The 57,671-nt window shown below is 69.0% G+C and carries 43 protein-coding genes and 3 rRNA genes (2 of these 46 cut by a window edge); 29 read left to right on the forward strand and 17 right to left on the reverse strand.

All coding sequences use genetic code 11. The annotated features are described in order from the left end of the window. A protein-coding gene (locus tag OHB49_RS25720; protein WP_329163347.1) for an LCP family protein crosses the window boundary here: on the reverse strand, positions 1-178 show its beginning. Its footprint begins 1,127 nt before the window's first position; only the first 178 of its 1,305 coding nucleotides appear in the window; its start codon is at positions 176-178; its stop codon lies beyond the left edge, outside the window. Positions 179-318: 140 nt separating this feature from the next. On the opposite strand from OHB49_RS25720, the gene OHB49_RS25725 reads away from it, so the two are divergent. Beyond that, entirely contained in the window at positions 319-870 is a 552-nt protein-coding gene (locus tag OHB49_RS25725; RefSeq protein ID WP_329163349.1) for an acyl-CoA thioesterase, read from the forward strand. Between the two features lie 83 nt (positions 871-953). On the opposite strand, the gene OHB49_RS25730 is transcribed toward OHB49_RS25725, so the two are convergent. Then, positions 954-2,435 carry an LCP family protein gene (locus tag OHB49_RS25730; protein WP_443079560.1) on the reverse strand — a complete coding sequence of 494 codons (1,482 nt, stop codon included), beginning with the start codon at positions 2,433-2,435 and terminating at the stop codon, positions 954-956. A gap of 157 nt (positions 2,436-2,592) precedes the next feature. On the opposite strand from OHB49_RS25730, the gene OHB49_RS25735 reads away from it, so the two are divergent. Then, positions 2,593-3,606 carry a glycosyltransferase family 2 protein gene (locus OHB49_RS25735; protein ID WP_329163352.1) on the forward strand — a complete coding sequence of 338 codons (1,014 nt, stop codon included), beginning with the start codon at positions 2,593-2,595 and terminating at the stop codon, positions 3,604-3,606. A gap of 68 nt (positions 3,607-3,674) precedes the next feature. Here the strand turns inward: OHB49_RS25735 and OHB49_RS25740 are convergent, their stop codons facing one another. From OHB49_RS25740 to OHB49_RS25755, 4 genes are all read right to left on the reverse strand, one after another. Continuing rightward, a complete protein-coding gene (locus OHB49_RS25740) occupies positions 3,675-5,390 on the reverse strand; it encodes an LCP family protein (protein ID WP_329163354.1) in 1,716 nt (571 codons plus the stop codon). A 50-nt stretch (positions 5,391-5,440) separates the two neighbouring features. Continuing rightward, positions 5,441-7,195 (reverse strand): LCP family protein, encoded by a 1,755-nt coding sequence (locus OHB49_RS25745; RefSeq protein WP_329163356.1) that lies wholly within the window; start codon positions 7,193-7,195, stop codon positions 5,441-5,443. A 223-nt stretch (positions 7,196-7,418) separates the two neighbouring features. Beyond that, positions 7,419-8,723 (reverse strand): LCP family glycopolymer transferase, encoded by a 1,305-nt coding sequence (locus OHB49_RS25750; protein WP_443079561.1) that lies wholly within the window; start codon positions 8,721-8,723, stop codon positions 7,419-7,421. Between the two features lie 248 nt (positions 8,724-8,971). Continuing rightward, the gene (locus OHB49_RS25755; protein WP_030977045.1) at positions 8,972-9,724 is read right to left on the reverse strand and encodes a TIGR03089 family protein; all 753 of its coding nucleotides are present in this window, start codon (positions 9,722-9,724) and stop codon (positions 8,972-8,974) included. A 138-nt stretch (positions 9,725-9,862) separates the two neighbouring features. Here OHB49_RS25755 and OHB49_RS25760 point away from each other — a divergent pair, with 138 nt between their 5' ends. The 3 genes from OHB49_RS25760 to OHB49_RS25770 all read left to right on the forward strand — a co-directional run bounded on the left by OHB49_RS25760 (position 9,863) and on the right by OHB49_RS25770 (position 13,609). Beyond that, positions 9,863-11,278, forward strand: a complete 1,416-nt coding sequence (locus tag OHB49_RS25760) for an N-acetylmuramoyl-L-alanine amidase (RefSeq protein ID WP_329163359.1) — start codon at positions 9,863-9,865, stop codon at positions 11,276-11,278. Between the two features lie 129 nt (positions 11,279-11,407). Continuing rightward, positions 11,408-12,499 (forward strand): NDP-sugar synthase, encoded by a 1,092-nt coding sequence (locus OHB49_RS25765; protein ID WP_329163360.1) that lies wholly within the window; start codon positions 11,408-11,410, stop codon positions 12,497-12,499. A 57-nt stretch (positions 12,500-12,556) separates the two neighbouring features. After that, entirely contained in the window at positions 12,557-13,609 is a 1,053-nt protein-coding gene (locus tag OHB49_RS25770) for a DNA-3-methyladenine glycosylase family protein (protein ID WP_329163362.1), read from the forward strand. A 146-nt stretch (positions 13,610-13,755) separates the two neighbouring features. Here the strand turns inward: OHB49_RS25770 and OHB49_RS25775 are convergent, their stop codons facing one another. The 3 genes from OHB49_RS25775 to OHB49_RS25785 all read right to left on the reverse strand — a co-directional run bounded on the left by OHB49_RS25775 (position 13,756) and on the right by OHB49_RS25785 (position 16,785). Continuing rightward, positions 13,756-15,126: a coenzyme F420-0:L-glutamate ligase gene (locus tag OHB49_RS25775; protein ID WP_329163363.1), complete on the reverse strand. Its 1,371-nt coding sequence runs from the start codon at positions 15,124-15,126 to the stop codon at positions 13,756-13,758. Beyond that, positions 15,123-16,079, reverse strand: coding sequence for a 2-phospho-L-lactate transferase (cofD, locus tag OHB49_RS25780; RefSeq protein WP_329163365.1), 957 nt, complete (start codon positions 16,077-16,079; stop codon positions 15,123-15,125). The genes OHB49_RS25775 and cofD overlap by 4 nt, the downstream gene beginning before the upstream one ends. 166 nt (positions 16,080-16,245) lie before the next feature. Further along, positions 16,246-16,785: a cysteine dioxygenase gene (locus OHB49_RS25785; protein ID WP_329163367.1), complete on the reverse strand. Its 540-nt coding sequence runs from the start codon at positions 16,783-16,785 to the stop codon at positions 16,246-16,248. Positions 16,786-17,534: 749 nt separating this feature from the next. On the opposite strand from OHB49_RS25785, the gene OHB49_RS25790 reads away from it, so the two are divergent. The 3 genes from OHB49_RS25790 (at position 17,535) to OHB49_RS25800 (ending at position 23,648) form a co-directional block, all read left to right on the forward strand. Next, positions 17,535-17,798, forward strand: coding sequence for a WhiB family transcriptional regulator (locus tag OHB49_RS25790; protein ID WP_030927001.1), 264 nt, complete (start codon positions 17,535-17,537; stop codon positions 17,796-17,798). Between the two features lie 460 nt (positions 17,799-18,258). Beyond that, a complete protein-coding gene (locus OHB49_RS25795) occupies positions 18,259-22,128 on the forward strand; it encodes a glycosyltransferase (protein WP_329163369.1) in 3,870 nt (1,289 codons plus the stop codon). Further along, complete coding sequence (locus OHB49_RS25800; protein ID WP_329163371.1) at positions 22,125-23,648, forward strand: DUF5719 family protein; 1,524 nt, start codon at positions 22,125-22,127, stop codon at positions 23,646-23,648. Before OHB49_RS25795 ends, OHB49_RS25800 begins: the two co-directional genes overlap by 4 nt. A 114-nt stretch (positions 23,649-23,762) precedes the next feature. Here the strand turns inward: OHB49_RS25800 and OHB49_RS25805 are convergent, their stop codons facing one another. Further along, entirely contained in the window at positions 23,763-24,206 is a 444-nt protein-coding gene (locus OHB49_RS25805) for a metallopeptidase family protein (RefSeq protein ID WP_078852937.1), read from the reverse strand. A 322-nt stretch (positions 24,207-24,528) separates the two neighbouring features. Here OHB49_RS25805 and OHB49_RS25810 point away from each other — a divergent pair, with 322 nt between their 5' ends. The 9 genes from OHB49_RS25810 (at position 24,529) to OHB49_RS25850 (ending at position 34,806) form a co-directional block, all read left to right on the forward strand. Next, on the forward strand, positions 24,529-24,906 hold the full coding sequence (locus tag OHB49_RS25810) for a DUF3499 domain-containing protein (protein ID WP_030977063.1): 378 nt from the start codon (positions 24,529-24,531) through the stop codon (positions 24,904-24,906). A gap of 147 nt (positions 24,907-25,053) precedes the next feature. After that, positions 25,054-26,670: an L-lactate permease gene (locus OHB49_RS25815; protein ID WP_329163374.1), complete on the forward strand. Its 1,617-nt coding sequence runs from the start codon at positions 25,054-25,056 to the stop codon at positions 26,668-26,670. A 189-nt stretch (positions 26,671-26,859) separates the two neighbouring features. After that, positions 26,860-28,251: a phosphomannomutase/phosphoglucomutase gene (locus tag OHB49_RS25820; protein ID WP_329163376.1), complete on the forward strand. Its 1,392-nt coding sequence runs from the start codon at positions 26,860-26,862 to the stop codon at positions 28,249-28,251. Between the two features lie 291 nt (positions 28,252-28,542). Further along, positions 28,543-28,725, forward strand: a complete 183-nt coding sequence (locus OHB49_RS25825; protein WP_030927015.1) for a Trm112 family protein — start codon at positions 28,543-28,545, stop codon at positions 28,723-28,725. Between the two features lie 102 nt (positions 28,726-28,827). Then, positions 28,828-29,964 carry an SIS domain-containing protein gene (locus OHB49_RS25830; RefSeq protein WP_329163379.1) on the forward strand — a complete coding sequence of 379 codons (1,137 nt, stop codon included), beginning with the start codon at positions 28,828-28,830 and terminating at the stop codon, positions 29,962-29,964. Between the two features lie 69 nt (positions 29,965-30,033). After that, positions 30,034-31,215, forward strand: a complete 1,182-nt coding sequence (manA, locus tag OHB49_RS25835) for a mannose-6-phosphate isomerase, class I (protein WP_030977069.1) — start codon at positions 30,034-30,036, stop codon at positions 31,213-31,215. 87 nt (positions 31,216-31,302) lie between these two features. Further along, on the forward strand, positions 31,303-32,298 hold the full coding sequence (locus OHB49_RS25840; RefSeq protein WP_329163382.1) for a cation diffusion facilitator family transporter: 996 nt from the start codon (positions 31,303-31,305) through the stop codon (positions 32,296-32,298). A 261-nt stretch (positions 32,299-32,559) separates the two neighbouring features. Next, positions 32,560-34,017, forward strand: a complete 1,458-nt coding sequence (ahcY, locus tag OHB49_RS25845) for an adenosylhomocysteinase (RefSeq protein ID WP_313937593.1) — start codon at positions 32,560-32,562, stop codon at positions 34,015-34,017. A 177-nt stretch (positions 34,018-34,194) separates the two neighbouring features. Beyond that, positions 34,195-34,806 (forward strand): hypothetical protein, encoded by a 612-nt coding sequence (locus OHB49_RS25850; RefSeq protein WP_030977073.1) that lies wholly within the window; start codon positions 34,195-34,197, stop codon positions 34,804-34,806. A gap of 446 nt (positions 34,807-35,252) precedes the next feature. Here the strand turns inward: OHB49_RS25850 and OHB49_RS25855 are convergent, their stop codons facing one another. Next, complete coding sequence (locus OHB49_RS25855) at positions 35,253-36,215, reverse strand: RDD family protein (RefSeq protein WP_329163386.1); 963 nt, start codon at positions 36,213-36,215, stop codon at positions 35,253-35,255. A 119-nt stretch (positions 36,216-36,334) separates the two neighbouring features. Between OHB49_RS25855 and OHB49_RS25860 the strand changes: the two genes are divergently transcribed. From OHB49_RS25860 to rrf, 4 genes are all read left to right on the forward strand, one after another. After that, positions 36,335-37,342, forward strand: a complete 1,008-nt coding sequence (locus OHB49_RS25860) for a stage II sporulation protein M (RefSeq protein ID WP_329163388.1) — start codon at positions 36,335-36,337, stop codon at positions 37,340-37,342. 683 nt (positions 37,343-38,025) lie between these two features. After that, a 16S ribosomal RNA gene (locus OHB49_RS25865) occupies positions 38,026-39,551 on the forward strand. A 295-nt stretch (positions 39,552-39,846) separates the two neighbouring features. Further along, positions 39,847-42,971 (forward strand): 23S ribosomal RNA (locus tag OHB49_RS25870). 79 nt (positions 42,972-43,050) lie between these two features. Then, positions 43,051-43,167: ribosomal RNA gene (gene rrf / locus OHB49_RS25875) — 5S ribosomal RNA — on the forward strand. Together the 16S, 23S and 5S rRNA genes form the textbook arrangement of a ribosomal RNA operon. Before the next feature lie 107 nt (positions 43,168-43,274). Here the strand turns inward: rrf and OHB49_RS25880 are convergent. Genes OHB49_RS25880 through OHB49_RS25900 form a run of 5 tightly spaced genes read right to left on the reverse strand, consistent with a single transcriptional unit; the run spans position 43,275 to position 48,701 of the window. After that, the gene (locus tag OHB49_RS25880) at positions 43,275-44,585 is read right to left on the reverse strand and encodes a DUF58 domain-containing protein (RefSeq protein ID WP_329166625.1); all 1,311 of its coding nucleotides are present in this window, start codon (positions 44,583-44,585) and stop codon (positions 43,275-43,277) included. Between the two features lie 10 nt (positions 44,586-44,595). Beyond that, the gene (locus tag OHB49_RS25885; RefSeq protein ID WP_329163390.1) at positions 44,596-45,597 is read right to left on the reverse strand and encodes an AAA family ATPase; all 1,002 of its coding nucleotides are present in this window, start codon (positions 45,595-45,597) and stop codon (positions 44,596-44,598) included. Continuing rightward, entirely contained in the window at positions 45,594-46,817 is a 1,224-nt protein-coding gene (locus OHB49_RS25890; RefSeq protein WP_329163392.1) for a DUF4350 domain-containing protein, read from the reverse strand. The genes OHB49_RS25885 and OHB49_RS25890 overlap by 4 nt, the downstream gene beginning before the upstream one ends. Next, the gene (locus OHB49_RS25895) at positions 46,814-47,497 is read right to left on the reverse strand and encodes a DUF4129 domain-containing protein (protein ID WP_329163393.1); all 684 of its coding nucleotides are present in this window, start codon (positions 47,495-47,497) and stop codon (positions 46,814-46,816) included. Before OHB49_RS25895 ends, OHB49_RS25890 begins: the two co-directional genes overlap by 4 nt. A gap of 4 nt (positions 47,498-47,501) precedes the next feature. Continuing rightward, a complete protein-coding gene (locus tag OHB49_RS25900) occupies positions 47,502-48,701 on the reverse strand; it encodes a glycerophosphoryl diester phosphodiesterase membrane domain-containing protein (RefSeq protein WP_329163394.1) in 1,200 nt (399 codons plus the stop codon). Positions 48,702-48,841: 140 nt separating this feature from the next. Between OHB49_RS25900 and mtnA the strand changes: the two genes are divergently transcribed. From mtnA to OHB49_RS25940, 8 genes are all read left to right on the forward strand, one after another. Further along, entirely contained in the window at positions 48,842-49,984 is a 1,143-nt protein-coding gene (gene mtnA, locus OHB49_RS25905) for an S-methyl-5-thioribose-1-phosphate isomerase (protein ID WP_329163396.1), read from the forward strand. Between the two features lie 4 nt (positions 49,985-49,988). After that, positions 49,989-50,678, forward strand: coding sequence for a two-component system response regulator MtrA (gene mtrA / locus OHB49_RS25910; protein ID WP_007448372.1), 690 nt, complete (start codon positions 49,989-49,991; stop codon positions 50,676-50,678). A 1-nt stretch (position 50,679) separates the two neighbouring features. Further along, entirely contained in the window at positions 50,680-52,704 is a 2,025-nt protein-coding gene (gene mtrB, locus OHB49_RS25915; protein WP_329163398.1) for an MtrAB system histidine kinase MtrB, read from the forward strand. Further along, entirely contained in the window at positions 52,694-54,559 is a 1,866-nt protein-coding gene (locus tag OHB49_RS25920) for an LpqB family beta-propeller domain-containing protein (RefSeq protein ID WP_234433084.1), read from the forward strand. The genes mtrB and OHB49_RS25920 overlap by 11 nt, the downstream gene beginning before the upstream one ends. A gap of 96 nt (positions 54,560-54,655) precedes the next feature. Continuing rightward, entirely contained in the window at positions 54,656-55,381 is a 726-nt protein-coding gene (locus tag OHB49_RS25925; RefSeq protein ID WP_329163400.1) for a ComF family protein, read from the forward strand. 116 nt (positions 55,382-55,497) lie between these two features. After that, on the forward strand, positions 55,498-55,680 hold the full coding sequence (locus tag OHB49_RS25930; protein WP_030980226.1) for a hypothetical protein: 183 nt from the start codon (positions 55,498-55,500) through the stop codon (positions 55,678-55,680). Positions 55,681-55,708: 28 nt separating this feature from the next. Further along, positions 55,709-56,398, forward strand: a complete 690-nt coding sequence (gene hpf, locus OHB49_RS25935; RefSeq protein WP_030980227.1) for a ribosome hibernation-promoting factor, HPF/YfiA family — start codon at positions 55,709-55,711, stop codon at positions 56,396-56,398. A gap of 183 nt (positions 56,399-56,581) precedes the next feature. Beyond that, positions 56,582-57,340: a response regulator gene (locus OHB49_RS25940; protein WP_030980228.1), complete on the forward strand. Its 759-nt coding sequence runs from the start codon at positions 56,582-56,584 to the stop codon at positions 57,338-57,340. Positions 57,341-57,353: 13 nt separating this feature from the next. Here OHB49_RS25940 and OHB49_RS25945 read toward each other — a convergent pair whose 3' ends face one another. Beyond that, positions 57,354-57,671, reverse strand: the 3' end of a protein-coding gene (locus tag OHB49_RS25945; RefSeq protein WP_329163405.1) for a winged helix-turn-helix domain-containing protein. 858 nt of this gene lie beyond the right edge of the window; only the last 318 of its 1,176 coding nucleotides appear in the window; its start codon lies beyond the right edge, outside the window; the stop codon is at positions 57,354-57,356.

Consider the following 57,671-nt stretch of genomic DNA (forward strand, 5'->3'; position numbering starts at 1 on the left):
GGCGCTGCTGCGGCGGCGCCGGATACTGCCGCGGCGGCGCCGGGCGCTGCGGCGGCGGTGCGGGGTGCCGCTGGACGTGCCGCATCACACGGGCACTCTCGGGCTGGGCGCTGTCACTGCCCCGTCCGTAGCGGTCGTCGCGGTTGTCGTCGGTCCATCCACCGGGCCTGTCGCTCATGCGGACCAGTGTGCAGGCCGGACCTGTCGGTATTACAGGGGGTGTGAGATATCGGGCCTGGGCTGTTGCCAAGCTGATGCAATGTCCGCGGCGTACGGCCCCCGCATAAGGGCGCATGGCCCCCGCATAAGGTGGACGGCATGACAGATCAGGCCCTGCGCCCGGAGGGCGATATTCCGGGCAAGCCGACCGCGGCGTCCCGGACCACCCTCAGCCACATCATGACCGGCAGTGACACCAACCTGCTGGGCACCGTGCACGGTGGCGTGATCATGAAACTCGTCGACGACGCGGCGGGCGCCGTGGCCGGCCGGCACTCCGGCGGCCCCGCTGTGACGGCCTCGATGGACGAGATGGTCTTCCTGGAGCCGGTCCGCGTCGGTGACCTTGTCCACGTCCGCGCGCAGGTGAACTGGACCGGCCGCTCCTCGATGGAGGTCGGCGTCCGGGTCATGGCCGAGCGGTGGAACGAATCGACCCCCGCCCAGCAGGTCGGCAGCGCGTACCTGGTGTTCGCGGCGGTCGACGGAGACGGCAAACCGCGCCCCGTACCGCCCGTGATCCCGGAGACGGAGCGCGACAAGCGGCGCTACCAGGAGGCGCAGATCCGGCGTACGCACCGCCTCGCCCGGCGCCGCGCGATCAAGGAACTGCGCGAGAAGCGCATCGCGGACGGCATCGACGTCGACTGACGGCAGGCCCCGGGTCCGGCGGGGGCGGGTACCCCGGTGGCCGCCCCCGCCGGACATCGCCCCGCGCGCTGCGACACCGCCCCCTACGGGCACACCACCTGGTCGCCCGTGACCGTGCCGAACTCGCCCCGGTTCCTCGCCTCGGCCTCCACCCGTTCCACCTTGCCGAAATTCTCGCCCGCGGTCACCTTCATCGTCTTGCCCTGCCCCGTGACCGCCCGCAGCTCGGCCCCCGGCAGCGCTGCCGCCAGCGACTTCGCCGACCGGTCCCACCGCGGGTCGTACTCGACCAGCGTGTGCTTCAGGCTGCGCGGCTCCGCGTTGAGCGGGGCCCGCGTCGTGACGAAGCCGGTGGCGCGCAGCGCGTCGTCGACCTTTCTGCCGAGTCCGTCCTGCACGGTCCCGTTGTAGACCTGGACCCGGATCTCGCCCGGTGCGACATCGACCGGCTTCGCCACCGGCGCCTCCGGCCGCTTCGAAGCCAGCGGCTTGTCCTCGCGCAGCGCCTCGAAGAGCCTCTTCGACTTCGCCGGGTCCCATTTGACCGTCGAGCCGATGCCCTTGACCGGGAAGGAGGGATCGCTGATCGGCACGGAGGCGAACTCGGACGACGCCGGGGTGAAGCCGCGCATCGCCTGGCCGAGGTCCAGCAGCTGGTCCGTGCCGAACCCCCGGTCCGCCCGGACCGAACGGAGCATCGTCGACGCGACGTCCCGGAATTTCACCGGGTTCATCAGCACGCCGCTGCTGGTCGCCCGCTTGATCAGCGACGCGAGGAACTTCTGCTGGCGCTGCATCCGGCCCAGGTCGGCGGCCGCGTCGATATGGCGTGAGCGCACGTAGCGAAGCGCCTGCCCGCCGTCCAGCCAGTGGGTGCCCGCGGCGAGATCGAGACCGGTGTACGAGTCCTTCATCGGCCGGGCCGTGCAGATCTGCACCCCGCCGAGGGTGTCCACCGTCTTCATGAAGCTGGTGAAGTCGACCTCCAGGTAGTGGTCGACCTTGACACCCGTCATGCGCTCGACCGTCCGTACGGTCAGACTCGGGCCGCCCTCCGCATAGGCGGCGTTCAGCTTCACCGGATGGGCGGCGCGTTCGGCGCCGGTGGCCGGGTCCCGGCGCTCGGGGAGCTCGGTGTAGGTGTCGCGAGGCAACGAGACGATGGTCGCGCGTTCCCTGTCCGCCGACAGGTGCACCAGCATGATCGTGTCGGTGCAGTGGCAGGGCGCACCGCCCAGCCGGTACTTCCGCTTCTCCTCCCGGTCGACCTTGTCGCGGCCGTCGGTGCCGACGAGCAGCAGATTCATGCCGTTGCCGGCCCGTGGCCGGTTCTTCATGTCCTTGAACGGGTCGACCCGGTCGATCCCGGTCTCCAGGCTGGTCACGACCGCATGACCGATCCCGCCCGCCCCGAGCACCAGCACGGACAGACTGGTCGCCACCCGCATGCCCCAGCGGGGCCGCTCGTCCTGCTTTCTCGACCTGCGCTGCGGGGGAGTGGCGTGGCGGCGCGGCGGACGGGGGGAGCTGTGCGGTGTGGGCACGAGGGGACCTCCGCGGTGCATGGGGGACCGTTCGCACAGTAGGTCCATACGATCACCACTCCGGGAGGCGACCCGGTGTCGCGCGCCCGTGTCCCTCATTCGCGGTAACGTGGCGGCCGAATAACGCCGCCTCCTGGGGTGCGAACCCCCGGCGCCCCGAGGACCCCCCGAGGACCACATGTCTGCCGCGCAGTGCCCCGCCGTCTCCGTGATCATGCCGGTGCTCAATGAGGAACGCCATCTCAGGAACTCCGTCCGGCACATCCTCGAGCAGGAGTACGCCGGCGAGATGGAGGTCGTGATCGCGCTCGGCCCGTCCACGGACCGTACGGACGAGATCGCCGCCGAGCTCGTACGCGAGGACTCCCGGGTACACACGGTGCCGAACCCGACCGGCCGCACCCCGGCAGCGCTCAACGCCGCGATAAAGGCCTCCTCGCACCCCATCGTGGTGCGGGTCGACGGCCACGGCATGCTCTCGCCGAACTACATCGCGACCGCCGTCCGCCTCCTGGAGGAGACCGGTGCGCAGAACGTCGGCGGCATCATGCACGCCGAGGGCGAGAACGCCTGGGAGGACGCCGTCGCCGCGGCCATGACGTCGAGGATCGGCGTCGGCAACGCGGCCTTCCACACCGGCGGCCAGGCGGGCCCGGCCGAGACCGTCTACCTGGGGGTCTTCCGCCGCGAGGCGCTGGAGAAGGCGGACGGCTACAACGTGGAGTTCATCCGCGCCCAGGACTGGGAGCTGAACTTCCGGATCCGCGAGGCGGGCGGGCTGATCTGGTTCTCGCCGGAGCTGAAGGTGCAGTACCGGCCGCGTCCCTCGGTGAAGGCCCTCGCCAAGCAGTACAAGGACTACGGCCGCTGGCGCCACGTCGTCGCCCGCTACCACGCCGGTTCGATCAACCTGCGTTACCTGGCCCCGCCGACCGCCGTCTGCGCGATCGCGGCGGGCATCGTCGTCGGCGCGGCCGTCACCCCGTGGGCCTTCGTCGTCCCGGCCGGTTACGCCGCGGCCATAGTCGCCGGGTCCCTCCTGGCGGGCAAGGGCCTGCCGCTGAAGGCACGGGTGCAGATCCCGGTGGCGCTGGCCACCATGCACATGTCCTGGGGCTACGGCTTCCTGACCAGCCCGCGCTCGCTGGCGAAGCGGGTCATCGCCAGCCGCCGCCCGGCCGTCACCGTGTAGGTGTCGACACTGTGGGGGCCTTCCGATGTGCCGGAAGGCCCCCACAGTGCGTTGTGCCCGGTTCGGAGCTACCAGCCGAAGCCCGGCTGGACGTCCATGCAGGCCGTCTCGTCGTCGCCGTTCAGAGCCCGTGCGCTCTTCGGAGTCTTCTCCTCGGCGCTGGGGGCGGGATAGGGCCCGCTCTTGCGCCAGTCGGCCCCCACGGTCAGCGTGATGCCCGAGACGGCGGTCGACTTCTTCACCGCCGTCAGCGGGATGCCGAGCGCCTTGGCCACGGCCTGCGCGTTGCCCTCCACGTCCTCGCTCGGGAAGAGCACCCCGGTCCGCGCCGCCGCGTCGGTGTTCTGCACGTCGACCGTGGCCTGGGCGAAACCCTTCCCGGTCAGCAGCTTCTTGACGGCCGAGGCGCGGCCCTCGGCCGGGTACTCGGTGTCGGTACGGGTCCCGTTGCGGACGCTGACCGGAATCTCGGCGACGGGCGACGTGGGCTCCTTGGCGGCCGGAGCCTTGCGCTTGGATGCCTTGCCATCGAGGGGGATGTCATCGCGGACCATCTGGAACAGCTGGTCCGCGTCGACGGGCTTGGGGAGCACCCGGCCGCTGTTCGCACCCGTTCCGTAGACGTTCGGCATCGTCGTCATCGTGATGCGCTTGGTGGGCACCTTCTTGAGCTCGCCCGCGAGATCGTACAGCTTCTTGGGGCTGCCGAGGCCCTTGTCGCCCTTGTCGACCGTCAGCGCGTTGGTCGCGGCCTCGGCGAGGCCCGTCAGCTTGCCCGGGTCGGTGAGCTTGGTGCCCTTGCGCAGCTCACGGACCATCGAGTTCATGTACATGTGCTGGGCGTGGGTGCGGCCGAGGTCGGTGCCGTCCTCGAAGCCGTAGCGGGTCCGCAGCCACTGAAGGGCCTGCTTGCCCTTGACCTTCGTGGTGCCCTCCTCCAGCTTCAGCCCGGAGCCCTTGCCGTCGCGCGTGTGGGAGTAGACGTTGCCCTTGACACAGACCGGGACGCCGCCGATCGCGTCGGCCATCGAGACCACACCGGCGAAGTCGATCATCATGAAGTGGTCGATGGTGATGCCGGTGAGTTCGTACCAGGTGGCCACGGTGCATCCGGGACCGCCGCGGCCGAGCGTCTCGTTGGTCATCGCCAGGCCCGTGGTTGCGGGGTAGACGTGCTTCGTCTTCGAGTCGGTGCACTTCGGGATCTTCAGCAGTGTGTCGCGCGGCATGCTGATCACCGACATGTTGCTGCGGTCGGCGGAGAGATGGAGCAGCATCTGCACATCGGCCAGCGGCGGCGCCCCGAAGGTGTCCTTGGCCCCGCCGAGCTTCTGGTTCTCCTTGGAGTCCCGCGCGTCCGAGCCGATGAGCAGGATGTTCATCGGGGTCTGACCGGCGGCGTTGGCCTTGTGCTCGGTCATCTTATTGTCGCCGAGTGTCAGGTCCGCCTTCTTGATGTTCCCGCTGAGGTGCTGGTAGTAGAGGTATCCGGCGCCGGCGCCGCCGAGTATGACCACGGCGAGAATCCAGGCGACCCAGCGCAGTACGCGGCGCTTCCCGCGTCGGCCGCGCCGGTGCGACTGCCCGCGGCGGCTCCCGCCGTGGCCCGGACGGTCCCGGTCCCCGGCGCCGCCGCTGTTCTGCCGGCCGCCCCGTCCGCTGTCGTGCCCGTCGTCGGAGCCGGCGGACGGGCCGTCGTCGTACAGGCCGTCGTCCCAGCCGAGTTGTCCGGCATGCCGGACGCGTGGTCGCGTTCCCTCCCCGGGTGTGCTGCTCCGTCCCACCAGGCCCCCCCCTGCTGCTCAGACTCGCGTTATCGCGCAGTGACCTGGTGTCACTTGGCGCACTCTGCCTTGTCGGCGCTGGCCTTCGGAATGTCGATCTTCGCCGGCCCGGTGAGGGGAGTGCCCGCTCCCTTGAAGTCCGCGCCCAGCGTCAGGACCATCGCTTGCAGCCCCTCGGCATCCTTGGTGCCCTTCTTCATGGCGGATCCGGGCAGCCCCATCATCTCGGCGAGGGCGCGGGCCTGGTCCGCCTGGTTCGGTGCATAGGTCAGCGTCGTCTTGGCGATCTTCGCCGGGGCGTTGGCCTTGTTCGTGGACTTGAGGACGCCCTTTTCGTTCTGCAGCCAGGTGACGGTCTGCTGAGCCCCGCCGGGGATCTCACCGCCGTTGTAGACATCGACGCGTACGTCGGCCGCAGCGGCCTTGGTGCCCTTGAGGAGTGCGTCCTGCTTGCTCTTGGCTGCCTTCTTCTGCGCCGCCACCTCGGTCAGCGAGGTGTCCTCCTGCATCATCGAGAACAGCTGAGGCGCCTTCACCGGGTCCACGACCACCGTGACGGGCGTGGGCTCCTCCGGGTTGTCGATCACGGGCAGCGTGACGAACGTGATGTTCTTCGTGTCGATCTTGGTGAGTTCCTTGGCGAGCGAGGTCAGCTTCGGCACCGAGCCGATCGCCTTGTCGACCGTCAGGGCCTTCGTTGCCGCGTCCGCCAGCTTGAACAGTTTCGTCGGGCTGGTCAGCGTGTCGTCCGACTTCATCTGCCGGATCATCGAGCCGATGAACTGCTGCTGGACCTTGATCCGGTCCAGGTCGCTCTCATTGCCGAAGCTGTGCCGGGTCCGTACGAAGGCCAGCGCGTCCTCGCCCTGGATCGTGCTCTCGCCCTCCGGGAGTTTCAGGTGGGATTTTGGGTCATTGACCGCGTGGGCGAGGCAGACCTTGACGCCGCCGACCGCCGTGGACAGCTCCTTGACCGCGTTGAAGTCGACCATCATGAAGTGGTCGACCTTCAGCCCGGTGAGCTCCTTGACGGTTTCCATCGCGCAGCCCGGGTCGCGGCCGTCCTGGCCGAGGCTGACGTTGAACCGGGTGTGCTCGGTACCCTGAATGACCTTGTCCGAGCCGTCCGGCTGCCTGGTCTTGCAGTCCGGGATGTCGGTGATGAGGTCGCGGGGGATGCTCAGCGCCGTGGCGTTGGTCCGGTCCTTGGACACGTGGAACAGGATGTTCGTGTCGGCGTGGCCGGTACTGCCCTTGTCGCCGTAGCCCTCGTTGCCCTTGCCGGTGCGCTTGTCCGTACCGATGACCAATATGTTGAGGGGCGCGTTGGCGGTGATGACGTCCTTGTTGCCGGCGTCGCCGATGTCCACGGAGTTCAGGTTGCCGTTGAAGTGCTGGTACAGCGCGTACCCGCCCACCGACAGGCCGACCAGCACGAAGGCCATCACGCCGCCCGTCCAGAGCAGCGCCTTCTTGCGGCGCGCCTTCGGCTGCCTGCGCTTGCGCCGGCCCGCGGAGTCGGGACCGGAACCCTCCGGGCCGCGCGGGCCATTGGCACGGCGACCACGCTGCTCGGGCACCGGCCCCCGGCCCTCACCGTTCCGTCCACCGCTTCTGCGCTCGCCGCCGCCCTCATGCGCCGTGCCTCTGCGCCCGGAACCACGCGGACCCGGCGCACTCGGCGTGCGGTATGAATCCGCTCCGGATTGGGTCAGTCGCAATTCGTAATCGCCGGTCTGCGGGTTGAGTACCCACTGGTCTGCGGGGTCGATTTCGTCCGCCCGCCCACGGCTTTGCGCATCCACGGTTGTTTGAATCCTCCGTCGGTGCCACGCGAGGCGCCATCCCCCGAGAGGCGCTCGATCTTTCGCTCCAGCAGTGCGCGACCTGACGGCCGGAAGCACCGGATCGCGTCACACTATCCGCCCGGTTCGGTGTCAAGCGACGGGCGTGACGCATTCCACGGCCCTTACAACCGGTCATACTGCCCATTACGCTCCGATTGTCGATGCCTCTTTGGGAATTGCTTTACTGCTCGCACAGGTCGGTGGCCGCATTGCTGCCTGAATAGGTGGGTGTGGGCGTCGGACTCGTGGAGTCCGCGCTGTCCGAATTCGTGCCCTTTTTGCGTTTCAGTTCATCCGCCGGGACCACTGCGACAGGGTCGTCGTCGCGTAGCCGCTTGAAGAGCTTGTTGGCCTCGGGTTGGACAAGTTCGTCCCGGTTCGGGTCGGCGGCATACGGCTGTCGAGGAACTGTCAGGAATTGCACCTTTTTGGTCGGTACGCTGCGCATGCCGCGTACCAGCTCGTACAGGTCCTTCAGGCTGTCCAGGCCCGGGTCCGTGGTCAGCGACTTGGTGGCCGCGTCCAGCACCGGATAGAGCCGGGTCGGGTTGAGCAGGACACCGTTGCTCTGCACCTTGTTCACCAGCGCGCCGAGGAATCGCTGCTGGCGTTCCATCCGGTCGGTGTCGCTGCCGTTGCCGATGGACTTGCGGGCCCGTACGTACCCCAGCGCCTCTTCGCCGTCGAGCTTCTGGCGCCCCGCGCGGAGCTTCAGGTGCGCGTCCGAGTCGTCGATCGGCTCCTTGAGGCAGATCTCGACGCCGTGCACCGCGTCGACCATGTCCTTGAAGCCGTTGAAGTCGACGACCATGTGGTGGTCGATGCGAATGCCCGTCATCCGCTCGACCGTGCGGATCGTGCAGGCGGTGCCGCCGAATTGGAAGGCCCAGTTGAATTGGGCGAATTGTTTCCTGGTGGGCTTTCCGTCCGCTTGGTGGCAGCTGGGGATTTCTGTCATCAGGTCGCGCGGGATGGACATGGCCGTGGCGCTCTTCCGGTCCGCGGCCAGGTGCAGCAGGATCGTGGTGTCGGAGCGCTGGCTGCTGCCGTAGGAACGGCCGTACTTGCGGTTGTCGCCGGTGCGGCTGTCGGAACCGATGAGCAGGATGTTCTCCGCGTCGTGCACGACGGACACGGGGCGTTCCTTCTCGTACACCCGCAGTTCGGCGGCCGCGGACGTGTCGGTCCTGATGTTGCTGTCGAGCTTCCTGTACAGCCACCAGCCGCCGCCCGCGGCGACCAGGACGAAGAGCGACGTGGCGAGCGCAGCCCAACGCAGCCAGCGATGCCTGCGCTTGGCGGGGACGTCCGGGCCGAGTGGCTCCTCGGAGCCGCCTTCGCCTTCCGGGCCGTCCTGAGAGCTGCCGTCGCCCCGAGACCTGCCCTCGCCCTGAGACTCGTCCCTGTCCTGCGACTCGTCGTTGTGCCCGTCCTGGTCCGCGGCCGAGCGGTCGGGGTCGGCCGGCGTGCCGGCGCTTTCGGTCACGTCTGCGTCCATCCTTCACGTTCGGCGGCGCGCTGGGCCGCCGGTCGCAGGAGTAGACGGCTGAACCTCACGCTTGGTTGTGCCCAGAAATTCGTCTTGACCGGGCCGGGCCCCGCGAGCCCGGCCCGGTCAAGACGGAAGACCCCAGGGCCCGAGTGGTCTGTACCGCCGATGATGTACCGGAGTTGATGCGCAGGCCCGGGGGCTCGGCCCGCTGTGGGCCGGACGAGTGGCCGTCAGGGGGCTTGTCACACCGAGGTGTTGGTGACCCGCTCGCTCTCGACGCGCTTGGCGAGTCCGTCCTCGTCCAGCTGTCCCAGATGCCGGCACAGGACAACGGAGCCGCCGGCGGCCAGCGGGGCGAAGAGCCCGGCGCTGAGCCCGTCCCAGCTGTCGTACGTGCGCCCCGTCAGCAGCCGCGATCCGGGCGTCAGTCCCAGCTCCACGGCGTCCTCGCGGGCGCGCGCGACCAGTTGCGCCGCCGTCAGCCCGAGCCCGCCGACGGTCAGCGCGGGCGCGTCCGGGTCCACCGGCGCGTACGGTGCGAACCGGTCGCCCTGGCTCGGCACCTCCACGGCATAGTCCGCGAACCCCTCGGGAGTCTGCGGGAACCGGCCGCCCAGCGGGCGCAGGGCCAGAGCGATCCGTTCGCCGCGGCAGGCGCGTGCGGCGTCCAGCGTGTCCGGACCGGTGACGACGAGGTCGGCGCCGGCGGGGTCGCCCTGCACATCGGCGACGACGCCGACCGAGGAACAGGCGAGCAGCCAGACCGCGGACTGCCAGTGCGCGGGGAGCAGGAGGGCGAGCCGGTCGCCGGGTTCCGCGGCCAGGTCGCCCTGCAGCAGGTTGGCGGTCTTGGCCACCCAATTGGCGAAGGTGGCCACCGACAGTTCGACCCGTTCTCCGGTGGCGTCGTCGTAGAAAGTGACCATGGGGCGGGCCGGGTCCGCGGCGAGCGCGGAACGCAGCAGGTCGGCAGGGGTGCGGTCGCTGGCGTTCATCCGCGCAAGGGTACGCGGCGGTGTCGGGCGGGGCCGGATGCCACAGGCATCGGGTACACCGGTTCGGCAGACGGCTCGTCAATTGTCCGGAGATACCCAGGTAGCCGTCGTTGTCGCATTGTGGTCAATATCATTCGTATGCGTGCGTTCATCACATCTGCCATTGGTGTCACTTGTTCGGCAGCCCTTGTGCTGCCGAACGCCGCGCCCGCGGGCGCCGCCCCCGACACCTCCGCCACCGCAGCGACCGAGGCCGCCGATCCCGCCGAAGTGTCCGGGTCGACGCAGTCCCTGCCGCTGTCGCCACTGCCCGACGCGTCCACGCGGGCGACCGACGCCCCCAGCGGGACCGCCGAGGCCAACGCCGTACAAGGTCTGCCTCGACGCGACGTCCACCCCTTCTCACTGGTCGGCGTCGTCTGGGACGACGCCGACGTCGAACTCCACGGCGCCGTCGAGGTCCGCACCCGCGCCATCGGCTCCGACCGTTGGTCCGACTGGCAGGACCTGGAGACCCACAATGCCGAGCACGCCGCCGACCCCGGGAGCGCCGAGCGCGACTCCGGGACCGTCCGCGGCTCCACCGCCCCGCTCTGGGTCGGCAACTGCGACGGCGTCGAGGTCCGGGTCATCCCGGAGGCGCCCGACGGTCACGACCGGGCCCGCGTACCACTGCCCGAAGGCCTGCGGCTCGAACTCGTAGACCCTGGCGAGGACCCGCAGCAGTCGCCCGTGGCCGACACCGACGAAGGCGACTTCGAAGCCGCGGGTGCCGAGTTCGCGGACCTCGCGTCCGGCAGCGGCGGCCGCCTCGTCACATCCCTCCAGGCGTCCCTTCAGGGATCCGTCCGGACTTCCCTCCAGGCATCCGGCCGAGGCCGCGTCCTGCCCGCATTGAGCAAGGCGCAGACCGAGGCGGCGGCAGGTGTCGCGCCGGGCAGCAAGCCGTATATCGGTCCCCGCCCGACCATCATCACCCGCAAGGGCTGGGGAGCCGACGAGAAGCTCCGCGAGAAGTCCTTCGCTTACACGAAGAGCGTCAAGGCCGCTTTCATCCACCACAGCGCCACGGGCAACAAGTACACGTGCTCCCAGGCGCCGTCGGTCCTTCGCGGTATCTACCGCTACCACGTCAAGAGCAGTGGCTGGCGCGACATCGGCTACAACTTCGCCGTCGACAAGTGCGGAAACATCTACGAAGGACGTGCCGGGGGCGTGACGAAGGCGGTCCAGGGGGCGCACACTCTCGGTTTCAACACCGACAGCATGGGCATTGCCGTGCTCGGCACCTTCACCACGTCCGACCCGCCCGCCGCCGCGGTGAACGCCATCGCGAAGCTCACCGCTTGGAAACTCGGCCTGTTCGGCGCCAACCCGAGCTCCAAGGCCACCCTCGTGTCGGGCGGCGGAAACCGGTTCAAGAAGGGAACAAAGGTCAAACTCAACGTCATCTCCGGACATCGGGACGGCTTCGCAACCGAATGCCCTGGAACCCGTCTCTACAAGAAGCTCGGCTCTGCCCGGACCAGCTCTGCCCACCTGCAAGGCCGCTGACGGCCCGTGCGGCTCCGGCGGGAGCGCCGGGTCGACGGCCGGGCCGCCGACCGGGGGAGATCCGACCGGTCTGCTTACACTGGCCAGCCGAAACGAGGCCCGGCCCCAGCAGGAAGCAGAGACAGTGCTGTGACAGAGGCAAAAGAAGCGATTCTCCTGGTCGGTGGCAAAGGCACTCGACTGCGCCCGCTCACGGTGCACACTCCGAAGCCGATGGTTCCGGCGGCCGGCGTCCCGTTCCTGACGCACCAGCTGGCGCGGGCGAGGGCCGCCGGGGTCGAGCACATCGTCCTCGCCACGTCGTACCTGGCGGAGGTCTTCGAGCCGCACTTCGGCGACGGTTCGTCACTCGGCCTCCACATCGAGTACGTCACCGAAAGCGAACCGCTCGGCACCGGCGGAGCCATCCGCAATGTGGCGTCCCGCCTCGTCTCCGGACCGGACGAACCCGTCCTCATCTTCAACGGCGACATCCTCACCGGCCTCGACATCCGGGCGCTGGTCACCTCGCACGCCACGTCCGGGGCGGACGTCTCGCTCCACCTCACCCGGGTCGAGGATCCGCGCGCCTTCGGTCTCGTACCGACGGACGACACCGGCAGGGTCACCGCGTTCCTGGAGAAGCCGCAGACGCGCGAGGAGATCGTCACCGACCAGATCAACGCGGGGGCGTACATCTTCCGCCGGTCGATCATCGACACCATCCCGGCCGACCGTCCGGTCTCCGTGGAGCGCGAGACCTTCCCTGGACTGCTCGCCTCCGGTGCGCATCTCCAGGGCATGGTCGACTCCACCTACTGGCTGGACCTCGGCACCCCGCAGGCGTTCGTCCGCGGCTCCGCCGACCTGGTCCTCGGCCGCGCCCCGTCCCCGGCCGTCCCCGGGCGGTGCGGCGACCGGCTCGTCCTGCCGACGGCCTCCGTCGCGGCCGACGCCAAACTCAGCGGCGGTACGGTCATCGGCGAAGGCGCCCTGATCGGCGCGGGCGCCCGGATCGACGGCTCCGCGGTGCTGGCCGGCGCGGTCGTCGAACCCGGCGCCGTGATCACGGACTCCCTGGTCGGAGCCGGTGCCAGGATAGGCAGCCGTACGGTGCTGGCGGGCGCGGTCGTCGGCGACGGCGCGCAGGTCGGCGCCGACAACGAACTGCGCGACGGCGTACGCATCTGGTGCGGGGCGACTCTGCCCGACGCGTCCGTGCGCTTCTCGTCCGACGAATGACGGGCCCCAGCGGCGCGTACGCTCAATAGGTATCCCCGACGACCGAGGACCTCACCCGTGGCAGGACGATTCGCCCCCCGCAGCGCCCCGAGCAGGTCCGTCCCGCGCCAGGCCGCGGCGGACGAGGCGCCGGGGGCATTGCACCGACCGGAGACACAGCAGGCACCCGGGGCACAGCAGGCAGCCGAGGCACTGACCCGGGAGTGGACCCCACCCGGCCCGCTCGACCTGCGCCTCGTCCTCGCCCCACTGCGCCGCGGCCCCGCCGATCCGACGTTCCGTATCGACCGGGACGGCTCGGTCTGGCGTGCCACCCGCACCCCGGCCGGCCCCGGCGCGCTGCACCTCACCGACCGGGGCGACCGGATCGGGGCGACGGCCTGGGGTCCCGGCGCCTCATGGCTCCTGGACCAGCTCCCGACCCTGCTCGGTGCGGAGGACGAACCGGAGGCGTTCCGTCCCCGCCACCGTCTGGTCGCCGCGGCACAGCACCGCCGCCCCGGACTGCGGCTGCTGCGCACCGGTCTGGTGCTGGAGTCGCTGATCCCGTCGATCCTGGAACAGAAGGTGACCACCGACGAGGCCTACCGCGCCTGGCGCCTTCTGGTCCGGACCTACGGCACCCCGGCTCCCGGCCCTGCGGCCACCCTGTTCACCACGCACGGCCTGCATGTGATGCCGGACCCGCGCACCTGGTCGCTGATCCCGTCCTGGGAATGGCACCGCGCGGGAGTGGACGCCAAACGATCGGCCACGATCCTGCGCGCGGTACGCGTGGCCCGACGGCTGGAGGAGGCGGCGACGATGCCCCTCCCGGAGGCCACCGCCCGGCTCGAACTGATCCCCGGCATCGGCCCCTGGACCTCCGCGGAAACGCTTCAACGAGCCAACGGCGCCGCCGACGCGGTCACGGTGGGCGACCTCCATCTCCCCGGCATCATCGGCCACGCCCTGGCAGGCAACAGGAACGCCGACGACGAGGAAATGCTGACCCTGCTCGCCCCCTACGAGGGCCAACGTCATCGGGCCGCCCGCCTGATCCTGCTCTCGGGCCACACCCCGGCGCGCCGAGCCCCCCGCATGACAAGGGGCGACATCGCCCGCCTGTAGGCCCGCGGCCTCAAGCACAGCCGGCAAAATCAAGCCCGTCCGGCGATTGAGGACGCACCGCGGCCGGAGGTCGCGAAACCGGGGTCCCGGGGCCGCCCCCGGTCTCGGGAAGGGGCGGGTCGGGGAGAGAAGCCACCCCGCACCCCTCACCGCACCGCGACGAACGCCGCCACATCCCGTTCCCCGCGGTCCCGCGGCACCCCCGCAGCCCGCCCCACGGCCACCGCTCCCAACGGATCCCACTCCGCCGGCAGATCCAGCACCTCGCGCACCACATCCCGGCAGAACATCGTCGACGACACCCACGCCGACCCGAGTTGCTCACCCGCCAGTGCCACCAGGAAGTTTTGGACGCCCGCCCCCGCCGCGACCACGAACATCTCGCGCTCCGCCGTATCCCGCCGCGCGTCCCCGTACGTGTGGGAGCCGTCCATCACCATGCACGGAACGACCAGATACGGCGCCCGGCGCAGCACGTCGCCCCGCCGTACCCGCTTGGCGATCGACTCCTCGCTCTTGCCGTCCCGCCGCAGGTCCGCGATCCACGCATCCCGCATCGCGTCGAGCAGCCGCGTCCGCGACTCCTCGGACTCCAGGAGTACGAACCGCCACGGCGTCGTGTGATGCGGCGCCGGAGCCGTCACCGCGGCGGCCACGGCGCGGCGCACCGCCCCCGGGTCCACGGGCTCGCCCGTGAACTCCCGCACCGTGCGCCGCAGGGTCACCGCTTCCCGTACCGCCTCGGACGTCCCGAGCCGGAACATGTCATCGGCCGCGACCCGCACCAGCGCCCGAGCTCCCGGCTCGACACCATCGGCGTCGCCACCGGCACCGCGCCCGGACACCTCCGCCCCGCCCCCCGTGTCCACGGCATGCGAAAGCCCTCGCACCACCGCGACCGGCAGCCCCTCGGCCTTGCCCTTGACCAGGTCACCGGCCGAGGCCAGCTCATCGGCGGTGGCCACGACGGTCGCGCTCAGCGGGTTGCCGTACGCGTCCGTCCCGCCCCGCAGATCGTCCAGCACCCGCACCCCGGCCGCCCCGATCGCGACATCGGTCAGTCCGTTGCGCCACGGCCGCCCGAAGGTGTCCGTGACGACGACCCCGACCTCGACGCCGAGCGTGTCCCGCAGCCCGTCCCGGATCGTCCGGGCCGACGCGTCCGGATCCTCGGGCAGCAGCAGCACCGTCCCGGCGGGGGTGTTCGAGGCATCGACCCCGGCAGCGGCCATGACGAGCCCCTGCCGGTTCTCGACGATCCGCAGCGTGCCGCGGCGCGCCACCACCCGTACCGTCTCGGCGTCGATCGCCGCCTCCCGGTCCGCCGCCTCGACGATCCGGCCCTCCGCCTTGGAAACGATCTTCGAGGTGACGAGGAGGATGTCGCCGTCCACCAGCCCCGGTTCGGTGGCGGCGATCAGCTTCGCGAGGTCGTCCCCGGCCCGCACCTCCGGCATCCCGGGCAGCGCCCACACCCGGTACGCGGGTGCCTCGCGGGAGGCCGCGTCGCCGCTCACGCCCGTACCTCCTCGGCCAGGGCCAGCGCCTGACGCGCCATCTCGGCGGTCACGTCCACGTCCGTCATCATCAGCGGCACGGCGCGGCAGCGGATGCCCGCTGCCTCCACGTCCTCGACCGCCCCGGCGTCCACCGTGTCGACGAGCCAGCCGTCGAGCAGTCCGGAACCGTAGTGCTTGGCGACGGCCGCGGCCGTCGACTCGACGCCCACCGCGGCGAGCACCTTGTCCGCCATGCCCCGCACCGGCGCGTCCCCGACGATGGGGGAGAGGCCGACGACCGGCACCCCGGCCTCGGCGATGGCCTCCCGGATCCCGGGCACGGCGAGGATGGTCCCCACCGACACGACAGGGTTGGACGGCGGGAAGAGGATGACGTCGGCCTCGGCGATGGCCTCGAGCACACCGGGCGCCGGCTTGGCCTGCTCCGCGCCGACCGGCACGATCGCACGGGCCTCCACGGAGGCACGCAGCTTCACCCAGTACTCCTGGAAGTGGATCGCCCGGTTCTCGCCGTCCACCTCGATCGCGACATGCGTCTCGACCCGGTCGTCGGACATCGGCAGCAGCCGGACTCCCGGCTTCCAGCGTGAGCAGAGTGCCTCGGTTACGGCGCTGAGCGGGTAGCCCGCGCCCAGCATCTGCGTACGGACGATGTGTGTCGCGAAGTCACGGTCGCCGAGCCCGAACCACTCGGGCCCCACGCCGTACGCCGCGAGTTCCTCCTTGACGTGGAAGCTCTCGTCGGTACGCCCCCAGCCCTGCTCCTCGTTGATGCCACCGCCGAGCGTGTACATCACGGTGTCGAGGTCGGGGCAGACCTTCAGCCCGAACAGATGGATGTCGTCACCGGTATTGCCGATCACCGTGATGTCCGCGTCGGGCGCGGCCTGCTTGAGGCCACGCAGAAAACGAGCACCACCGATACCACCGGCCAGAACCACAATGCGCATGCACAACAGTCTGTCAGGCGAAGCCTGATCGTTGGTGGGGTGGTGGTGGGCGACGGGTGGGCTGTCAGGCGAAGCCTGATCGTTGGTGGGGTGGTGGTGGGCGACGGGTGGGCTGTCGGGCGAAGCCTGATCGTTGGTGGGGTGGTGGTGGGCGACGGGTGGGCTGTCAGGCGGGTACGACGTCGGCGGCCGTCGGGGCGCACTGCGCCGCGTGCATCGGCATCTCGGTCAGACCCGGGTAGTAGATGTGCAGGCTGACGGCCGGTTCGAGGGAGTCGTTGACCACTTCGTGGACATATCCGGGCGCGAAGACGCGCTGCGCGCCGGAGTCCAGCGACCGGCTGCCGCGCTCGGTGCGCTCGGTCAACTCGCCTTCCAGAACGGTCAGTACGCCAGAGGACGGTCCGTGGTCGTGCATCCCGCTGCCTTGGCCGGGGACCCAGCTGAGCAGCCACACCTCGTAGCCGAGTGGGGTCTCCCCTGCTTGAGCAGAGCCGAGAGCTTGGGGAACTGTGCGGAGCGGGTGGTACCAGCGGGTGGTCGCGTCGTACCGGACGAGCGGTGCCCACTGCTCACGGTCGGCGGCGATGGTGCGGGCGAGTCCGACGAACTCGGCCACCGTGGACGGGTGCTTGCGCGCGGGCTGGAGGAGGTGCTGAACCTCGAGGATGTCGCCGGCGATCTGAAGGTCGCTGTCGCTGTTCATGGGTGCGGTGGTTCCTCGGCAAGGGAGTGCGGGCAGAGGTCGGACGCAGATGCGGGGGTGTCGCGTGGACCGGAGGCCGTGGGAACCGGGCGGCCGCCCGGCCGGGGGAGCGGCTTGGCGGAGCGGAACCGGAGAGGCCGGGGTCCGAGGGTGGGCCGTGACTAGCTGGAGCGCGAGGGCTTCGACAGCGGGGACGGCATCAACAGCTGAGACAGCTGGAACAGCAACAGCGAGCCTGGACAGCGGTACGGAACCCACGGACGTGGGTGGTGCGCATCGCTGAGTTTGCTGGCATGGCATCAAGGAGAACCGAGCAAAGCTCCCACTGTCAACTCAATGCCCGATTTGGCGGCAATGTTTCACCTCATCCGGTTACTCCAGCCGGAGAAAGGTTTGTGCAGTCGTTGTAACGGAGATGTGGCGCAACAACCGCGCTCCTAAACGTCACGGCGACCTCGTGACCCGACTGTGATCTTGATCGCTTCGGTGATCAAATCGAAACATGACCGTCCTCCTGGGCGTCTCACTCTGTGACAACAGGGGCGTGGTGGAGCCTGTGGCATATGTCAGGTTTTTGGTTATTTGCACACTTTCTGCATAGGCTTGGTTCCGCAGAGTGAATACCGGGCCCAATAGCAGATCTCCGCTTGACTGGCCCGGATCCACACACTTGTAATTTCACTCGTGTCGTTCGGCCGATTCGATAACGGCTGCATCACGGGGACGCAAGAGACAGACGAGGGGCGCACATGACCGAGCTGTTCCAGCAACTGCTGGTCGAGGACGCGGACGAGGAGCTCGGCTGGCAGGAGCGCGCACTGTGCGCCCAGACCGATCCCGAGTCCTTCTTCCCCGAGAAGGGTGGATCGACCCGCGAGGCAAAGAAGGTGTGCCTCGCCTGTGAAGTCCGGTCCGAATGCCTTGAGTACGCCCTTTCCAATGATGAACGTTTCGGTATCTGGGGCGGCCTTTCCGAGCGGGAACGGCGACGGCTCAAGAAGGCCGCGGTCTGAGGTCCGACCGCGAAGCGAACAAGCCCGCAAAACCGACGAAGCCGCGAAGCCGCGACGTACGTCCACGAAGCCGCGACGCCAGTGAAGCCGCGACGCCCACGAATCCCACAGTGCAACCGGCCGCCGGACCGGATCCGCCGGAGCCGCACAGCCACCGGAGCGCCATCGGCCATCTCCGGACCGCCCTCTTCACACCGCCCGCACAACGCTGCGGCCCCCGACCGCCATGGCCCGTCGCCTGCACCCTGCCCGCAGGCGGCGGGCCATTGCCATGTCCGCGGACCGTCGTACGGCCGGTCCGCCGCCGTCCTCGTTCAACCGCTCCGCGCCACCCCGGTTATCCGTACCGTTAGTGTGGGGCTCCGTCCGAGACGCGCCAACGCCCCGACGGAGCGCGCGTGTACACCGATGCAGCCCCCGGGGGACGTCCCCCGGACCCGGCCGGAGGGCCCGTACCTCGATGTCCGTGCACAGCCAATCGACGGCGCCGTACGCGGCCGCCGCCGCCCCAGAGTTCCCCCGGCATGTCGTCACCGCCGTGCTCGTCTCCCATGACGGCGCACGCTGGCTGCCCGATGTGCTCGCCGGGCTGCTCGGGCAGGAACGCCCCGTACAGCACGTCGTCGCCGCCGACACCGGCAGCGCCGACGACTCCGCGCGGCTGGTCACCGACGCGCTCGGTGCCGAGCGCGTCCTGCACCTCGCACGCCGTACGAGTTTCGGCACGGCCGTCGACGAGGCGGTACGCACGGCCGGTGAACTCACCCCGGACGACCTGCCGTATCTGAAGCGTCCCAGCGGCTGGGACCCGGTCACCAGAAGCTGGCGCGACGACGCGTACGACCTGCCCGAACTGCCGCACGGCGAACCGGTGCAGTGGCTGTGGCTGCTCCACGACGACTGCGCGCCCGAGCCCGACGCGCTCGCCGAGCTGCTCCGCGTCGTCGACACCGACCCGCACGCCGCGATCGTCGGCCCCAAGCTCCGCGGCTGGTACGACCGCAAGCAGCTCCTGGAAGTCGGCGTCTCCATCGCCAACAGCGGGCGCCGCTGGACCGGGCTCGACCGGCGTGAACAGGACCAGGGCCAGCACGACCAGGTCCGTACCGTGCTGTCCGTTTCCTCCGCCGGCATGCTGATCCGTCGTGACCTCTGGGAGGAGCTCGGCGGGTTCGACCGCAGACTCCCGCTGATGCGTGACGACGTCGACCTCTGCTGGCGCGCGCACGCCGCCGGGTACCGGGTGCTCGTCGCCCCCGACGCCATCCTGCGGCATGCCGAGGCCTCTGCCAGGGAACGCCGGCCCATCGATTGCGCGGGCCGCTTCGTCGCCTCCCCGCACCGCGTCGACAAGGCCGGTGCCGTCTACGCGATGCTCGTCAACGCCCGCGGCAAGATGCTGCCGTGGGTGCTGCTCAGGCTCGTCCTCGGCACCCTGGTGCGCACCCTCGCCTATCTCGTCGGCAAGGTCCCCGGCCAGGCACTCGACGAGGTCGCCGGACTCTTCGGCACTCTGCTGCGACCCGGCAGGATCTTCGCGGCCCGGCGCAGACGCGGCAAGGGAGTGGTGGACGCGGCCGAACTGCGCGGGCTGTTCCCGCCGCCCGGTGCGACCGTCCGCGCCACCTTCGAACAGGTCGCCGGAAACTTCGGCAGCGGGTCAGACACCGACTCGGGCGGCTCACGGCACGGCGCCGTCGAGTCGGGACCGGGCGGTGACGACGCCGACTTCCTGGAGATCGAGCAGTTCGCACGGCTCAAGCGGATCGGCCGCAAGCCCGGCCCGGTGCTCTTCGCCGTCCTGCTCCTCGTCTCGCTCATCGCCTGCCGCGGCCTCCTCGGCGGCGGGGCACTGGCGGGCGGTGCGCTGCTGCCCGCGCCCGCGGACGTCTCCGACCTGTGGGGGCGGTACGCGGACGGCTGGCACCCGGTCGGCACCGGTGGCACCCAGACCGCACCGCCCTACCTCGCCGTGGTCTCCGCCCTGTCCGCGCTGTTCCTCGGCTCGACCGGCTTCGCGCTCACTCTGCTGCTGGTCTGCTCGGTTCCGCTCGCCGGACTCACCGCGTACTTCGTCTCCCGCCCGCTGCTCGAATCGCGGCTGCTGCGGGCCTGGGCCAGCATCGCGTACGCCTTCCTGCCCGCCGCGACCGGCGCCCTCGCGACCGGCCGCCTCGGCACCGCAGTACTGGCGATCCTGCTGCCGCTCATCGCCCGCACCGCCGTCTCCGCGTACGGGATGCGCAGCAGCGGGGATGCCCGTGGCAGTTGGCGCGCCACCTGGGCGTACACCCTGCTCCTCACCCTGGCGATGGCCTTCACTCCTGTCGTCTGGCCGCTGGCCGTGGTCCTCGGCATCGGTGTCCTCGCTCTGCGCCGCCACGACGTCGCCGCGTACGGACTCCGCTTCCTCGCCACGATCGGCACCCCGCTGCTCGTCCTCGCGCCGTGGTCGCTGTCGCTGCTGGGCAACCCCTCGTCGTTCCTGAAGGAAGCGGGCCTGGAGTTCGGTACGGGCTCGGCCTCCGCACTCGATCTGCTCGGGATCAGCCCCGGTGGCCCGAATGCCGCGGGCGGGGTGCTGCTGCTCGGCATCGTGCTCGCGGCGCTGGCCGCGCTGCTCCGCGGGGAGCGGCAGTTCGCGGTGCGCGCCGCCTGGGCCGTCGCGCTCGTCGCCCTGGTCTTCGCCGGACTCACCAACGGCTCCGGCTGGGCCGGACCCGCCACCCTCGTCTACGGCATCGCGCTGATCGCCGCCGCGGTCGTCGGTGCGGATGGCGCACGGGTGCGTGTCGCGGAGCTCAGCTTCGGCTGGCGCCAGCCCGTCGCCGCGCTGATCGCCGCCGCCGCGGTACTGGCCCCCGTGGTGGCGGCCGTCGGCTGGATGGTCGGCGGCGCCGCGGGTCCGCTGGAGCGCCGGGACCCGGTTCAGGTGCCCGCGTTCGTCGCGGAGGAGAGCAGCACCCGTGACCAGCCGCGCACCCTGGTGCTCGGCGGAAGTTCGCCGGCCTCCGTCTCGTACACCCTGGTCCGCGGCTCCGGTGCGCGGCTGGGCGACGGCGAGCTGGCCGCGTCGGGCGGCGGCAACAGCCACCTCGACAAGGTCGTCGCCAACCTGGTCGCGGGCTCCGGCGCCGACCAGGGCAGCCAGCTCAGCGGGTTCGCGATCCGTTACGTACTCGTACGGGACGGAGCACCGCGCGAGATGAGCCGGGTGCTCGACGCGACCCCGGGGCTGAGCCGGCTGAGCCAGCTGGACGGCAGCGCGCTGTGGCGCGTCGACCGGCAGATCGCCCGGATCATGATCGTTCCGTCCGGCGTCGGCGGTGAACAGCTGCCCGTCGGTTCACAGCCCGTCGAGGCACACTCCAAGATCCCGGCGGGCGGCTCCGGCCGGGTGCTGCGGATCGCCGACACGGCGGACTCCGGCTGGCACGCCACGCTCAACGGCCGGGCGCTGACCGGCAGGACCGTCGACGGCTGGGCGCAGGGCTTCGAGCTCCCCGCCGAGGGCGGCAGGCTGGATCTCACGCACGAGACGCCGCTCACACACACCGCATGGATCTGGGCTCAGGCCGCGCTCGGCGTGGTCCTGCTGGTCCTGGCCCTGCCGGGCCGCCGCCGGGAGATCGACGACGACCTGCCCGAGGAGTCCGCGACGGTTCCGGCCGAGCCGGTCGCGGGCGAGGGACGCCGGGCCCGCAGGCTGCGCGCGGCCGCGCAGGCGGAGGCGGCGGTCGAGGACGGCGACTACGACGCCGACGACTACGGCGACGGCGGGGAGCGGCCGGCGGAAGCGGCGGGTGAGTACATCCCCGCACCGCAGACGACCGACCCGTACGCGCAGCAGCCGGAAGGGATCGACGCCTACGGCCACGGGCAGCAGGCCCCGGATCCCTACGACCCGCAGGGCGACGGCCAGTACGTGCCGCAGGGCGAGGACGGCCGGTACGCGTCCGTTCCGCAGCAGCACCAGTACGGCGAGTGGGACGCGCAGCAGTACCAGGGCGGCGAGTACGCGCAGTACCAGGGCGAGCAGCAGCAGCCCGACGCCGATCCGTACCAGCAGGGCGCCGCCCAGGGGTACGACCCGTACGGCTACCCGCAGCAGCAGTACGACCAGGGCCAGTACGACCAGGGCCAGTACGACCCGAACCAGGGCGGCCAGTACGACCAGGGTCAGTACAGCCAGTACGAGCAGGGCCCGTACGACCCGCAGGCGCCGTACAGCGGGCAGGCCCCGTACGACCCGCAGCACCCCGACGAGAACCCCGCCCCGGCCCAGAACCCGTGGCCGACCGGCAACGCATCGCGAGGCGAGTCCGAGTGAAGTCCACCAACCTGTCCCTCATCGCGGGCACCGTAGCCCTCGCCGCCGTCACCGGCTTCGCCGCGCTCTCCGCGCCCGGTGACGCGGACGCCACGGGGGCGACGGCCGCCACGCGGCTGCCCGTGGAGCGGTCCAGCCTGCTCTGCCCGGCACCCGGCCTCTCGGAGCTCGCGGAGACGGCGTACTCGTCCTTCACCCCGGCGTCCGCGGGCGGCGGCGAGGCGGGGACCGCGGAACTGAAGCCCTCCGTGCCCACCAACGCGGACGCGGGCGACGGGACCACCGCCAAGAAGGACTCGAAGAAGAAGGCTGCGGACTCCGACAAGCCGGTCGTCTCCCTCAAGGAGCCCGGCAAACCGGCCACTGCCGACGCGTCCGGCTCCGACGCCCCCGCCCTGGTCGGCACCGCCACCGGCAAGCTGGCCCCCGGCTGGACCACCCAGCAGACCACCACGGTCAGCACGGGCGCCTCCCGCGGCCTGCTCGGGCTCAGCTGCACCGGACCCGACACGGACTTCTGGTTCCCGGCCGCCAGTACCGCGAAGTCCCGCGAGGACTACGTCCATCTCACCAACCCGGACGACACCGCCGCCGTCGCCGACATCGAGCTGTACGGGCCGGACGGCTCGCTCAAGTCCGATGTGGGCGAGGGCATCACGGTCCCCGCCAGGTCCAGCGTCCCGGTCCTGATCTCCACCCTGACCAGCGAGGCCGCCGACGATGTGACGATCCACGTCACCACCCGTACCGGACGCGTCGGAGCCGTCGTGCGGGCGGCGGACGGCGTGACGGGCAGCGACTGGCTCACCGCCTCCGTCGACCCGACGGGCACCCTGGTCCTCCCGGGCATCCCGGCGGACGCCACCTCCGTACGGCTGGTGGCCTTCGCCCCGGGCGAGGAGGACGCCGACCTGAAGCTGAAACTGCTGGGCAAGACCGGCGCGATCTCGCCTGCCGGGCACGAGGACCTGCACGTCAAGTCCAACATGACCGCGGGCGTCGACCTGAAGGACATCACCAGGGGTGAAGCGGGCTCCCTGCTGCTGACACCGGCGCAGAGCGGACGTGCCACCCCGGTGGTGGCCGCGCTGCGTGTGGTCCGCGGCAGCGGTGACAAGCAGGAGGTCGCGTACATCCCGGCGACCGGACCGGTCGGCGCGCAGGCCACGGTGGCCGGCAACCGGGCGAAGGGGTCGGTCCTCTCCCTCACCGCGCCGGGCGCCACCGGCACGGTGAAGGTCACGGCGTCCGCGGGCAGCGGAGGCGGCGAACGGACCGTCAAGACGTACACGGTGAAGGGCGGCACGACGCTCGCGGTCACCCCGCAGGTGCCGACCGGGCTCAAGGGAAGCTACGCGCTGACCGTGGAGACGGAGTCGGGCGGCCCGGTGCACGCCGCCCGCACCCTCACTCTTCCGGAGGACGGCATCCCGATGTTCACGGTGCAGACGCTGCCGGACGACGGCGGAACGGTCGAGGTACCGGCGGCGGAGCAGGACCTCTCGGTCCTGGACGACTGAGCAACCGGTACGGGGCGGCGCCGAACACAGCGCCGCCCCGTACCGTACTCACACCCTTCAGGGAGTGCCCGGCCGATCCGTGGCCGGGGCCGCGGGTGATCCGTCGGGCACCCGCTAGTCCTGGCCGTACCGCGGATCCACCGACTCCGGCGACAGCCCGAGCAGCTCCGCGACCTGCTCCACCACGACCTCGTGCACCAGCAGCGCACGCTCGTCGCGGCTCTTGGTCCTGATCTCGACGGGGCGCCGGTAGACGACGATCTGCGCGGCCCGGTCCTTCGCCGCGGACACCGCGCGCCCCAGCGGAACGGTCTCCTCCTGCGTCCCCGGTACGTCCAGGACCATGAAGTCGACATCGGCCAGCTGCGGCCAGCGGCGCTCCAGCCGCTCCACCGAATCCTGTACGAGATCGCGGAAGGTCTCCGCCCTGCTGACCGAGAGCGGCACCTGGGGCGGAGCCACGGGGCCACGCATGCCGCGGCCGTGGCGGTCACGACGGCGCGGACGCGGTTCGGAGCGCGGCTCGGGCGGGTGGGGCGGCGGTACAGGACTGTCCATCACCGACGCAGCGTAACTCCCGGCGGGGCAGTGGGATCGCCGCTCACCGGCAGGGCAGCGGCATGTCCACTGTTGAACATTCCGGCCAACGTTGAGCCCGTTTCAGGCCCTGTCCGCGACCGCTGATCTCTTACGTAATGACAGCTTTTGTATCGAGTGGTAACCGGAATCGTTGCCGTTGCTACCTGCGGTTCTCTCTTCCGGTGCAGGTCAGGGTAGTTGCCCGAAAGGCGGTTGTGCCGGAGGTCACAGTGCGACACGGTGGGGTGACCTGAGGGAGAGTCGTCGCAGCCCGCTCAAGAGTGCGGTACCGTCCAACATCGTGAGCCCTGTACGTCGCTGTTCGCGCACCGCGTGCGGCCGCCCTGCCGTCGCGACACTGACGTACGTCTATGCCGACTCGACTGCGGTCCTCGGCCCGCTCGCCACCTATGCCGAGCCCCACTGCTACGACCTCTGTGCCGAGCACGGTGAGCGGCTGACCGCGCCGCGCGGCTGGGAAGTGGTCCGGCTCTCCGACCCCTCCGCGCCCACCCGCCCCAGCGGTGACGACCTCGAAGCGCTCGCCAACGCCGTGCGGGAAGCGGCGCGTCCGCACGAGCGCGCAGCCGAGGCCAGAGGCGGCGGACCGCATGCCGCAGACCCCATGGAGGTCGCACGCCGCGGCCATCTTCGGGTGCTGCGTTCGCCGGATTCCTGACCGCGGCGTGCTGCTCGGCGTCCTTCGCCTATGATTTCCCGTTACAAGTTTTCGCGTTCGGGCCATTGACCAGAACTTGTCGTGGACACGACTATTCCCTCACCCGTGAGAAATGGCTTCCGCATCACGGAATCCGGGGAGGTCTGTGTGTTTGTCCAGCAACTCGAGCCCGTAGCCGATTCGCTCGCCCTGTCCGCTCTGGTCGCGACGCTTCCCCTGGTCACCGTGCTGGTGCTGCTCGGGGCGGTCCGGATGCGGGCACATCACGCCGGACTCATCGGCCTCGTCGTCGCGGTCGCCGTCAGCTCGCTCACGTACGGCATGCCTCTCGGGCAGACCCTCTCCGCAGGCGCTCAGGGCGTGCTCTTCGGCCTCTTCCCCATCATGTGGATCGTCGTCAACGCCCTCTGGGTGTACCGCATGACCGTACGTACCCAGCACTTCGACATCCTCCGCCGCTCCTTCGGCCGGCTCTCGGACGACCCTCGCATCCAGGCGCTGGTCATCGCCTTCTGCTTCGGTGCGCTCCTCGAAGCCCTCGCCGGATTCGGTGCGCCTGTCGCGATCTCCTCCGTGATGCTGGTGGCGCTCGGCTTCGACCCGGTGAAGGCGGCCGTCGTCTCGCTCGTGGCCAACACCGCACCGGTCGCGTTCGGCGCCATGGGCACCCCGGTGGTGACGCTCGCCCAGATCACCGGGCTGCCGCTGGACGACGTGGCCTCCGTCGTGGGTCGCCAGACCCCGCTGCTGGCCCTCCTCGTACCCCTGATCCTGGTCTTCCTGGTGGATGGAAGGCGTGGGCTGCGCGAGACCTGGCTGCCCGCACTCGTCTGCGGAATCGCCTTCGCCGGCGCCCAGTTCGCCGCCTCCAACTACGTCTCCGCCCAGCTCGCGGACATCGCCGCCGCACTCGTGGGCGCGGCCGCGCTGATGGCCGTCCCCGGGGCACGCAGGCCGGCCGAGGAACCGGTGCGTGCGGCGGTCCTGACAGGCGTGCGGAGCGGGGACCTCGATCACGTGGACCCGCACCGCGAAGTGCTGCGCGCCTACGTCCCGTATGCCCTCATCGTCGCCGTCTTCTCCGTCGCCCAGATCCCGCCGGTCAAGGAACTGCTGGCCGAGGCGACCCGGGTCTTCGACTGGCCCTTTCTCGACGTCGCGAACCCGGCGGGCAAGCCGGTCGGCGCCAACCTCTTCACGCTCCCGGTCATCGCCACGGGCGGCACCCTCGTCCTGCTGGCCGGCCTGGTCGCCACCGTCGCACTCGGCGTACGACCCCGGGACGCGGCGCGCGAGTGGGCGGGCACGGTGTACGAACTGCGGTACGCGATCCTCACCGTGACCTCCGTACTGGCACTCGCGTACGTCATGAACCTCTCCGGGCAGGCTGCCACGATCGGCCAGTTCGTGGCCGCGGCGGGCGCCGGGCTGGCCTTTCTCTCGCCGGTGCTCGGCTGGTTCGGCGTCGCGGTCTCCGGCTCAGACACCTCCGCGAACGCGCTCTTCGGCGCACTCCAGGTCTCGGCGGCACGCGAATCGGGTCTCTCGCCGGAGCTGCTTGCCGCGGCGAACAGCTCCGGCGGGGTGCTCGGCAAGATGATCTCCCCGCAGAACCTGACGATCGCTTGTGCGGCGGTCGGTCTGGCCGGGCGCGAGGGGGACCTGCTGCGCAAGGTGCTGCCGTGGAGCCTGGGATTGCTGCTGGTGATGTGCCTGATCGTGCTGGCGCAGAGCACGACGGTGCTGGGCTGGATGCTGCCCTGAGCGCAGGACCAGGTCCGGCCGCCGGTTGACGACCGAGCAGTGACCGGCCGCTCCCGGCCACCGTGGGCGCAGCCGGGCAACCGTACGGCCGCGCCACTGCGCCACCGCTCAGCCACAGGACCCCACGGCCTGCCCAAAGGGCCGACGGGTAGTTTGGGCGGTCCGCAGAAACCTCAGGAGGACCGGCCCGTGGCTGCTGATCTGTCGCAGATCGTCAAGGCGTACGACGTGCGCGGAGTCGTGCCCGACCAGTGGGACGAATCGCTGGCCGAGCAGTTCGGGGCGGCGTTCGTCGAGGTGACGGACGCCGAAGCGATCGTGATCGGCCACGACATGCGGCCTTCGTCGCCCGGCCTCTCCGCGGCTTTCGCACGCGGTGCGGCGGCGCGCGGTGCGGACGTCACCCTCATCGGTCTCTGCTCGACCGACCAGTTGTACTTCGCCTCCGGCAGCCTCGGCCTGCCCGGTGCGATGTTCACGGCCTCGCACAACCCGGCGCAGTACAACGGCATCAAGATGTGCCGGGCCGGCGCCGCGCCGGTCGGCCAGGACACCGGGCTCTCCGAGATCCGCGCCCTGCTCGAGAAGTGGGCCGAGCAGGGCGTACCGCAGTCGGTCGCCACCCCCGGTACCGTCACCGAGCGCGACACCCTCACCGACTACGCGGCCCACCTGCGGTCCCTGGTCGACCTGACGGCCATCCGTCCGCTGAAGGTCGTGGTCGATGCGGGCAACGGCATGGGCGGCCACACCGTCCCCACCGTCCTCGAAGGGCTCCCGCTCGACGTCGTCCCCATGTACTTCGAGCTGGACGGCACGTTCCCCAACCACGAGGCCAACCCCCTCGACCCGAAGAACCTCGTCGACCTCCAGGCCCGAGTCCTGGCCGAGGGCGCCGACCTGGGCCTCGCCTTCGACGGCGACGCGGACCGCTGCTTCGTCGTCGACGAAGGCGGCGCGGGCGTCTCCCCGTCCGCCATCACCGCCCTGGTCGCGGCCCGCGAACTCGCCCGCAACGGCGGCAAGGGCACCGTCATCCACAACCTGATCACGTCCTGGTCGGTCCCCGAGGTCGTCCGCGAACACGGCGGCACCCCGGTCCGTACCCGCGTCGGCCACTCCTTCATCAAGGCGGAGATGGCCGCACACGGCGCGATCTTCGGCGGCGAACACTCCGCGCACTACTACTTCCGCGACTTCTGGAACGCCGATACGGGCATGCTCGCCGCCCTCCACGTCCTGGCCGCCCTCGGCGGCCAGCCGGGCACGCTGTCGGACCTGGTCGCACAGTACGACCGCTACACCGGCTCCGGCGAGATCAACTCCACCGTCGACGACCAGCCGGGCCGCACGGCGGCGGTGCGCGCGGCCTTCGAGACCCGCGACCACGTCACGCTCGACGAACTGGACGGCCTGACGATCACGGCACCGGACTGGTGGTTCAACCTCCGCGCCTCCAACACGGAACCGCTGCTGCGCCTGAACGTGGAAGCACGCGACGAAGCGACGATGACGGCGGTACGCGACGAAGTCCTGACGTTGGTCCGCAGTCAGGCAGCGTCAAACGACCCCGATGTGTGAGGGCGCCTGAGAGCGCGCCCGCCGGGCCCCTCGCGGCGCGCCGGGTACCCCGGCGTTCGACGGCATCCTTCCAGCCCGTCCGGTGCTCGAGGACCGGGGTTCCGGGGCGGCGCCCCGGTTCCCGGAACGGCGGGTGGGGGAACAGCCGGCCCGGGAGCCCCCACCCGCGCCCGCTCGGCGACCGCACCACCCCCGGCCAGGCCGCGCCCCCGCCACCCCGGCGGTAGGCTGACGTCGCCCGATCCGCGCGAATCCGAACCCTCTGTTCGAATGCTTGAAGGGACTCACCCCATGCCGCTCGAAGCCGGCCTCCTGGAGATCCTCGCCTGCCCGGCCTGCCACTCCCCGCTCGACGACCGGTCGGCAGCCGACAGCCCCGAGCTGGTCTGCACCGGCACGGACTGCGGCCTGGCCTACCCGGTACGGGACGGCATCCCTGTACTCCTGGTCGACGAGGCCCGCCGCCCCGCGTAGCGCGAGACACGGGAGCGCCGCCGCCCACCCGGCCGGGGCGCCCCCACCCCCGTACACCCGCAGCCCGCACGGTGATCAGCACGTGATCGGAGGCCCGTCCCCATGCTCGACGAGTCGTTGCTCGACGCCCCGGAAGCCCTGGCCCGAGCCGACCGCCGCGGTCTGCTCCGCGGCGCCGCCGAGGCCGGGGCGCGCGTCCGTACCGCCGCCCGGCACGCGGCGGAGGCCGGGATCACCGAGCTGGCCCCGGAGGGCCGCCCACGGGCTGTCCTGGTCGCCGGCTCCGGCACCGCCGCAGCCGGCGTCGCCGATCTGATCGGCGCGCTGGCGGGAGCCTCCGCACCCGTCACCCGTATCCAACCCACGGGCGTCGCACCTGCCGCGGGCGCCATGCGCTGGACGCTCCCCGGCTGGGCCGGCTCCGTCGACCTGCTGCTGATCGTCACGGCAGACGGCTCCGAACCGGGCCTCGCCCTGCTCGCCGAACAGGCCTACCGGCGCGGCTGCACGGTCGTCGCCGTCGCCCCCCGGCGGTCCCCGCTGCGTGAAGCGGTCGACGGGGTGCACGGCCTCGTCGTACCGATGGCGTCCGCCCCGCACGGCGAGTACGACGCCGAGACGTCGGCCGCCGGACCCGGCACGCTCTGGGCCCTGTTCACGCCGCTCCTCGCACTGCTCGACCGGGTCGGCCTGATCAACGCACCCGCCGAGACGCTCCAGAGCGTCGCCGACCGCCTGGACCGCACCGCGGAACGCTGCGGCCCGGCCATCGCCACGTACAGCAACCCGGCCAAGACGCTCGCCGCCGAGCTAGCCGACAGCCTGCCGCTCGTGTGGACGGAAGGCGATGCCGCGGGGCCGGTCGGGCGCCGGTTCGCCGCCGTCCTCGCCGAGCTGTCGGGCCGCCCGGCCCTCGCCGCCGAACTCCCCGAGGCCCTCCCCGCCCACGGGGCGCTGCTGGCGGGCACCTTCGCCGCCGGGGCCGATCCCGACGACTTCTTCCGCGACCGGGTCGACGAGGCGGAGCCCTTGCACGCCCGGGTCGTCCTGCTCCGCGACCGACCTGCCGGCGGTCTGAGCGCCGCCCCCGCCGCCCGTGAACTGGCCCTCGGCCACGACACGGCGATCAGTGAACTCGAACCGGACGAGGGCAGCGAACTCGAAGCCCTCGCCGAGCTCCTCGCGGTCACCGACTTCGCCGCCGTCTACCTGGCACTGGCCTCGGCAGCCCACGCCTGACCGCATCGCACGACCACCGCACGACCACCGCACCGCACGATCCGCGCATCTCACGAGGACGAACTCTCCATGGACCGGCTCTCCAACACCGTGCGCCCTTACGCCTGGGGCTCCACCACCGCCATTCCCGAGCTGCTCGGCGTCGCCCCCACCGGCGAGCCCCAAGCCGAAATGTGGATGGGCGCCCACCCCGGAGCCCCTTCCCGCCTCGCCCGCATATCCGGCACCTCGGAAGCCCTCACCGAGCAGCCCCTCACCGACATCATCGCCGCCGACCCGGAGCGCGAGCTGGGCGCGGCCGCCGTCGAGAAGTTCGGCCCCCGCCTCCCGTTCCTCCTCAAGCTGCTCGCCGCAGGTGCCCCCCTCTCCCTCCAGGTCCACCCCGACCTCGAGCAGGCCAGGAAGGGGTACGAGGACGAGGAGCGCCGGTCCGTCCCGATCGACGCGCCCCACCGCACGTACAAGGACGCCAACCACAAGCCCGAACTGATCTGCGCGCTCACCCCCTTCGAAGGCCTCTGCGGCTTCCGCAGGCCCACCGAGGCGGCGCAGGCGATGGCGGCACTCGGTGTCGACTCCCTCAAGCCGTACGTCGATCTCCTCGGCGCCCACCCCGAAGAGGCGGCCCTGCGCGAGGTGCTCACGGCGATCCTCACCGCGGACCCCGTCGAGATGGCCGAGACGGTGACGGCCGCGGCGGCCGCCGCCGAACGGCTCGGCGGCGCCCACGCCCCGTACGCCCGCATCGCACACCATTTCCCCGGTGACCCGGGCGTCATCGCGGCGATGCTGCTGAACTACGTACAACTCCAGCCCGGTGAGGCCCTGTTCCTCGGCGCGGGCGTCCCGCACGCCTACCTCGGCGGCCTCGGCGTCGAGATCATGGCCAACTCGGACAACGTGCTGCGCTGCGGACTGACGCCCAAGCACATCGACGTCCCCGAACTGCTGCGCATCGTCCGCTTCGAGGCGACCGACCCCGGCATCCTGCGCCCTGAGGCGTCCCCTTCCGGCGAGGAGCTGTACGAGACCCCGGTCGACGAGTTCCGGCTGTCGCGCTTCGACCTCTCGCCCGGCGCCGCGCCCGTCGACCTGACCAGGCACACTCCGCAGATCCTGCTCTGCACCGCGGGCGCACCCCGCGTCGGCACCCTCGATCTCACCCCCGGCGCCTCGGTCTTCGTACCGTCGGGCGAAACGGTCGAAGCGTCCGGTACCGGCACTCTGTTCCGCGCCACAGTTGTGGCCTGACGTACCGTCCGCATCAGCGGCTGCAACAATGTCCGGCCGTACCGCGGCGCCAGGGCCGCAGCACCGAAGAAGGGACACCAGGCACCCATGAGTGCGTCAGGCGGAACCAAGGCGATCGTGGCGGCACTCGCCGCCAACCTCGCGATCGCAGTGGCCAAATTCGTGGCGTTCCTGTTCAGTGGCTCGTCATCGATGCTCGCGGAGAGCGTCCACTCGGTCGCCGACTCGGGGAACCAGGGGCTGCTGCTGCTCGGCGGCAAGAAGTCCCAGCGCGAAGCCACCCCCCAGCACCCCTTCGGCTACGGGCGCGAGCGGTACATCTACGCCTTCCTCGTCTCCATCGTCCTGTTCTCGGTCGGTGGCATGTTCGCGGTCTACGAGGGCTACGAGAAGATCCTGCACCCGCACGAGCTCGAGGCCTGGTACTGGCCGGTCGGCGTGCTGGTCTTCGCGATCATCGCCGAAGGCTTCTCCTTCCGGACCGCCATCAAGGAGTCCAACGAGAGCCGCGGCGCCCTCACCTGGACCCAGTTCGTCCGCCGGGCCAAGGCCCCCGAGCTCCCGGTCGTCCTCCTGGAGGACCTCGGCGCGCTGGTCGGTCTGGTACTCGCCCTGTTCGGTGTGGGCCTGACCCTGGCGACCGGCAACGGCGTCTGGGACGGCATCGGCACGCTGTGCATCGGCATCCTTCTGATCGGCATTGCGATCGTGCTTGCCGCGGAGACGAAGTCCCTGCTGCTCGGCGAGGCCGCCGGTACCGACCAGGTCGAAAAGATCAAGGCTGCGGTGGTCGACGGCGAAACCGTCACCCGCATCATCCACATGCGTACGCTCCACCTCGGCCCGGAAGAGCTGCTGGTCGCCGCCAAGATCGCGGTCCAGCACGACGACACCGCCACCGAGGTCGCCAACGCCATCAACGCTGCCGAGTTCCGCATCCGCGAAGCCGTCCCGATCGCCAGGGTCATCTACCTGGAACCGGACATCTTCAACGAGGCGGCCGCCGCCACGGGCACCAACCCGGCCAAGGCGCCGGACGCTCCCGAGGCCCCCGACGCCGCCCCGACACAATCCGACCACTGATCCACCCGTACCCCGCCCCGGCCCTCCTCCCGATCACTTCCGGCCCCGGGCGGGCTGGGAGCGGTCGGCCCGATCGGTGTAGATTCGATGGCAGTGTCAGACGTCGCTGCTGATGGCGGTCGGCCGCTCCGCGCATGCGGACCGGGCGAGGGAGAGAGGGCCTCCGACGGACTGCGCTGCGAGCGCCCGGGCATTTCTGTGTCCGCCGCCGCAGAGCCAGCCGTACCCACCCTCGACACCCACTACGAGGAGCAGCCCGTTATGACGACGGTCGCCAATCGACAGGACTTCAAGGTCGCCGACCTCTCCCTCGCGGAGTTCGGCCGCAAGGAGATCACGCTCGCCGAGCACGAGATGCCCGGCCTGATGTCGATCCGCAAGGAGTACGCCGCCGCGCAGCCGCTCGCCGGCGCCCGCATCACCGGCTCGCTGCACATGACCGTGCAGACCGCCGTGCTGATCGAGACCCTGGTCGCCCTCGGCGCCGAGGTCCGCTGGGCCTCCTGCAACATCTTCTCCACCCAGGACCACGCCGCCGCGGCCATCGCCGTCGGTCCGAACGGCACCCCGGACGCCCCCGCCGGCGTCCCGGTCTTCGCCTGGAAGGGCGAGACGCTCGAAGAGTACTGGTGGTGCACGGAGCAGGCCCTGACCTGGCCGAACACCCCCACCGGTGGTCCCAACATGATCCTCGACGACGGTGGTGACGCCACCCTCCTCGTCCACAAGGGCGTCGAGTTCGAGAAGGCCGGTGCGGCCCCGGACCCGTCGACCGCGGACAGCGAGGAGTACGGCCACATCCTCACCCTGCTGAACCGCACCCTCGGCGAGTCCCCGCAGAAGTGGACCCAGCTGGCGTCCGAGATCCGCGGCGTCACCGAAGAGACCACGACCGGTGTGCACCGTCTGTACGAGATGCACCGCGACGGCACGCTCCTCTTCCCGGCGATCAACGTCAATGACGCCGTCACCAAGTCCAAGTTCGACAACAAGTACGGCTGCCGCCACTCCCTGATCGACGGCATCAACCGCGCCACCGACGTCCTCATCGGCGGCAAGACCGCCGTCGTCTGCGGCTACGGCGACGTGGGCAAGGGCTGCGCGGAGTCCCTGCGCGGCCAGGGCGCCCGCGTCATCATCACCGAGATCGACCCGATCTGCGCCCTGCAGGCGGCGATGGACGGCTACCAGGTCGCCACGCTCGACGACGTCGTCTCCCAGGCCGACATCTTCGTCACCACGACGGGCAACAAGGACATCATCATGGCCGCCGACATGGCCAAGATGAAGCACCAGGCGATCGTCGGGAACATCGGCCACTTCGACAACGAGATCGACATGGCCGGCCTCGCCAAGATCGAGGGCATCGTCAAGGACGAGGTCAAGCCGCAGGTCCACACCTGGACGTTCCCCGACGGCAAGGTCATCATCGTGCTGTCCGAGGGCCGCCTGCTGAACCTGGGCAACGCCACCGGCCACCCCTCGTTCGTGATGTCCAACTCGTTCGCGGACCAGACCCTGGCCCAGATCGAGCTGTTCACCAAGCCCGAGGAGTACCCGACCGACGTCTACGTGCTGCCCAAGCACCTCGACGAGAAGGTCGCCCGCCTCCACCTTGCCGCGCTCGGCGTGAAGCTCACGACGCTCCGCCCCGAGCAGGCCGCGTACATCGGCGTCGAGGTCGAAGGCCCCTACAAGCCCGACCACTACCGCTACTGATCCGGCACCGGTCCCGACCGTCATCGACCACACAGCTCACCGCCGGCCGGTGACCGGTCACTGACGGCAGGAACAGCCGCAGCCTCAGCAGCAGATACGAGCGCAGGCCCCCGCACCCCCGTGTCGGGGGCCTGCGCCGTACCGCACCCGCACAGCCCGAGGAACCCGAAGGACCCCATGCCACGCGGCCGTTATTCGCTCCACGATCCTCACGACCACACCCCCCTCGGCGAAGAACACTTCCACTGCGCCCCGGGCCCCTCCGGCTGGCGCTACGTCTCCCAGACCATCGCCCCCTCCGGCGACCATCTCGGCTCCGTCGATCTGGCCCTCGACGAACTCGGCCGCCCCATCCGCCTCGAACTGCACGCCGCGAGCTGGCAGATCCGCGGCGCCGCCCTCGAAGGCGTCACCTGGGTCCGCACCGACCCGACCGGCACTCATGCCACCGAAGGCAATGTCCGCGCCCACGGCTTCACCGGCACATCCCCCGCATTCCTCATCGCGACCTCACGCCTGCTGCGCCTCACCCCCGGTTCCCCCGCGACCCGCATCCGCCTCGTCGCCTTCACGGACCCGGTCCTCGCCCCCCGTACCGTCGACCAGTCCTGGGCCCTGGTGAACAGTGAAGCGCACGCCACTGACAACGGCCCTCTGATGGTGGACGAATACCAGGTCAACGCCCTGGACACGGGCGAACAGCACACGATCCACATCGCCGGCGACGTAGTCCTCGCGGCCCCCGGCATCGAGCTCGAACACCTGGAGACCCCGCCCTCCCCCCGCTAGAGGTCGTCCCGCAACCGGTGCGGTGGGTGGTGCGTCGACGAGGCGTGTCCTTGCATGGACGGTGAGCCGACAAGATCGCCGGCAAAGCAGGAATCGGGCTTCCCTGTGAGCAGACAGCAGGAGACAATCCAGATCACCACGGGGCCGCAGGACGGTTCCGCCAGACAAACGGGGGACCCATGATCTTTGTTGCTTCCATGGCAGTCGTGCTCGCGGCCGCGGTCGGGGTGTGCTTGGTCGTACTGCGGCGCAGAGGCGGCTCGGGGGAACGCGGGGCACTCGAGCGTGGGGCAGCGGACCAGGGACTCGCACAAGGGCTGGGCGCGGCGAACGCTACGAGGCAGAACACAGGGCCCTTCGGGTCCTGAGCCCTGGCCTCTCAGCCGAGCCGACTGTTCCACGACATGACCCCCAGGGGATAACGGCCACCCCATACGGGACAGCTTCTAGGCAGGCGGCGCGAACCCCGTACCCGGCTTCCGGTCCCCCGGCTCCTCCGTCTCAAAAACCCCAGGTTCGACAGGAGCCGCAGGAACAGCAGGCGCTAGAGGGGAAACAGTGTCGTGAGGGGCGACCGAGCTGACCGTCCCCGCAGGCCCCACCACCCCCACCGGAGCCGAACCAACTCCGACGCCCCCCTGCCCGAGGGGATCGGCCTGGGCAGCGGCGAACACCCGCCGGGCATCCCGCGCCTGCCGCTCGTTCACCACGCCGGCCAGATAGGCCGCGGCCGGCACCCCCGGCGGCACCGGAACCCCCGTACGCACTGCCAGCTCACCGGCCAGCCGCTCCGCCATCGACAGCCCCACCTCCGCATCGAGCTGCTGCATCCGCGTCAGGTACTGCCGTATCGCCAGCCACAGCTCGTCCGGGACCGCTGACAGATCCAGCCCGGCGAACCGCCCGACCAGCCACGGCGGCGGAGGCGGCACAGCGATCCCGCGCCCGGCCGACACCCGCTCCCGCACGACGAGCGTCCCCGCGAAGACATCCCCGAGCCGCCGCCCCCGCGCCGACACGAGCGACGCGATACAGGCGAAGACCCCGAGCGTCATCAGAATCTCCACGACCCCCATCGCGCCGCGCACCAGCGCGTGCCGGAACCGGATCGGCCCTCCGTCGTCCCGCACCACCCGGAGCCCACACGCGAGCTTCCCCAGCGAACGCCCATGACTGAGTGTCTCGACCGCGATCGGCCCGCCCACGAGCACCAGCAGAAAGGTCGCGACGGCTATGGCCGCACTTGCCGCCTCGTCCAGCGTCACCGTCGCAACGGCCAACCCGATCGACACCAGGATGAACACGATCCAGACCACGACAAGATCGATCGCCAGAGCCAATGCACGGCTCGGCAGTCTCGCCGGCCGCAGCCCCAGCACGACCGCATCCCCGGTCACAAGCTCACTCATCGCCGCCCACCCTTCGCCGACCTTCCCTGACCCTCGGGCGCTCAGTCTGCCAAGCTGACCCGCAGCGCGCCGCAGTAGTACGGACCCGTACGCACCCATGCCTGGAGCAGCAGCCGACCATGGATCTCGACGTATTCGTGACCGCCCACCGAACCGAGTGGGACCGCCTGGACCATCTCCTGCACCGCGGGCGCCGACTCACCGGCACGGAAGCCGACGAGCTCGTCGCCCTCTACCAGCGGACGGCCACGCATCTCTCACTGATCCAGTCCAGTGCTCCGGACCCGATGCTCATCGCGCGCCTCACCCAGCTCGTGGCCCGCGCCCGATCCACCGTGACGGGAACCCGCCGGGCCTCCTGGCGCGACGCCACCCGCTTCCTGACAGCCGGCTTCCCCGCCGCGGTCTACCGCTCCAGGCACTGGTGGATACCCACGGCCGTCCTCTCGACACTCCTGGCCGCACTCATGGGCTGGTGGATCGGTACCCACCCGGAAGTCCAGGCGGCCATCGCCGCCCCGGAGGATCTACGTCTCCTGACCAGCCCCGGCGGGGAGTACGAGACGTATTACTCCAGCCACCCGGCAGCCTCGTTCGCAGCCCAGGTCTGGACGAACAATGCCCAGGCCGCCGCGATGTGCCTGGTCCTGGGGGCGTTCCTGTGCCTCCCGGTGATCTGGATCCTCTTCGTCAACGTCCTCAATCTCGCGGTCGGTATCGGCCTGATGTCGTCGGCCGGCCGCCTCGACACCTTCCTCGGACTGATCCTCCCGCACGGCCTGCTCGAACTGACCGCGGTGTTCGTCGCAGCCGGTACGGGACTCCGCCTGGGATGGACGGTCATCGACCCCGGCCCGCAGACCCGGCGATCCGCCCTCGCGCAACAGGGCCGGGCCGCGATCGGCATGGCCATAGGCCTGGCCCTGGTTCTCTTCGTCTCCGGCGTCATCGAAGGTTTCGTCACCCCGTCGGGTCTCCCGACCTGGGGCCGCATCGCCATAGGCATAGCGGCCGAGCTGGCCTTTCTCACCTACGTCTACGTACTGGGCGGCCGAGCGGCCCGAGCCGGCGAAGCGGGAGACGTCGACGCCACCGAGCGCAGCGCTGAGCTCCCAGCCGCCGCCTGATGTGCGTGCGCCCCCGCTGACCTGCTAGTCTCCTCCTCGCCCCAAAAAGCCATTGACATGGTGGACAGGGGGAGGTAGATTTTAACGGTTGAGTCCAGCTGGACAGGTTAGGACCCAACGGCTAGTCTTCATCTCGCTCACTGGGAATTGAATTCCTGAAGAGCCGTCGATTCCTTTATTTGGGCCACGAAGCCGATTAGCTCGGCCGAAACGCTTCTGATAAAGTTGAATCAGCCGAAAGGCAAAGGCCACTCCAACGGCCACCGGAATCAAATTCGGACCGGAAACGGAACGAAAAAGAGTCTGGTAGGGTTGGAACCGCCGGAAAGGGAAACGCGAAAGCGAAGAACTGGAAAGCGGAACCCGCTTCGACCGGGAATCGGACACGAAAGAGTCTGATGGAGTCGGAAACGCAAGACCGAAGGGAAAAGCCCGGAGGAAAGCCCGAGAGGGTGAGTACAAAGGAAGCGTCCGTTCCTTGAGAACTCAACAGCGTGCCAAAAGTCAACGCCAGATATGTTGATACCCCGGCCTGTTTCGGCAGGTTGGTGGTTCCTTTGAAAGTCCTGCCGGGCCTTTGTGGTTCCGGTAGGCAATTACACAGCGAGGACGCTGTGGACGGTCGGTCTTATTCCGGCTGATCATCCCGCTCTCGTGATGTGTCTCCCGATTACGGGAAAACATTCACGGAGAGTTTGATCCTGGCTCAGGACGAACGCTGGCGGCGTGCTTAACACATGCAAGTCGAACGATGAAGCCCTTCGGGGTGGATTAGTGGCGAACGGGTGAGTAACACGTGGGCAATCTGCCCTTCACTCTGGGACAAGCCCTGGAAACGGGGTCTAATACCGGATAACACTCTGTCCCGCATGGGACGGGGTTAAAAGCTCCGGCGGTGAAGGATGAGCCCGCGGCCTATCAGCTTGTTGGTGGGGTGATGGCCTACCAAGGCGACGACGGGTAGCCGGCCTGAGAGGGCGACCGGCCACACTGGGACTGAGACACGGCCCAGACTCCTACGGGAGGCAGCAGTGGGGAATATTGCACAATGGGCGAAAGCCTGATGCAGCGACGCCGCGTGAGGGATGACGGCCTTCGGGTTGTAAACCTCTTTCAGCAGGGAAGAAGCGAGAGTGACGGTACCTGCAGAAGAAGCGCCGGCTAACTACGTGCCAGCAGCCGCGGTAATACGTAGGGCGCAAGCGTTGTCCGGAATTATTGGGCGTAAAGAGCTCGTAGGCGGCTTGTTGCGTCGGTTGTGAAAGCCCGGGGCTTAACCCCGGGTCTGCAGTCGATACGGGCAGGCTAGAGTGTGGTAGGGGAGATCGGAATTCCTGGTGTAGCGGTGAAATGCGCAGATATCAGGAGGAACACCGGTGGCGAAGGCGGATCTCTGGGCCATTACTGACGCTGAGGAGCGAAAGCGTGGGGAGCGAACAGGATTAGATACCCTGGTAGTCCACGCCGTAAACGTTGGGAACTAGGTGTTGGCGACATTCCACGTCGTCGGTGCCGCAGCTAACGCATTAAGTTCCCCGCCTGGGGAGTACGGCCGCAAGGCTAAAACTCAAAGGAATTGACGGGGGCCCGCACAAGCAGCGGAGCATGTGGCTTAATTCGACGCAACGCGAAGAACCTTACCAAGGCTTGACATATACCGGAAAGCATCAGAGATGGTGCCCCCCTTGTGGTCGGTATACAGGTGGTGCATGGCTGTCGTCAGCTCGTGTCGTGAGATGTTGGGTTAAGTCCCGCAACGAGCGCAACCCTTGTTCTGTGTTGCCAGCATGCCCTTCGGGGTGATGGGGACTCACAGGAGACTGCCGGGGTCAACTCGGAGGAAGGTGGGGACGACGTCAAGTCATCATGCCCCTTATGTCTTGGGCTGCACACGTGCTACAATGGCCGGTACAATGAGCTGCGATGCCGCGAGGCGGAGCGAATCTCAAAAAGCCGGTCTCAGTTCGGATTGGGGTCTGCAACTCGACCCCATGAAGTCGGAGTTGCTAGTAATCGCAGATCAGCATTGCTGCGGTGAATACGTTCCCGGGCCTTGTACACACCGCCCGTCACGTCACGAAAGTCGGTAACACCCGAAGCCGGTGGCCCAACCCCTTGTGGGAGGGAGCTGTCGAAGGTGGGACTGGCGATTGGGACGAAGTCGTAACAAGGTAGCCGTACCGGAAGGTGCGGCTGGATCACCTCCTTTCTAAGGAGCATCTAGATTCCGCAAGGAATCCAGAGCCACTACGTCGGCAAATGTTCGACGGTGGTTAGCTCATGGGTGGAACGTTGACTATTCGGCACGGTTCTTCGGGATCACTAGTACTGCTTCGGCGTGGAACGTGAATCGTGGGGGGTCGTGTCGGGCACGTTGTTGGGTGTCTGAGGGTATGGCCGTAAGGTTGCCTTCAGTTGCCGGCCCCAGTGAACTCGCCCTTAGGGGTGGGGTGATGGGTGGCTGGTCGTTGTTTGAGAACTGCACAGTGGACGCGAGCATCTGTGGCCAAGTTTTTAAGGGCGCACGGTGGATGCCTTGGCACCAGGAACCGATGAAGGACGTGGGAGGCCACGATAGGCCCCGGGGAGCTGTCAACCGAGCTTTGATCCGGGGGTGTCCGAATGGGGAAACCCGGCAGTCGTCATGGGCTGTCACCCGCTGCTGAACACATAGGCAGTGTGGAGGGAACGAGGGGAAGTGAAACATCTCAGTACCCTCAGGAAGAGAAAACAACCGTGATTCCGGGAGTAGTGGCGAGCGAAACTGGATGAGGCCAAACCGTATGCGTGTGATACCCGGCAGGGGTTGCGCATGCGGGGTTGTGGGATCTCTTTTTCACAGTCTGCCGGCTGTGAGGCGAGTCAGAAACCGTTGATGTAGGCGAAGGACATGCGAAAGGTCCGGCGTAGAGGGTAAGACCCCCGTAGCTGAAACATTAACGGCTCGTTTAAGAGACACCCAAGTAGCACGGGGCCCGAGAAATCCCGTGTGAATCTGGCGGGACCACCCGCTAAGCCTAAATATTCCCTGGTGACCGATAGCGGATAGTACCGTGAGGGAATGGTGAAAAGTACCGCGGGAGCGGAGTGAAATAGTACCTGAAACCGTGTGCCTACAAGCCGTGGGAGCGTCGCTGTTGTTCTTCGGAGCGACAGTCGTGACTGCGTGCCTTTTGAAGAATGAGCCTGCGAGTTTGCGGTGTGTTGCGAGGTTAACCCGTGTGGGGAAGCCGTAGCGAAAGCGAGTCCGAATAGGGCGTTTTAGTAGCACGCTCAAGACCCGAAGCGGAGTGATCTAGCCATGGGCAGGTTGAAGCGGAGGTAAGACTTCGTGGAGGACCGAACCCACCAGGGTTGAAAACCTGGGGGATGACCTGTGGTTAGGGGTGAAAGGCCAATCAAACTCCGTGATAGCTGGTTCTCCCCGAAATGCATTTAGGTGCAGCGTCGTGTGTTTCTTGCCGGAGGTAGAGCACTGGATAGGCGATGGGCCCTACCGGGTTACTGACCTTAGCCAAACTCCGAATGCCGGTAAGTGAGAGCACGGCAGTGAGACTGTGGGGGATAAGCTCCATGGTCGAGAGGGAAACAGCCCAGAGCATCGACTAAGGCCCCTAAGCGTACGCTAAGTGGGAAAGGATGTGGAGTCGCAGAGACAACCAGGAGGTTGGCTTAGAAGCAGCCACCCTTGAAAGAGTGCGTAATAGCTCACTGGTCAAGTGATTCCGCGCCGACAATGTAGCGGGGCTCAAGCGTACCGCCGAAGTCGTGTCATTCCAGCATTAAGGGCCAACGCCTGCTGGGATGGGTAGGGGAGCGTCGTGTGCCGGGTGAAGCAGCCGCGGAAGCGAGTTGTGGACGGTTCACGAGTGAGAATGCAGGCATGAGTAGCGATACACACGTGAGAAACGTGTGCGCCGATTGACTAAGGGTTCCTGGGTCAAGCTGATCTGCCCAGGGTAAGTCGGGACCTAAGGCGAGGCCGACAGGCGTAGTCGATGGACAACCGGTTGATATTCCGGTACCCGCTTTGAAACGCCCAATACTGAATCAGGCGATGCTAAGTCCGTGAAGCCGGCCCGATCTCTTCGGAGTTGAGGGTAGTGGTGGAGCCGACGAACCAGACTTGTACTAGGTAAGCGATGGGGTGACGCAGGAAGGTAGTCCAGCCCGGGCGGTGGTAGTCCCGGGGTAAGGGTGTAGGGCGTGTGATAGGCAAATCCGTCACACATGAGCCTGAGACCTGATGCCGAGCCGATTGTGGTGAAGTGGATGATCCTATGCTGTCGAGAAAAGCCTCTAGCGAGTTTCATGGCGGCCCGTACCCTAAACCGACTCAGGTGGTCAGGTAGAGAATACCGAGGCGTTCGGGTGAACTATGGTTAAGGAACTCGGCAAAATGCCCCCGTAACTTCGGGAGAAGGGGGGCCATCACTGGTGATTGGATTTACTCCATGAGCTGGGGGTGGCCGCAGAGACCAGCGAGAAGCGACTGTTTACTAAAAACACAGGTCCGTGCGAAGCCGTAAGGCGATGTATACGGACTGACGCCTGCCCGGTGCTGGAACGTTAAGGGGACCGGTTAGCTGACTTTCGGGTCGGCGAAGCTGAGAACTTAAGCGCCAGTAAACGGCGGTGGTAACTATAACCATCCTAAGGTAGCGAAATTCCTTGTCGGGTAAGTTCCGACCTGCACGAATGGCGTAACGACTTCTCGACTGTCTCAACCATAGGCCCGGTGAAATTGCACTACGAGTAAAGATGCTCGTTTCGCGCAGCAGGACGGAAAGACCCCGGGACCTTTACTACAGTTTGATATTGGTGTTCGGTTCGGCTTGTGTAGGATAGGTGGGAGACTTTGAAGCAGCCACGCCAGTGGTTGTGGAGTCGCCGTTGAAATACCACTCTGGTCGTGCTGGATGTCTAACCTGGGTCCGTGATCCGGATCAGGGACAGTGTCTGATGGGTAGTTTAACTGGGGCGGTTGCCTCCTAAAGAGTAACGGAGGCGCCCAAAGGTTCCCTCAGCCTGGTTGGCAATCAGGTGTTGAGTGTAAGTGCACAAGGGAGCTTGACTGTGAGACCGACGGGTCGAGCAGGGACGAAAGTCGGGACTAGTGATCCGGCAGTGGCTTGTGGAAGCGCTGTCGCTCAACGGATAAAAGGTACCCCGGGGATAACAGGCTGATCTTCCCCAAGAGTCCATATCGACGGGATGGTTTGGCACCTCGATGTCGGCTCGTCGCATCCTGGGGCTGGAGTCGGTCCCAAGGGTTGGGCTGTTCGCCCATTAAAGCGGTACGCGAGCTGGGTTTAGAACGTCGTGAGACAGTTCGGTCCCTATCCGCTGCGCGCGTAGGAATATTGAGAAGGGCTGTCCCTAGTACGAGAGGACCGGGACGGACGAACCTCTGGTGTGCCAGTTGTCCTGCCAAGGGCATGGCTGGTTGGCTACGTTCGGAAAGGATAACCGCTGAAAGCATCTAAGCGGGAAGCCTGCTTCGAGATGAGTGTTCCCACCCCCTTTGAGGGGTTAAGGCTCCCAGTAGACGACTGGGTTGATAGGCCAGATGTGGAAGCCCGGCAACGGGTGGAGCTGACTGGTACTAATAGGCCGAGGGCTTGTCCTCAGTTGCTCGCGTCCACTGTGTTAGTTCTGAAATAACGAACGGCCGTGTTGTTGCCCGGTGTTGGTTAATTTCATAGTGTTTCGGTGGTCATTGCGTTAGGGAAACGCCCGGTTACATTCCGAACCCGGAAGCTAAGCCTTTCAGCGCCGATGGTACTGCAGGGGGGACCCTGTGGGAGAGTAGGACGCCGCCGAACAATTATTCCGGGAAAGCCCCGCACCTCTGGTGCGGGGCTTTTCTGCGTTTACGGACGGATCGGCAATCATGGCGCCTCGGCGTGTGTCCATGATTGCCGCGTGGGAGTCAGAGGCGGCCTGCTGCTTTGAGGGCAAGATAGGCGTCGGCGAGAGCCGGGGCGAGATCGTCCGGAGTGGCATCGACGACCACCACGCCATGGCGCTGGAGCTGTTCCGCAGTGCGGCGTCGCTGAGCTTGGGCTTGTGCCGCTGCTGCAGCTTCGTAAACCGCGTCCACCGTGCCTCGGGCGTGGGCCATCTCCTCGATGTGCGGGTCGGCCACCGCGGCCACCAGCACGGTATGGCGCTGGGTCAGCCGGGGGAGGGCGGGGAGCAGGCCCTCTTCGACAGGGGCCGCGTCCAGACTGGTGAGAAGCACGATCAGAGAGCGACGAGGGGCGCTTGCCAGGGCAGTGGCGCTGAGTCCTCGGACGTCCGTTTCCACGAGCTCCGGTTCGAGCGGAGCCATCGCCGTGACCATGGCCGACAGAACTTCCCCTGCGGCGCGGCCTTGAACCTGCGCGCGGGTGCGGCGGTCATGGGCCAGCAGGTCGACGCGGTCGCCGGCGCGTGTCGCGAGAGCGGTGAGGAGCAGGGCCGCATCCATTGCCGCGTCGAGCCGGGGCACATCACCGACCCGACCCGCCGAGGTACGGCCCGTATCGAGAACGATGAGGATGTGGCGGTCCCGCTCAGGGCGCCACGTGCGGACCGCGACAGCGGACTGCCGTGCTGTTGCCCGCCAGTCGATGGAGCGGGTGTCGTCGCCGGGGACGTAGGCGCGCAGACTGTCGAACTCCGTGCCTTCGCCACGGATGAGGACACTGGTGCGGCCGTCGAGCTCGCGGAGTCTGGCAAGGCGGGACGGCAGATGCTTGCGGCTGGTGAAGGGCGGAAGGACGCGCACCGTCCATGGGACGTGATGGTTTCCCTGCCGGGCTGCCAGGCCAAGCGGTCCGTAGGAGCGGACGGTGACTTGCTCGGCCCGGCGGTCGCCGCGACGGGTGGGGCGCAGGAGCGTGGTGACGCGACGGCGTTCGCCGGCCGGGATGTCCAAGGTGTGACGGCACGCGGCCTGCTCCGTGCCGGTGAGCCAGCTGCTGGGGGGCCAGGCGTCGCGGAGGTGCGCGCGCAGCCGACGACGCGAGGGATTGGTTACGGTCAGTTGCACTTCTGCGCCGTCACCGAGTCGAACGGTTGTGTCGCCGGATCGGGTGAACTGGAGCGTTCGCACTGGCGCTGCCAGGGCGTAGTCGCACAGAATTGCTAGAGAGAGCGGGGCGTTGACCGCGAGCATGCCTGTCCAGCTCGGGGCCAGGATGCCTACGGGGAGTGACCCCAGTGCGGCAAGCAGCGCGGTTCGTCCGGTGAGGGCCACGGTCACCGCCTCATCGGGGTACGGGTACGTGGGCGAGGACCGCGGTGATGACGGAGTCGGGGGTGACTCCTTCCATCTCTGCCTCGGGCCGCAGCTGGATGCGATGGCGGAGCGTGGGCAGTGCCAGGGCTTTCACGTCATCCGGGATGACGTAGTCACGGCCGGTGAGCCAGGCCCATGCGCGGGCCGTGGAGAGCAGGGCGGTTGCGCCTCGGGGGGAGACACCGAGGGAGAGCGAGGGGGATTCACGCGTGGCACGGCAGATATCGACGACATAGCCGGCGATCTCGGGGGAGACCGTGGTCTTGGCGACCGCGGTCCGGGCGGTCTCCAGGTCGGCGGGGCCTGCGACGGGGCGTACGCCTGCTGACGTCAGGTCGCGGGGATCGAAGCCATCGGCATGGCGGGTCAGGACGTTGATCTCCTCGTCGCGGGACGGCAGCGGCACCGTCAGTTTGAGGAGGAAGCGGTCCAGTTGGGCCTCGGGGAGCGGATACGTGCCTTCGTACTCGACGGGGTTCTGGGTGGCGGCAACCAGGAAGGGGTCCGGCAGGGGGCGCGGGGTTCCGTCGACGGTGACCTGGCGCTCCTCCATTGCCTCCAGGAGGGAGGACTGCGTCTTGGGGGGCGTGCGGTTGATCTCGTCGGCCAGGAGGAGGTTAGTGAAGACCGGGCCGGGCTGGAAGGAGAACTCGGCCGTGCGGGCGTCGTAGACGAGGGATCCGGTGACGTCGCTCGGCATCAGATCGGGAGTGAACTGGACACGCTTGGTGTCGAGTTCGAGTGAGGCGGCGAGGGCGCGGACCAGGAGGGTCTTGGCCACGCCGGGGACGCCTTCGAGGAGGACGTGGCCTCGGCAGAGCAGTGCGACGACCAGTCCGGTGACGGCCGGGTCCTGGCCGACCACGGCCTTGGCGATCTCGGAGCGCAGAGCTTCCAGGGATGCGCGGGCTGTGTCGTCGCTCCCGACGGTCTCGGTTGTCCCGGCGGGCACTGGGGGCAGGGCGCTCATGAAGTGCGTACCTCTCTTTCGAGGGTGTCGAGTTGGTCTGCCAGACGGACAAGGGCGGCGTCGTCGGCCGGCTCCGGTCCGAAGAGCAGGGTGTCCAGGCCGCCTTCAGTGGTGCTGAGGCGCGCGGAGACGGCGGGGAGGAGCACGGAGGGGGAGTGGGCATCGCGTGGGGAGACGCCGATGAGAGGTGCGATACGGGCGCGGGTGGCGGAGCGCAGTGAGGAGGCGGCCCGGTCGCGGGCGTTCGCCTTGCGGTAGAGGCGAGCGCGGCCCTCTGTGGCTTCGGAGGCGCGAATGGCCACGGGCAGCCGTTCGGTGACCAGGGGGCCCAGTCGGCGGGCGCGCCAGATGGCTGCGAGCACGGCGGCGACTGCGAGTTGCAGGGTGCCCCACAGCCAGCCCGACGGGATGAGGTCGACGAAGCTGCGCTCGTCTCCCGTGCCGTCGTCGACACCTTCGTCGTTCCGAGCGGCGGAGGGATCAGCGAGCGAGGGGAGGTACCAGATCAGATGCGGGCGGGAGCCGAGGAGTTGCAGGGCCAGGGAGGCGTTGCCGTGGCTGGCGAGCCGGTTGTTGTAGAGCAGATCGGGGGAGCCGAGGAGGACGGTGTCGCCGGCGCTCTTCTCGTGGACGAGAAGCACGGTGGGGAGGTTGCCACTTGGGTAGCAGCCGATGGTGTCGAGGCCGTCCGCCGTGTAGCGGAAGCCTCCCGTGTCGGCGTCGCCCGCCGTGCGGGCTGCGGGCAGGGAGCACTGCGGTGCGCGGGCGGCCACCGGGCCGGAGGAGCTCGCGTGGACGCCGGGGGCCAGTGCGTCCACGGACAGGGGGTCTGCCGCGAGGAGGACGGTGCGGCCGGCCGAGTCGGTGGTCGCGGCGCGGAGTTCGTTCTGCTGATGCGGCGTCAGAAGGTTCGGGGCCGTGACGAGCAGAGTGGTGTCGGGGCCGGTCGCCGCGGTGGCTTCGTCGAGCGTGGTGGTCACGCGGACAGAGACGCCGCGGTCCTTGAGGAGTTCCGCGACGGCCCGGCTGCCGTGCTGATCGGCGGAGCGGGGGTCGAGCCGGCCGTGCGGGTCGCCGGAGCGTGCGGTGGCCAGCACGATTCCTGCCGCTACGAGAAGGAGGAGGGCGAACAGCAGACCGCGGGTGCGGCCCCAGACCTGGCGGGGAGAGGCGGAGGCCGAGGTGGGGGACGCGGTGGGGGCGTCGGCGACTGCGGTCATTCGGCGGCCCCCCTGGAGGTCAGCAGGGGTTTGGCGCTCTCGAGGTCGTGGTCGAGGGCCCGCACGGTCAGATACGTCTGCTGGTCGGCGGTCCGACCGCCGTATGTGACGTCGTCGAAGTCGCGAGCGGCAGCGCCAAGCGCCATCCCGTGGCCGGGCAGTGAGCGGCCCGCCTCGGCGGCGGCCTCATCGGCCGTGCGGCCGGGACGTGGGTCGAGGAGGGCGCGTTCTTCCAGGGAGCGCACGATGGCGCGCATGCGTTCCTGGACGGCCTCGTTCCAGCGCTGGGCGTCAGCGTGGGCCTCGGCGGCCGTGCGGTGTTCGGCCGCGCTGCGGGGGCTGTCGTCGAAGAGTGCGACCGTGGTGCGGGGGGTGCGTTGCGGGGTGCCCAGCCGCCACCAGAGAGCGACGGCCAGGCCGATGACCACCAGCACGAGGACGATCAGCCCGAGCGGTCCGCCCGGTGCGGCGTTCGAGGCCGTGGCGAAGAGATCGCCGAGCCACCCCCAAAGGCGGTCGAGGCCGCGCTGGAGGAGGTTCGGGTCGTTCTCGTGGTACATAGGATGGGACAGCTCGTGTTTCGCCGCCTCACGGGCGGGGACGCGCGGAGTGTCCACCGGTACGTCGCTGCTTGCGTGGATCAGTAGCCGTGCTGTTGTGGTGCCCCCCGCCCCCGACACGGCATCAGCTCCTGGTGTCGTAGCCGGGCAGGCCTGCGGCCCTGGCGAGTTCGAGGTCGAGTGCTTCGCGGCGGATGCGCTGGTCCACGTAGAGCAGAGCCATCACACCGGCGGAGAGCGGATAGGTGATCGTGGAGATGATGACCTCGCCGATGCCGGAGATGATCAGGAACGGCCAGCCGAATCCGGTGGACTCGCCGGTGAGGAAGGTGCTCAGTCCGTCGCCGTCCACGATCATCGCGATGATGCCGAACGGGATCGCGATGACCAGGGTCACGATGAGCGTCAGGAGCCAGGTGAGGAGCAGGATGCCGAACATCCGCCACCAGGTGCCCCGGACCAGCTTCGCGGACCGGCGCATCGAGACAGTGATCGACTGCCGCTCCAGCATCAGCGCCGGCGAGGCAAGGCAGAAGCGGACCATCAGCCAGATGACGACGACACAAGCGGCCATGAAGCCGATGAGGATGAGGCCGACGCCTGCGGTGGAGCCGATCAGCGCACCGGGCAGCACACCCACTGCCATGATTCCGGCGGCCATCAAGGCCAGCAGCAGGGTCAGACCCAGCAGCTGGAGCAGGCGGGGCCGGGCCTCGGCCCACGCTTCGGAGAGTGTCACGGAGCGGCCCAGTACCGAGCGGCTGATCACCACGGTGAGCATGGCTGTGGTGAAGAGCGTCGCGATCAGGGTGATGAGCGTGGACGGGGCGCTGTAGACCAGGGTGGACTGGGCGGAGTCGGCGGCCTGGCGGAGCGCCTCCGCGCCGGTCGCGTTCGGGTCGACCGACGCGGGTTCCGGCAGCAGGTAACGCTGCACGAGGATGATGGCGATCTGGGCGATCACGGAAACGGTGAGTGTGATTCCGAGGACCGTGCGCCAGTGCGCGCGCATCGCGGAGACCGCACCGTCGAGGATCTCGCCGACGCCGAGCGGGCGGAGCGGGATGACACCGGGCTTTGCCGCAGGTGGCTGACCCCAGCCGGATCCCTGCGGCCTGCTGCCCCAGCCGGGGGCGGGCGGCGGTGCGCCGTGACCGGGGCCGGGGATGCTCGGTGGGGACCACTGCCCTGCGGGCGGCTGCGTAGGAGACCAGTTCCCGGCGTTGCCGTTGCCGTCCGTGGGCGCGGAAGGCTGGGGGACGCCCGCCTCCTGGCTGTCGGAGGGGGCAGATCCGGGCGAGGCCCAGCCCGGAGTGTCGTTCATTCTCGCTCCTTCACGGTCCTGTCCGCTCATCGGGGCGGCAGGTTGGCAGCCATCGTGCCACGCGAAGGTCCGGTACGGGCCGGGTGCCTGATCTCCTTCGCACCTTCATTTGTGGGCGGCTCACCGGGCAGACTGGGCGGATGGCTGATCAGGACGCGCAATCGCCGGTGGGCATCGAGCCTCCCGCGCTTCCCTCCATCCGCTGGGACGAGCCTCCGGAAGGCCCTGTGCTGGTGCTCCTCGACCAGACGCGGCTGCCCGCCGAGGAGGTCGGGCTGGTGTGTGCGGATGTGCCCGCGCTGGTGCGGGCGATCCAGACGCTGGCTGTGCGGGGGGCGCCGTTGCTGGGCATCGCCGGGGCCTACGGGGTGGCGTTGGCCGCTGTCCGGGGCCATGACGTCGAGGAGGCCGCGGGGCTGCTGGAGCGGGCGCGGCCCACCGCCGTGAACCTCGGATACGGCGTGCGGCGTGCGGCGGCGGCGTACTGGGCGGCACTGGACCAGGGGGATCCGCAGCGGGCGGCCGCGGTGGCGCTGGCGGAGGCCAAGGCGCTGCACCGGGAGGACGCCGAGGCCAGTCGGCGCATGGCGCAGTACGGGCTCGCGCTGCTCGACGAGCTGCTGCCGGGCGGCGGGCATCAGCTGCTCACCCACTGCAATTCGGGGGCACTCGTCTCAGGCGGTGAGGGCACGGCCTTCGCTGTGGCGCTCCGGGCGCACCGGGCGGGGCGGCTGCGACGGCTCTGGGTGGACGAGACGCGTCCGCTGTTGCAGGGGGCGCGGCTGACCGCTTATGAGGCGGCGCGCAACGGGATGGCGTACAGCCTGCTCACGGACAACGCGGCGGGTTCGCTGTTCGCCGCGGGGGAGGTCGACGCCGTACTCATCGGCGCCGACCGCATCGCGGCGGACGGATCGGTGGCGAACAAAGTCGGGAGTTATCCGCTGGCGGTGCTTGCCAAATACCACCATGTGCCGTTCATTGTGGTGGCGCCGACCACGACCGTGGATCTGGAGACCGCGGACGGGGCGTCGATCATTGTGGAGCAGCGCCCCGGCCGAGAGGTGACGGAGCTCACATCTCCACAGGTCGGACCGGGCGGAGAGGATGCGGGCGGACTGCACGTGGCACCGCTGGGAGCCCAGGCGTACAACCCCGCATTCGACATCACGCCGCCGGAACTGATCACGGCGATCGTCACGGAGGAGGGTGCAGTTTCCCCGGTCACGGGGGTCGGACTGGCAGAGCTGTGTGCCAGGTCATCGCAGATAACGATTAGCTAATGGGATGATGTCGATTATGAAGGGACGCGTCCTCGTCGTCGACGACGACACCGCACTGGCCGAGATGCTCGGGATTGTGCTGCGTGGTGAAGGGTTCGAGCCGTCGTTCGTAGCGGACGGCGACAAGGCACTTGCCGCATTTCGTGAGGCCAAGCCGGACCTGGTTCTGCTGGATCTCATGCTGCCCGGACGGGACGGCATCGAGGTCTGCAGGCTGATCAGGGCCGAGTCGGGTGTGCCGATCGTCATGCTCACGGCTAAGAGCGACACGGTCGATGTGGTGGTGGGCCTGGAGTCCGGGGCCGACGACTACATCGTCAAGCCGTTCAAACCTAAGGAGTTGGTTGCCCGGATCAGGGCACGTTTGCGTAGGTCCGAGGAGCCGGCACCGGAACAGCTGACCATCGGGGACCTGGTCATCGATGTGGCCGGTCACTCGGTGAAGCGGGAGGGGCAGTCCATCGCTCTGACCCCGCTGGAGTTCGACCTGCTGGTCGCGCTCGCCCGTAAGCCGTGGCAGGTCTTCACCCGTGAAGTACTGCTCGAGCAGGTGTGGGGGTATCGCCATGCCGCCGACACCCGTCTGGTGAATGTGCATGTCCAGCGGCTGCGTTCCAAGGTCGAGAAGGACCCGGAGCGGCCGGAGATCGTGGTGACCGTCCGAGGTGTCGGTTACAAGGCCGGACCGAGCTGACATGTCCCTGGGTAGCGCTGCTCCGAAGCCCGGGGGGCCGGGAGTCCGTACGGGGCGGGCTGCCGGTTCAGGACGTGGGCCTTCGCCGTTGGGGAGGCTTCTGCGGGGCGGCCGGTTGTTCCACGACCGGGCGCCCGGCGGTCCCGTGCCGCGACTGCTGATGCGCTGGGTGCGGCGTCCGCTGCTGCCCGCCGTCCGGCTCTGGCGGCGCAACCTCCAGCTGCGGGTCGTCGCGGGCACGCTGCTCATGTCGCTCGGTGTGGTACTGCTGCTCGGCCTGGTCGTGATCGGTCAGGTGCGCAACGGTCTGCTCGACGCGAAGGGCAAGGCCGCTCAGACACAGGCCGCCGGTGGTTTCGCGGCGGCCCAGGACAAGGCGAACGCTCCGCTCACCCCCGGTGGGCAGGGAGGCGATGCCGGTGACGGGACGACCGCCAACAACTCGTGGCGGACCGAGCTCGTCGATCAGCTCGCCAGTGGCGGCAAGAACGCCTTCAACGTGGTGGCGCTCAGCGCCGACGACGGCACCCGTGCGCCGCGCGGCTCGGGGAGCGTGGAAGCGGCCAGCGTCCCGCAGAGCCTGCGGGAGGCCGTGGACAAGGGGCCGGGTGCGTTCCAGACGTACTCGCTGATCAGGTATGCGAACGGGCAGGAGTCGCAGCCGGGACTCGTCGTGGGCAAGCGCCTGTACGACATCGACCACAATCCGTACCAGCTCTACTACCTCTTCCCGCTGACGCAGGAGGAGAAGTCACTGACCCTGGTCAAGGGCACCCTGGCGACCGCGGGACTGTTCGTGGTCGTGCTGCTCGGGGCCATCGCCTGGTTCGTGGTGCGGCAGGTCGTCACACCCGTACGGATGGCGGCGGGAATCGCCGAGCGGCTCTCCGCGGGCCGGCTGCAGGAGCGGATGAAGGTCACCGGCGAGGACGACATCGCCCGGCTCGGTGAGGCCTTCAACAAGATGGCGCAGAACCTCCAGCTGAAGATCCAACAGCTGGAGGAGCTCTCCCGGATGCAGCGGCGCTTCGTATCGGACGTCTCGCACGAGCTGCGGACACCGCTGACGACCGTGCGGATGGCCGCCGATGTCATCCATGAGGCGCGCGTCGACTTCGACCCCGTGACGGCGCGCTCCGCCGAGCTCCTCGGGGACCAGCTCGACCGGTTCGAGTCGCTGCTCTCCGATCTGCTGGAGATCAGCCGGTTCGACGCGGGCGCCGCGGCGCTGGAGGCCGAGCCGATAGACCTGCGACAGGTCGTACGGCGGGTGATCGGCGGTGCCGAGCCGCTCGCCGAGCGCAAGGGCACCCGGATCCGCGTGGTCGGCGACGAGCAGCCGGTGATCGCGGAGGCCGACGCGCGGCGGGTCGAGCGCGTGCTGCGCAACCTCGTCGTCAACGCCGTCGAGCACGGCGAGGGCCGGGATGTCGTGGTGCGGATGGGGGTGGCCGGAGGAGCGGTCGCCGTCGCCGTCCGGGACTACGGGGTGGGTCTCAAGCCGGGGGAGGCGACCCGGGTGTTCAACCGCTTCTGGCGCGCCGACCCGGCACGGGCCCGGACGACGGGCGGCACCGGTCTCGGGCTGTCGATCGCCGTCGAGGACGCCCGGCTGCACGGCGGCTGGCTGCAGGCGTGGGGCGAGCCGGGCGGCGGTTCGCAGTTCCGCCTGACCCTGCCGCGTACCGCGGACGAGCCGCTGCGCGGATCGCCGATACCGCTGGAACCCGAGGACTCGCGCCGCAACCGGGAGAACCGGGAGCGGGCTGCGGACGGCGTCACGACCGGCAGCGAGCACCGGCTGACCTCGGTGCCGGCCCAGCAGGCCGGCACCGACCGGTCGCCGCTGCCCGTGCCGGCGCGTACTTCCGTGGCTCCCCGCACGGCGCCCGCTTCGGTGCATCCGGCGGCTCTGCCGGGCAGCGGCGCCCGGGTGGTCGCCCGTCCCGCCGACGACCGGCCGGGTGGCGACATCGAATCTGCTGCGCACCACCCGGAGCGGGAGGACACGACTCGTGGGCACTGACCGTCGTCAGGACGGCCATGGACGTGCGGTGGGGCTGACCGCGTTGCTGGGGTGCGGCATCGTGCTGCTGTCCGCGTGCGGCTCGATGCCCGTCACCGGGGACGTCAAGGCGGTCGACGCCTCGCAGCCGGGCGACTCCCAGGTCCAGGTGTACGCGGTGGCGCCGCGCGACAACGCCACTCCCAGCGAGGTGGTCGACGGCTTCCTGGAGTCCATGACCAGCGACGACCCCGGCTTCCGGACCACCCGCAAGTACCTGACGAAGAAGGCGGCCGGCACCTGGAAGCCGAGCGCGTTCACCACGGTGCTCTCCAAGGCGCCGAACCGCAGCGACCGCCCGGTCCACGACGGCGACCGCAGCAGCACGGAGCTCAGCTACACGCTGACCGGCGAGAAGGTGGCGACGGTCGACGCTCAGAGCGCCTACCAGCCGGTCGCGCCTACGGAGTTCAACCGGACCCTGCATCTGGTGCGGCAGAACGGGCCGGACGGCAAGGAGTGGCGCATCGACCTCGTGCCGGACGGTCTGCTGCTCGGCCAGTCCGACTTCAAGCGCCTCTACCGATCCGTCAACAAGTACTACTTCGCCACCGGGCGGACTGCAGGGCAGTCCACGCTGGTTGCCGACCCCGTCTACGTACGCAACCGGACGGATCCCGTCACGGGGATGGACACCGTGACTCAGACGGTCCGCAGTCTCATCGAGGGGCCGAGCAACTGGCTGCGGCCGGTGGTCGACTCCCGCTTCCCCACCAGTACGGCGCTGCGTAAGGGCGTCACCTCGCTGGCGCCCGACGACCGCAGCGTCCTGAAGGTTCCGCTGAACAAGAGGGCGGACAACGTCGGGCAGCGCTCCTGCCGCATGATGGCCTCTCAGGTGCTCTACACCGTGCGGGACCTGACGTCCGCCCGGGTCGAGCAGGTGGAGCTGCAGCGGTCCGACAGCTCGCCGCTGTGTGTGTTGGGCGCCGATCAGGCGGAGGAGTTCGCTCCGGACGGTTCGTCGGGCGGGCCCGACAGCCAGTACTTCGTCGATGCCAAGGGGCATGTCCAGTCCATCCCGGGATCCACCAGGGGCAGTGGCGATCCGGAGCCGGTGACCGGGCCGTTCGGTGACGGGCCGGTGCGGATGAGCGCGGTCGGTGTGGCCCGTGACGAGCAGCTGGCGGCGGCGGTCTCGCAGAACAACGAGTCCCTGTACGTGTCCTCCATCGTCTCGGAGGGCGAGCTGCCCGCTCCCGCGGTGACCAGCAGAGGCAAGAACCTGAACGACCGTCTGTCGGCGCCCAGCTGGGACGGGCGGGGCGATCTCTGGGTGGCCGACCGGGACCCGGAGAACTCCCGGCTGCTGCGGCTGGCCGGCGGTGCCGGTAAGCCGTCGGAGGTCACGGTGCCGAGCCTGGACGGAGCGCGACTGGAGGCGTTGCGGCTGTCGGCGGACGGGGTGCGGATCGCACTGCTGCTGACCAAGGACGGGCACACCACGCTGAAAATCGGCCGGATCGAGCGTCAGGGACCGGCCTCGAAGCAGGAGGTCTCCGTCGTGGAGCTGCGGCAGGCCGCGCCGCAGCTGGCGGATGTCACCGCGATGTCCTGGTCGGGCCGGAGCCGTCTCGTGGTGGTCGGCAAGGAACAGGGCGGCGTTCAGCAGGTGCGCTATGTCCAGGCGGATGGTTCCGCACCGGCCTCGGGCGTGCTGCCCGGGGTGAACCAGGTGTCGGCGGTCGCGGCGGCGGACGACGAGCAGTTGCCGCTGATGGCGGACACCGAGGGTGACGGGATAGTGAAACTGTCGCCGGGTGACAACTGGCAGACGGTGCTCAAGGAAGGCTCGTCGCTGGTCTACCCGGGCTGAGTCCTGTGCAGGTGGGGCAACGACGGGCCTTGGGCGAGGGCGCCTGAGTTTTCCACAGGGGTGGCCGGGTTCGTGGGCCGGGGGCACAGTGGAGTTATGCGGGGGTGGTGGCGGGAGATCGCCGGGCTGGTGCTGCCGGTGGCCTGTGGCGGCTGCGGCAGGCCACGGAGCGAGCTGTGCGAGAGCTGTCGGGCAGCGCTGTACGGCGTGGCGCCGCAGCGGGTGAGACCCGCGCCGGAGCCCGCCGGACTACCCGTGGTGCATGCCGCCGCCCCGTACGAGAACGCGGTACGGGCGGTGCTCCTGGCACACAAGGAGCGTGGTGCGCTCCCTCTGTCGCGGGCGCTCGGCAGGGCGCTGGCGGGGGCCGTGCGGGCCGGGACGGGGCAGGTGGGCGGTCCGGGACCGCTGCTGCTGGTACCCGTGCCGTCGGCGCGGCGGGCCGTTGCGGCGCGCGGGCATGATCCGGCACACCGGATCGCGCTGGCCGCAGCGGGGGAGCTGAGGCGTGGCGGGATTCCGGCCGGAGTGGTTCCGGTGCTGCGGCAACGGCGCCCGGTGACCGATCAGTCCGGGCTCGGCGCCTTGCAGCGGCAGGCGAACCTGGCGGGTGCGCTGGAGGTGGTGGCCGGTGGAGAGCGGCTGCTTGCGGCCGAACGGGTAGTACTCGTGGACGACCTCATGACGACCGGGGCCTCGCTGACGGAAGCTGCACGGGCGGTCGAAGCCGCGGGCGGGCGGAGAGGACCGGCTTGCGGAACGGCGCAGGCGGCCGTTGTCGCAGCATCTCCGACTGCCTTCGCAATAAACCGGAACTGCTAGTGGACTTGCATCGTTGCAGGTAGTGAGTGGGTAAAGGGCCCTGAACGGAGGTACGTGCGAGTAGCGGGTGCCGACATCCGGCCGATCAGGCTATGTTCGGTTGTGAGGAATGGTGAATGCCTGACCTCGACGAGTGCACCACCAGGTTTCGGGCAGGCGACTCACCGGTAGGCCAGACGTTCAAAAAGATCGGTGGGATGGAGACCTCCCCGACGGGGGAGGAGGAGGTGGAAGTCACCGAGTCCGCGGCTCCGGCGACCACCGGGGCCTGGTGCAAAAGGGAGATGCTCCGCCGCTGAGCGGAGCGATCCGGGAACGGAGTTCTGCGTGGACATCGTCGTCAAGGGCCGCAAGACCGAGGTGCCCGAGCGGTTCCGCAAGCACGTGGCCGAGAAGCTGAAGCTGGACAAGATCCAGAAGTTCGACGGCAAGGTGATCAGCCTCGACGTCGAGGTGTCCAAGGAGCCAAACCCCCGTCAGGCAGACCGCTCGGACCGAGTGGAGATCACGCTCCGCTCGCGTGGGCCGGTAATCCGTGCTGAAGCGGCTGCAGGCGACCCGTACGCAGCGCTGGACCTGGCCACCGGGAAGCTGGAGGCGCGGCTGCGCAAGCAGCACGACAAGCGCTACAGCCGCCGTGGCAACGGCCGGATTCCCGCTGCCGAAGTCGGTGAGACGGTGCCGGGTACGGCGTCCTTCAACAGCGAGGGCGACCTGGCCGGCGACGGCGCCGGCCCGTCTGTACCCGTCACCAGGATCGGCACGCTCGAGGTACAGGGCGAAGGACCGTTGGTGATGCGCGAGAAGACGCACGTCGCGGCACCGATGACGCTCGACCAGGCGCTCTACGAGATGGAGCTGGTCGGGCACGACTTCTATCTGTTCGTCGACTCCGAGACGAAGGAGCCCAGTGTCGTCTACCGACGGCATGCCTACGACTACGGTGTCATTCATCTGAGGACCGACCCGCTGGCCGCTGACGGTGCGGGCGGCGCGGGCGGTGCGCTCGGCGGCTGACGCCCCGCATCGGTGGTGCCCCTGGGGCGTAATTCGCGCCAGGGGCACCCGCGTGCGACGACAGAACCACCGCTCTGACGTCCAGGCATGAAATCATGGCGCCCCAAGCCAATCGGTGCTCTGTGAACTGCCGTTGGCGGACAGTTTGTGAACTTCAGGCCATGGCCTTCAGGGGGAGGAACGATGGCGGACACCTTCGGGCCCGTGCGCGATGCGAATGACGGCGGAGACGACGCTGCCGGTGCCGATACCGGCGCGGACACGGACAGCGGTTCCCGCAAGGAGCCGATCCGCGTTCTGGTGGTGGACGACCATGCGCTCTTCCGTAGAGGCTTGGAGATCGTCCTCGCCCAGGAGGAGGACATCCAGGTCGTCGGTGAGGCGGGTGACGGGGCGGAGGCGGTCGACAAGGCGGCCGATCTGCTGCCCGACATCGTGCTGATGGATGTGCGCATGCCCAAGCGGGGCGGCATCGAGGCCTGCACGTCCATCAAGGAGGTGGCCCCCAGTGCGAAGATCATCATGCTGACGATCAGCGACGAGGAGGCCGACCTCTACGACGCGATCAAGGCGGGCGCCACCGGCTATCTCCTCAAGGAGATCTCCACGGACGAGGTGGCCACGGCGATCCGTGCGGTTGCCGACGGGCAGTCCCAGATCAGCCCGTCCATGGCTTCCAAATTGCTCACCGAGTTCAAGTCGATGATCCAGCGGACCGACGAGCGCCGACTGGTGCCGGCGCCGCGGCTGACCGACCGGGAGCTCGAAGTCCTCAAACTGGTTGCCACGGGCATGAACAATCGCGATATCGCGAAGGAGCTGTTCATTTCCGAGAACACCGTGAAGAACCACGTACGCAACATTCTGGAGAAGCTGCAGCTGCACTCCAGGATGGAAGCAGTGGTCTATGCCATGCGGGAGAAGATCCTCGAGATCAGGTAAAGCGACGGCATGGTCAATTGAGGGCGCGGGCGATTTCCTGGGCGAGCGGCTCGCGCAGCTCCGGTGCGTCGACCCGCTCCAGCCGGACGTCCGTACAGCCGACCCAGGACGCCGCTTCCACCAGGGCCTCGGCCATCGGCGCCACGGCCTTCCTGCCCGCCAGGGACACCTGCCGGGCGACCAGCGTGGTGCCCTCGCGTGCCGGATCGACCCGGCCCTGCAGCTTGCCGCCGGCCAGCAGCGGCATCGCGAAATAGCCGTGGATCCGCTTGGGCTTGGGGACGTACGCCTCCAGGCGGTGCGTGAAGCCGAATATCCGCTCCGTCCGGGC

The organism is Streptomyces sp. NBC_01717 (assembly GCF_036248255.1).
Classification (GTDB): Bacteria; Actinomycetota; Actinomycetes; order Streptomycetales; family Streptomycetaceae; genus Streptomyces.

Coding starts and splice junctions, on each gene's coding strand:
- OHB49_RS25925 (WP_329163400.1), top strand. CDS start 54,656: ATGCGGGGGTGGTGGCGGGAGATCGCCGGGCTGGTGCTGCCGGTGGCC.
- OHB49_RS25825 (WP_030927015.1), top strand. CDS start 28,543: ATGCCGCTCGAAGCCGGCCTCCTGGAGATCCTCGCCTGCCCGGCCTGC.
- OHB49_RS25755 (WP_030977045.1), bottom strand. CDS start 9,724: ATGAACGCCAGCGACCGCACCCCTGCCGACCTGCTGCGTTCCGCGCTC.
- OHB49_RS25785 (WP_329163367.1), bottom strand. CDS start 16,785: ATGAACAGCGACAGCGACCTTCAGATCGCCGGCGACATCCTCGAGGTT.
- OHB49_RS25930 (WP_030980226.1), top strand. CDS start 55,498: ATGCCTGACCTCGACGAGTGCACCACCAGGTTTCGGGCAGGCGACTCA.
- OHB49_RS25805 (WP_078852937.1), bottom strand. CDS start 24,206: ATGGACAGTCCTGTACCGCCGCCCCACCCGCCCGAGCCGCGCTCCGAA.
- mtrB (WP_329163398.1), top strand. CDS start 50,680: ATGTCCCTGGGTAGCGCTGCTCCGAAGCCCGGGGGGCCGGGAGTCCGT.
- manA (WP_030977069.1), top strand. CDS start 30,034: ATGGACCGGCTCTCCAACACCGTGCGCCCTTACGCCTGGGGCTCCACC.
- OHB49_RS25860 (WP_329163388.1), top strand. CDS start 36,335: ATGGATCTCGACGTATTCGTGACCGCCCACCGAACCGAGTGGGACCGC.
- OHB49_RS25890 (WP_329163392.1), bottom strand. CDS start 46,817: ATGACCGCAGTCGCCGACGCCCCCACCGCGTCCCCCACCTCGGCCTCC.
- OHB49_RS25760 (WP_329163359.1), top strand. CDS start 9,863: ATGCGTGCGTTCATCACATCTGCCATTGGTGTCACTTGTTCGGCAGCC.
- OHB49_RS25735 (WP_329163352.1), top strand. CDS start 2,593: ATGTCTGCCGCGCAGTGCCCCGCCGTCTCCGTGATCATGCCGGTGCTC.
- cofD (WP_329163365.1), bottom strand. CDS start 16,079: ATGCGCATTGTGGTTCTGGCCGGTGGTATCGGTGGTGCTCGTTTTCTG.
- OHB49_RS25790 (WP_030927001.1), top strand. CDS start 17,535: ATGACCGAGCTGTTCCAGCAACTGCTGGTCGAGGACGCGGACGAGGAG.
- OHB49_RS25940 (WP_030980228.1), top strand. CDS start 56,582: ATGGCGGACACCTTCGGGCCCGTGCGCGATGCGAATGACGGCGGAGAC.
- OHB49_RS25840 (WP_329163382.1), top strand. CDS start 31,303: ATGAGTGCGTCAGGCGGAACCAAGGCGATCGTGGCGGCACTCGCCGCC.
- OHB49_RS25885 (WP_329163390.1), bottom strand. CDS start 45,597: ATGAGCGCCCTGCCCCCAGTGCCCGCCGGGACAACCGAGACCGTCGGG.
- OHB49_RS25900 (WP_329163394.1), bottom strand. CDS start 48,701: ATGAACGACACTCCGGGCTGGGCCTCGCCCGGATCTGCCCCCTCCGAC.
- OHB49_RS25730 (WP_443079560.1), bottom strand. CDS start 2,435: ATGCACCGCGGAGGTCCCCTCGTGCCCACACCGCACAGCTCCCCCCGT.
- OHB49_RS25795 (WP_329163369.1), top strand. CDS start 18,259: ATGTCCGTGCACAGCCAATCGACGGCGCCGTACGCGGCCGCCGCCGCC.
- mtnA (WP_329163396.1), top strand. CDS start 48,842: ATGGCTGATCAGGACGCGCAATCGCCGGTGGGCATCGAGCCTCCCGCG.
- OHB49_RS25855 (WP_329163386.1), bottom strand. CDS start 36,215: ATGAGTGAGCTTGTGACCGGGGATGCGGTCGTGCTGGGGCTGCGGCCG.
- mtrA (WP_007448372.1), top strand. CDS start 49,989: ATGATGTCGATTATGAAGGGACGCGTCCTCGTCGTCGACGACGACACC.
- OHB49_RS25725 (WP_329163349.1), top strand. CDS start 319: ATGACAGATCAGGCCCTGCGCCCGGAGGGCGATATTCCGGGCAAGCCG.
- OHB49_RS25850 (WP_030977073.1), top strand. CDS start 34,195: ATGCCACGCGGCCGTTATTCGCTCCACGATCCTCACGACCACACCCCC.
- OHB49_RS25830 (WP_329163379.1), top strand. CDS start 28,828: ATGCTCGACGAGTCGTTGCTCGACGCCCCGGAAGCCCTGGCCCGAGCC.
- ahcY (WP_313937593.1), top strand. CDS start 32,560: ATGACGACGGTCGCCAATCGACAGGACTTCAAGGTCGCCGACCTCTCC.